Annotated in this window: 50 protein-coding genes and 4 pseudogenes (1 of these 54 cut by a window edge); 29 read left to right on the forward strand and 25 right to left on the reverse strand. The window is 70.3% G+C overall.

The window, feature by feature from the left end:
* On the reverse strand, window positions 1-328 hold the 5' end (the start) of the coding sequence (locus IEY89_RS27615) for an ATP-binding protein (RefSeq protein WP_229695438.1). Its footprint begins 356 nt before the window's first position; 328 of the gene's 684 nt are visible here — the first part of the coding sequence; it begins with the start codon at window positions 326-328; its stop codon lies off the left edge, out of view.
* Between the two features lie 223 nt (window positions 329-551).
* Between IEY89_RS27615 and IEY89_RS27620 the strand changes: the two genes are divergently transcribed.
* The 3 genes and pseudogenes from IEY89_RS27620 to IEY89_RS40940 form a co-directional block, all read left to right on the forward strand.
* Window positions 552-1,412, forward strand: coding sequence for a Sco1979 family transcriptional regulator (locus IEY89_RS27620; RefSeq protein WP_189150215.1), 861 nt, complete (start codon window positions 552-554; stop codon window positions 1,410-1,412).
* Between the two features lie 104 nt (window positions 1,413-1,516).
* Window positions 1,517-1,732, forward strand: coding sequence for a DUF397 domain-containing protein (locus IEY89_RS27625; RefSeq protein WP_055525969.1), 216 nt, complete (start codon window positions 1,517-1,519; stop codon window positions 1,730-1,732).
* A gap of 117 nt (window positions 1,733-1,849) precedes the next feature.
* Window positions 1,850-1,996: pseudogene (locus IEY89_RS40940) on the forward strand (SAM-dependent methyltransferase); the annotation flags it as partial.
* Here the strand turns inward: IEY89_RS40940 and IEY89_RS27630 are convergent.
* The 6 genes and pseudogenes from IEY89_RS27630 to pdxR form a co-directional block, all read right to left on the reverse strand.
* Window positions 1,936-2,481, reverse strand: coding sequence for a hypothetical protein (locus IEY89_RS27630; RefSeq protein ID WP_229695443.1), 546 nt, complete (start codon window positions 2,479-2,481; stop codon window positions 1,936-1,938). The pseudogene IEY89_RS40940 and the gene IEY89_RS27630 overlap by 61 nt on opposite strands.
* Window positions 2,478-3,236 (reverse strand): PEP-utilizing enzyme, encoded by a 759-nt coding sequence (locus IEY89_RS27635; RefSeq protein WP_229695439.1) that lies wholly within the window; start codon window positions 3,234-3,236, stop codon window positions 2,478-2,480. Before IEY89_RS27635 ends, IEY89_RS27630 begins: the two co-directional genes overlap by 4 nt.
* 93 nt (window positions 3,237-3,329) lie before the next feature.
* On the reverse strand, window positions 3,330-3,821 hold the full coding sequence (locus tag IEY89_RS40945; RefSeq protein ID WP_229695440.1) for a hypothetical protein: 492 nt from the start codon (window positions 3,819-3,821) through the stop codon (window positions 3,330-3,332).
* 150 nt (window positions 3,822-3,971) lie between these two features.
* Window positions 3,972-4,043: pseudogene (locus tag IEY89_RS41995) on the reverse strand (hypothetical protein); the annotation flags it as partial.
* Between the two features lie 149 nt (window positions 4,044-4,192).
* Window positions 4,193-4,771 (reverse strand): annotated as a pseudogene (locus IEY89_RS42000) (PEP/pyruvate-binding domain-containing protein); the annotation flags it as partial.
* Window positions 4,772-4,998: 227 nt separating this feature from the next.
* Window positions 4,999-6,483: a MocR-like pyridoxine biosynthesis transcription factor PdxR gene (gene pdxR / locus IEY89_RS27645; RefSeq protein ID WP_189150217.1), complete on the reverse strand. Its 1,485-nt coding sequence runs from the start codon at window positions 6,481-6,483 to the stop codon at window positions 4,999-5,001.
* A gap of 47 nt (window positions 6,484-6,530) precedes the next feature.
* Between pdxR and IEY89_RS27650 the strand changes: the two genes are divergently transcribed.
* On the forward strand, window positions 6,531-7,037 hold the full coding sequence (locus tag IEY89_RS27650) for a carboxymuconolactone decarboxylase family protein (protein WP_189150218.1): 507 nt from the start codon (window positions 6,531-6,533) through the stop codon (window positions 7,035-7,037).
* A gap of 44 nt (window positions 7,038-7,081) precedes the next feature.
* On the opposite strand, the gene IEY89_RS27655 is transcribed toward IEY89_RS27650, so the two are convergent.
* From IEY89_RS27655 to IEY89_RS27665, 3 genes are all read right to left on the reverse strand, one after another.
* On the reverse strand, window positions 7,082-8,569 hold the full coding sequence (locus IEY89_RS27655; RefSeq protein WP_189150219.1) for a glutamate synthase subunit beta: 1,488 nt from the start codon (window positions 8,567-8,569) through the stop codon (window positions 7,082-7,084).
* 117 nt (window positions 8,570-8,686) lie between these two features.
* Window positions 8,687-9,166, reverse strand: coding sequence for an anthrone oxygenase family protein (locus tag IEY89_RS27660; protein WP_189150220.1), 480 nt, complete (start codon window positions 9,164-9,166; stop codon window positions 8,687-8,689).
* A gap of 134 nt (window positions 9,167-9,300) precedes the next feature.
* On the reverse strand, window positions 9,301-10,059 hold the full coding sequence (locus IEY89_RS27665; RefSeq protein WP_189150221.1) for a DUF2293 domain-containing protein: 759 nt from the start codon (window positions 10,057-10,059) through the stop codon (window positions 9,301-9,303).
* A 137-nt stretch (window positions 10,060-10,196) separates the two neighbouring features.
* Here IEY89_RS27665 and IEY89_RS27670 point away from each other — a divergent pair, with 137 nt between their 5' ends.
* Together IEY89_RS27670 and IEY89_RS27675 are read left to right on the forward strand one after the other, a co-directional pair.
* A complete protein-coding gene (locus tag IEY89_RS27670) occupies window positions 10,197-10,838 on the forward strand; it encodes a nucleoside/nucleotide kinase family protein (protein WP_189150222.1) in 642 nt (213 codons plus the stop codon).
* A gap of 135 nt (window positions 10,839-10,973) precedes the next feature.
* Window positions 10,974-11,402: a CBS domain-containing protein gene (locus IEY89_RS27675; RefSeq protein ID WP_189150223.1), complete on the forward strand. Its 429-nt coding sequence runs from the start codon at window positions 10,974-10,976 to the stop codon at window positions 11,400-11,402.
* An 85-nt stretch (window positions 11,403-11,487) separates the two neighbouring features.
* On the opposite strand, the gene IEY89_RS27680 is transcribed toward IEY89_RS27675, so the two are convergent.
* Window positions 11,488-12,615: a magnesium and cobalt transport protein CorA gene (locus IEY89_RS27680; RefSeq protein ID WP_189150224.1), complete on the reverse strand. Its 1,128-nt coding sequence runs from the start codon at window positions 12,613-12,615 to the stop codon at window positions 11,488-11,490.
* Between the two features lie 209 nt (window positions 12,616-12,824).
* Between IEY89_RS27680 and IEY89_RS27685 the strand changes: the two genes are divergently transcribed.
* Window positions 12,825-13,619: a methyltransferase domain-containing protein gene (locus tag IEY89_RS27685; protein WP_189150225.1), complete on the forward strand. Its 795-nt coding sequence runs from the start codon at window positions 12,825-12,827 to the stop codon at window positions 13,617-13,619.
* Between the two features lie 38 nt (window positions 13,620-13,657).
* Here the strand turns inward: IEY89_RS27685 and IEY89_RS27690 are convergent, their stop codons facing one another.
* On the reverse strand, window positions 13,658-14,569 hold the full coding sequence (locus IEY89_RS27690) for a carbohydrate kinase family protein (RefSeq protein ID WP_189150226.1): 912 nt from the start codon (window positions 14,567-14,569) through the stop codon (window positions 13,658-13,660).
* Window positions 14,566-15,471: a pseudouridine-5'-phosphate glycosidase gene (locus IEY89_RS27695; protein ID WP_189150227.1), complete on the reverse strand. Its 906-nt coding sequence runs from the start codon at window positions 15,469-15,471 to the stop codon at window positions 14,566-14,568. The genes IEY89_RS27690 and IEY89_RS27695 overlap by 4 nt, the downstream gene beginning before the upstream one ends.
* Before the next feature lie 102 nt (window positions 15,472-15,573).
* On the opposite strand from IEY89_RS27695, the gene IEY89_RS27700 reads away from it, so the two are divergent.
* Window positions 15,574-16,002: a VOC family protein gene (locus IEY89_RS27700; protein ID WP_189150228.1), complete on the forward strand. Its 429-nt coding sequence runs from the start codon at window positions 15,574-15,576 to the stop codon at window positions 16,000-16,002.
* A 27-nt stretch (window positions 16,003-16,029) separates the two neighbouring features.
* Here IEY89_RS27700 and IEY89_RS27705 read toward each other — a convergent pair whose 3' ends face one another.
* Window positions 16,030-17,322, reverse strand: coding sequence for an MFS transporter (locus tag IEY89_RS27705; protein WP_189150229.1), 1,293 nt, complete (start codon window positions 17,320-17,322; stop codon window positions 16,030-16,032).
* Window positions 17,323-17,477: 155 nt separating this feature from the next.
* A complete protein-coding gene (locus IEY89_RS27710; RefSeq protein WP_189150230.1) occupies window positions 17,478-18,053 on the reverse strand; it encodes a methylated-DNA--[protein]-cysteine S-methyltransferase in 576 nt (191 codons plus the stop codon).
* Between the two features lie 321 nt (window positions 18,054-18,374).
* On the opposite strand from IEY89_RS27710, the gene IEY89_RS27715 reads away from it, so the two are divergent.
* From IEY89_RS27715 to IEY89_RS27745, 7 genes are all read left to right on the forward strand, one after another.
* Window positions 18,375-19,238 (forward strand): MHYT domain-containing protein, encoded by an 864-nt coding sequence (locus IEY89_RS27715; RefSeq protein WP_189150231.1) that lies wholly within the window; start codon window positions 18,375-18,377, stop codon window positions 19,236-19,238.
* 40 nt (window positions 19,239-19,278) lie between these two features.
* Complete coding sequence (uvrB, locus tag IEY89_RS27720) at window positions 19,279-21,414, forward strand: excinuclease ABC subunit UvrB (protein ID WP_189150232.1); 2,136 nt, start codon at window positions 19,279-19,281, stop codon at window positions 21,412-21,414.
* A 247-nt stretch (window positions 21,415-21,661) separates the two neighbouring features.
* Window positions 21,662-22,228, forward strand: coding sequence for a TerD family protein (locus IEY89_RS27725; protein WP_189150263.1), 567 nt, complete (start codon window positions 21,662-21,664; stop codon window positions 22,226-22,228).
* A 64-nt stretch (window positions 22,229-22,292) separates the two neighbouring features.
* On the forward strand, window positions 22,293-24,398 hold the full coding sequence (locus IEY89_RS27730; RefSeq protein ID WP_189150233.1) for a TerD family protein: 2,106 nt from the start codon (window positions 22,293-22,295) through the stop codon (window positions 24,396-24,398).
* Between the two features lie 286 nt (window positions 24,399-24,684).
* Window positions 24,685-25,686: a TerC family protein gene (locus IEY89_RS27735; RefSeq protein WP_189150234.1), complete on the forward strand. Its 1,002-nt coding sequence runs from the start codon at window positions 24,685-24,687 to the stop codon at window positions 25,684-25,686.
* Window positions 25,687-25,813: 127 nt separating this feature from the next.
* Entirely contained in the window at window positions 25,814-26,128 is a 315-nt protein-coding gene (locus tag IEY89_RS27740; protein ID WP_189150235.1) for a DUF1330 domain-containing protein, read from the forward strand.
* A 340-nt stretch (window positions 26,129-26,468) separates the two neighbouring features.
* Window positions 26,469-27,569 (forward strand): calcium:cation antiporter, encoded by a 1,101-nt coding sequence (locus IEY89_RS27745; protein WP_189150236.1) that lies wholly within the window; start codon window positions 26,469-26,471, stop codon window positions 27,567-27,569.
* 13 nt (window positions 27,570-27,582) lie between these two features.
* Here the strand turns inward: IEY89_RS27745 and IEY89_RS27750 are convergent, their stop codons facing one another.
* Complete coding sequence (locus IEY89_RS27750; RefSeq protein WP_229695441.1) at window positions 27,583-28,824, reverse strand: MFS transporter; 1,242 nt, start codon at window positions 28,822-28,824, stop codon at window positions 27,583-27,585.
* Between the two features lie 47 nt (window positions 28,825-28,871).
* Window positions 28,872-29,918, reverse strand: coding sequence for a S66 family peptidase (locus tag IEY89_RS27755; protein WP_189150237.1), 1,047 nt, complete (start codon window positions 29,916-29,918; stop codon window positions 28,872-28,874).
* A 102-nt stretch (window positions 29,919-30,020) separates the two neighbouring features.
* Here IEY89_RS27755 and aroQ point away from each other — a divergent pair, with 102 nt between their 5' ends.
* Entirely contained in the window at window positions 30,021-30,494 is a 474-nt protein-coding gene (gene aroQ / locus IEY89_RS27760; RefSeq protein ID WP_189150238.1) for a type II 3-dehydroquinate dehydratase, read from the forward strand.
* A 13-nt stretch (window positions 30,495-30,507) separates the two neighbouring features.
* Here aroQ and IEY89_RS27765 read toward each other — a convergent pair whose 3' ends face one another.
* From IEY89_RS27765 to IEY89_RS27785, 5 genes are all read right to left on the reverse strand, one after another.
* On the reverse strand, window positions 30,508-31,236 hold the full coding sequence (locus IEY89_RS27765) for an amino acid ABC transporter ATP-binding protein (protein ID WP_189150264.1): 729 nt from the start codon (window positions 31,234-31,236) through the stop codon (window positions 30,508-30,510).
* A 44-nt stretch (window positions 31,237-31,280) separates the two neighbouring features.
* The gene (locus IEY89_RS27770; RefSeq protein ID WP_189150239.1) at window positions 31,281-32,192 is read right to left on the reverse strand and encodes an amino acid ABC transporter permease; all 912 of its coding nucleotides are present in this window, start codon (window positions 32,190-32,192) and stop codon (window positions 31,281-31,283) included.
* Window positions 32,189-33,076 carry an ABC transporter substrate-binding protein gene (locus IEY89_RS27775; RefSeq protein WP_189150240.1) on the reverse strand — a complete coding sequence of 296 codons (888 nt, stop codon included), beginning with the start codon at window positions 33,074-33,076 and terminating at the stop codon, window positions 32,189-32,191. Before IEY89_RS27775 ends, IEY89_RS27770 begins: the two co-directional genes overlap by 4 nt.
* Window positions 33,077-33,393: 317 nt before the next feature.
* Window positions 33,394-34,050 (reverse strand): MBL fold metallo-hydrolase, encoded by a 657-nt coding sequence (locus IEY89_RS27780; RefSeq protein WP_189150241.1) that lies wholly within the window; start codon window positions 34,048-34,050, stop codon window positions 33,394-33,396.
* A gap of 30 nt (window positions 34,051-34,080) precedes the next feature.
* Window positions 34,081-34,767: a maleylpyruvate isomerase family mycothiol-dependent enzyme gene (locus tag IEY89_RS27785; protein ID WP_189150242.1), complete on the reverse strand. Its 687-nt coding sequence runs from the start codon at window positions 34,765-34,767 to the stop codon at window positions 34,081-34,083.
* A gap of 223 nt (window positions 34,768-34,990) precedes the next feature.
* Between IEY89_RS27785 and uvrA the strand changes: the two genes are divergently transcribed.
* Entirely contained in the window at window positions 34,991-37,981 is a 2,991-nt protein-coding gene (uvrA, locus tag IEY89_RS27790; protein WP_189150243.1) for an excinuclease ABC subunit UvrA, read from the forward strand.
* A gap of 145 nt (window positions 37,982-38,126) precedes the next feature.
* On the opposite strand, the gene IEY89_RS27795 is transcribed toward uvrA, so the two are convergent.
* The 3 genes from IEY89_RS27795 to IEY89_RS27805 form a co-directional block, all read right to left on the reverse strand.
* The gene (locus IEY89_RS27795; protein WP_189150244.1) at window positions 38,127-39,038 is read right to left on the reverse strand and encodes a carbohydrate kinase family protein; all 912 of its coding nucleotides are present in this window, start codon (window positions 39,036-39,038) and stop codon (window positions 38,127-38,129) included.
* A complete protein-coding gene (locus IEY89_RS27800; RefSeq protein WP_189150245.1) occupies window positions 39,035-40,099 on the reverse strand; it encodes a LacI family DNA-binding transcriptional regulator in 1,065 nt (354 codons plus the stop codon). The genes IEY89_RS27795 and IEY89_RS27800 overlap by 4 nt, the downstream gene beginning before the upstream one ends.
* A 115-nt stretch (window positions 40,100-40,214) precedes the next feature.
* Complete coding sequence (locus IEY89_RS27805; protein ID WP_189150246.1) at window positions 40,215-41,177, reverse strand: hypothetical protein; 963 nt, start codon at window positions 41,175-41,177, stop codon at window positions 40,215-40,217.
* A gap of 304 nt (window positions 41,178-41,481) precedes the next feature.
* Between IEY89_RS27805 and uvrC the strand changes: the two genes are divergently transcribed.
* From uvrC to IEY89_RS27865, 12 genes and pseudogenes are all read left to right on the forward strand, one after another.
* Window positions 41,482-43,611, forward strand: a complete 2,130-nt coding sequence (gene uvrC / locus IEY89_RS27810; protein ID WP_189150247.1) for an excinuclease ABC subunit UvrC — start codon at window positions 41,482-41,484, stop codon at window positions 43,609-43,611.
* Entirely contained in the window at window positions 43,608-44,660 is a 1,053-nt protein-coding gene (rapZ, locus tag IEY89_RS27815) for an RNase adapter RapZ (protein ID WP_189150248.1), read from the forward strand. Before uvrC ends, rapZ begins: the two co-directional genes overlap by 4 nt.
* Window positions 44,657-45,724 (forward strand): gluconeogenesis factor YvcK family protein, encoded by a 1,068-nt coding sequence (locus IEY89_RS27820; RefSeq protein ID WP_189150249.1) that lies wholly within the window; start codon window positions 44,657-44,659, stop codon window positions 45,722-45,724. Before rapZ ends, IEY89_RS27820 begins: the two co-directional genes overlap by 4 nt.
* Window positions 45,715-46,698 carry a DNA-binding protein WhiA gene (whiA, locus tag IEY89_RS27825; protein ID WP_189150250.1) on the forward strand — a complete coding sequence of 328 codons (984 nt, stop codon included), beginning with the start codon at window positions 45,715-45,717 and terminating at the stop codon, window positions 46,696-46,698. The genes IEY89_RS27820 and whiA overlap by 10 nt, the downstream gene beginning before the upstream one ends.
* Before the next feature lie 147 nt (window positions 46,699-46,845).
* On the forward strand, window positions 46,846-49,797 hold the full coding sequence (locus IEY89_RS27830) for a M14 family metallopeptidase (protein WP_189150251.1): 2,952 nt from the start codon (window positions 46,846-46,848) through the stop codon (window positions 49,795-49,797).
* Between the two features lie 223 nt (window positions 49,798-50,020).
* Complete coding sequence (gene gap, locus IEY89_RS27835) at window positions 50,021-51,025, forward strand: type I glyceraldehyde-3-phosphate dehydrogenase (protein WP_189150252.1); 1,005 nt, start codon at window positions 50,021-50,023, stop codon at window positions 51,023-51,025.
* Window positions 51,026-51,156: 131 nt separating this feature from the next.
* On the forward strand, window positions 51,157-52,368 hold the full coding sequence (locus tag IEY89_RS27840; protein ID WP_189150253.1) for a phosphoglycerate kinase: 1,212 nt from the start codon (window positions 51,157-51,159) through the stop codon (window positions 52,366-52,368).
* A gap of 8 nt (window positions 52,369-52,376) precedes the next feature.
* Complete coding sequence (tpiA, locus tag IEY89_RS27845) at window positions 52,377-53,153, forward strand: triose-phosphate isomerase (protein ID WP_189150254.1); 777 nt, start codon at window positions 52,377-52,379, stop codon at window positions 53,151-53,153.
* 123 nt (window positions 53,154-53,276) lie between these two features.
* Window positions 53,277-53,513: a preprotein translocase subunit SecG gene (gene secG / locus IEY89_RS27850; protein ID WP_079054207.1), complete on the forward strand. Its 237-nt coding sequence runs from the start codon at window positions 53,277-53,279 to the stop codon at window positions 53,511-53,513.
* 244 nt (window positions 53,514-53,757) lie between these two features.
* Window positions 53,758-54,093, forward strand: coding sequence for an RNA polymerase-binding protein RbpA (locus IEY89_RS27855; RefSeq protein WP_189150255.1), 336 nt, complete (start codon window positions 53,758-53,760; stop codon window positions 54,091-54,093).
* 133 nt (window positions 54,094-54,226) lie between these two features.
* Window positions 54,227-55,513 (forward strand): MFS transporter, encoded by a 1,287-nt coding sequence (locus tag IEY89_RS27860; protein ID WP_189150265.1) that lies wholly within the window; start codon window positions 54,227-54,229, stop codon window positions 55,511-55,513.
* Between the two features lie 57 nt (window positions 55,514-55,570).
* Window positions 55,571-55,771, forward strand: a pseudogene (locus tag IEY89_RS27865) (glucose-6-phosphate isomerase); the annotation flags it as partial.

Here is a 55,771-nt window from a genome sequence, read left to right on the forward strand (position 1 = left end):
CGTCACGCACGGCTATCCGGACCAGGTCGGCGCCGTCGTGCAGCTCGCAGACTATGTGGCTGCTCGCGGTGTGCACGATGGCGTTGGTGACCAGCTCGGTGACGACCAGGGCCGCCGTGTCACAGGTGTCCTCGCAGACCGACCAGCCCGTGAGCCGGGCACGCGTCAGGCGGCGGGCCTGCGCGGGCGAGCCCGGATGGGCGGCCAGCTCGAAGCGGAACCGGCGCTCGGCCGCCGTACCAGGTCGCAGCGGGGCTGCGGACCCGGGACCGGAGCGGTCCGCGGCGGCGTCTGTTCCTAAGGGCGGGGACGGAATCACGCTTGCCACTATCTCCCCGCCGTGAACACTTGGCAAGTGTCACTCTGAAAAATGCAGAGTGCGGTGTGACGGAGTGGAACGGCGTGGCACACTGCTCGCAACAGCACTCGGAGCGGCGCCAGTTGGGACTTTCGGCAGGTTTTCGAATAAACCTTCGAATAGATTCCCGGTGGCGCCGCCGGGCTGTCAGGACTTCTCATCGGCGTATGCCGATGCTCGATGGAGGTGGAGCGTGAGCGAACCGCGGTCCGCGCCGACGGTCGGACAGGTCGTCCTCGGCCGGCGCCTGCTGGACCTGCGGGAGCGTGCGGGCCTGCGGCGCGAGGAGGCCGCGCGCATCCTCCGGGTCGCCCCCGCCACCGTCCGCCGTATGGAGATGGCCGAGGTCGCGCTCAAGATCCCGTACCTCCAGCTCCTCCTGAAGTCGTACGGCGTCTCGGACGAGGAGGCCGAGGCGTTCGTCAAGCTGGCCGAGGACGCCAATCTGCCCGGGTGGTGGCAGCGGTTCCACGACGTGCTGCCCGGCTGGTTCTCCATGCACGTCAGCCTGGAGGGCGCGGCGAGCCTCATCCGCCAGTACGAGCCCCACTTCGTCCCCGGACTGCTGCAGACCGAGGGATACGCGGTCGGTGTCCTGAAATCGGGCGCCATCGGCCAGACCAGACCCGAGGACATCGAACGCCATGTCGCACTGCGCATGGAACGCCAGGGACTGCTCACCCGGGACGACGCGCCCCGGCTGTGGGTCGTGATGGACGAGACCGTTCTGCGCCGCCCGGTGGGTGGCCCGGAGGTGATGCGTGCGCAGATCGACAGACTGCTCGAAGCCGCGGACCTGCCCAATGTGACGATCCAGGTCGCCCCCTTCTCGGCGGGGCCGCACCCGGGCACGTACGGGCCGTTCGTACTGTTCCGTTTCGCCGTGCCGGAACTCCCGGACATGGTCTACAGCGAGTACCTGACCGGCGCCATCTATCTGGATTCGCGCACCGAGGTGGCCACCCACCTGGAGGTCATGGACCGCATGGCGGCTCAGTCCGCTACAGCACATCGCACGAAGGAGATCCTCCGGGATCTCCGCAAGGAGCTCTGAATCTCTGCATGGATCGCATGACGTCCAAGGCCCGGATACGCCACGAGCGAATCAATGAGCTGACCACTGAACGGGTCACCGAGCGGGCCGGTATCTACAACGGCATGCCCGCCGGTGAACTGGGCAGCGAGGGCTGGCACAAGCCGTGGAGCGGCGGCAACGGCGGCAACTGCCTGGAGGCGATGAAGCTCGCCGACGGCCGGATCGCCGTGCGCCAGTCCACCGACCCCGACGGTCCGGCGCTGATCTACACCACGGCCGAGATGCTCGCCTTCATCGAGGGCGCCAAGGCCGGGGAGGCGGACTTCCTGCTCTCCTGAGGTCCGGTTCCGGCCGTTCGATGGCGCCGGTTCCGTTGTGTTCAGTCAATTCCCTTATTTTGGTGCTCAGTTGATCGCTTGCCAAGCCGGAGATCGAAGAGGCTCACGGAGTTCGCCATGACCGGGCAGCACCCCATCGAGATGGACACAGGCAAGCCTCATCCCGCGCGAATGGACGACTGGTATTAGGGCGGCAAGGACAACTACCCGGTCGACGAGGCGATCGGCCGCCGGGTGCTCGCCCTCGACCCGCGGGTCTCGGTGAGGTCGGCGAGCCCGACGACGAGCGCGCCGAGCAGCGCGACCCCGACGGCCAGACGTCCGGCGAGCCGCCGCTCGGCGGGCCTGGCGGTGACCGACGCGACCCGCTGCAACCCCCAGGCGAGCCCGGACAGCAGTACACCGGTGACCATGAGAACGGGCACGAAGACGTATGTACGTTCGGCAGGCTCGTCCAGCCAGCGCAACCGCCCGGCGCCCTGCCGTACCGGCGCCTCCCGCAGCCGGGCCAGGACGTCCTGCTGTCTCCGGCCGCTCTCGCGCACCTGGTCCTGGGTCTCGCGCACCTGCTCCTCGATCCGCGAGAGCCGCCCGATCAGCGTGATCCCTAGCAGCATCACCTCGACGACGAGGAGCAGCACCCCGCACAGGACGGCCCGCTGCCACTGCCACCGGTAGAGACAGACGACGACGTAGGTGCCCGCCCCGGCGGCGGCCAGCCATCCGAATACGTATGCGATGCGCCTCATCGTTCGTCCTCCGTCCCCGCCTCGTCCCCGGTGCGTGCGTCCCCAGCGCGTACGTCGCCGGTGGCGCCGTCGACCGTGAGCCGCGTGCCCGGCGGGAACCGGTTCACGGCGTCCGTCGCGCCCACGACCGCGGGCAGCCCGAACTCCCTTGCCAGCACGGCGAGGTGGGACAGCGGGCTGCCGGTCTGCGCGACCAGAGCGGTGAGCCCGGGCAGCAGTGGGGCGAGGGCGGGATCGAGGGTGCGGACGACGAGTACCGCGTCCGGCGGCGTGGTGCCGGTGCCCTCCCAGACGATTCCGGCGGCCCGTCCGCCGGACACGCCCCGGCCGCCGTCGCCCACGGGACCGGTGCTTCGCTCGGCGACCACGGTTCCGTCAACGGCGACCCGGAAGGCGTCCGGCAGCGGGGCGGACACGGGCAGCGGCTGTCTCTCCCGCACGTCCGCGGGCAGCGGCCCCCCCTCCAGCGCGGTCATGAACTCCGGCCACCGCAGCAGCCCGACCCGGGCACCGTCATCCAGCCCTCCGCGCACGACCAGCCTGCGTGCCCCCTCCCGCACGAGCCGCACCTGCAACTCCTGCACCCACCGGACACGGAGCCGGAGCGCCTCCCGAGTCGGGAGCACGGGCGCGGTGGCGCCGGGCCTGTCGACGGGATGCCGGGACGGGCGTACGACGGTGACCGCCGCCGGACGCCCGTGTTCGTCCGGGCCGGGACGGTGACCCGCGCCCGTGTTCGTCCGTGCCGTCCGCACCGCCCTCCTGTGCCGGTGCCGCCGCCGATGCCGGCAGCCGGATCCGTCCGCGCAGGCTCGGTGCCGTCAGGGCCAGGACCACCGGCTCGGCGATCACGACGCGCCCGTCCGGCAGCCCCTGGGCGCGGGCGTCCGTGAGCGCGGTGAGGGCGGCGCCGGCTGCCGTACGGCTGTTCGCCGGGCTCTCGTGCAGCAGCGCACCGGCCAGCGCCTCCTGGGCGTGCAGGCGACCAGCGTCGTACGCGTCCAGCGCAGTGTGGACGTCAGTCCCGCCGACGGAATGTCGGCGGGCGGCGGGGTCTCGGCCAGGCGGCGGTCGACGTCCGCCACGAGGTCGACGGCGAGCCCGGGCAGCGCCGAGGTCAGCCGTCCCGTCCGCCAGGCCGCGGCGAGCCTGCGTCCGCCCTGCGCCGGGTTGAGCAGCGCGAGCCAGCGGGGCCGGGGCGGGGCGGCGCCGAGCAGCAGCAGGTCCGCGGCGGCCCGTCCGCCTACCGCCGTGACCACGGGCACGGTACGCAGCCGGCGCCGGGGCGCGGTGCCGCCGATGTCGAGCGCGGCGGCGAGCCCACGGGCCATCGGGGTCACCCACAGATCTTCCTCCAGGGGCTCCAGCTGATCCGGCAGGCTCTCGGCGACCGGGCCGGGGCCCAGCAGCCGTGCTCCGCGTGGCGGCCGGGCGGCCATCGCGGTGATCGGCCGGCTCTGGAACAGCCACAGTCGTCCGTGGTCGTCGAACCCGAACTCGATGTCCTGCGGCCCGTCGAAGACCTCGCGGGCGCGCCGCGCGAGGCGGGCCAGCCGGCGCAGTTCGAACGGCCGAGGAGCGGCTCGGCGTCCGCCGGTTCCCTGCGCAGCATGCGCCCCCGCAGGCTCAACGAGTAGTCGATTCCGGCCTGTTCCCCACTGACCAGGCTGTCGGGGCCACCGCGCACCGCGCTCACCAGCATCCGGTCGGCGCGCCCTTCGACGGGATCGGCGCCGAACATCACCCCTCCCACGCGCGCGGTCAGCATCGGCTGGACCAGTACCGCCATCGGCGCGGCGGGCTCACCGGGCCGGTGCGCGGAGTCGAGCACGGTCCGTACCGCCGTACGGAAGTCGGCCCAGCCGCGGACGTCGAGCACGGATGCGAACCGACCCGCCAGGGAGGACTCCTGGGTGTCCTCCTGCGGCGAGGAGGAGCGGACGACGAGCGGGCGCTCGCCGCCGTCCGAGAGCGTGTCCCAGGCCTGGCGCAGCGCGGACCAGCCGCCGGACAGGCTGTCGTGCGGGTCGTCGGCCTCGGGGCCGGGGTGCGTGATGACGAATCCGGGCAGTACCGGCAGTCCGGCGCCTGCCGCGCGGGCGAGGTTCGCCGCCTTGGAGCCGGCGAGCAGGGGGAGTGCGGCGCCGGGCCGGTCCAGCCAGACGGCCTCCCGGCCGTGTGCCCCGACCGTTTCGCGGCCCTGTGCCGCGACCGCGTTCAGGACCGCACCGCCGCGGGGGTCGTCCCCGTCGCACGCGCCTTCTCCGGGACGTTCGTCGAGCGTCGTCATAGGACACCGTCCAGGACCGACCGCCAACAGGGGGGACGCCTAGGGTCGGCCCTGCGCCTGACGGCAGAACAAAGGATCGGTGGCGAGCCCGTGAGACCCGTCTCCTGCGCTCAATGATCCCACCGCCGGGCGAATTCCACCCGGCTGGAAGCCGCTTTCAGGCAAGCCCGTGAACAACGTCACCCAGCGCAACCGTGCGTTGGCCGTTCGCGTTGTCGGCGCCTCCCTCATCCCGGTGGAAGTGCCTGGCAGAGCGCCTCCAATGCCGCACCGTAGGCGTGCTCGGAGGGCGCCGCGTACCCCACGACGAGCCCGTCGAGCGCGATCGAACCCTGGTCCTCATGCGGGGCCTTCTCCGGCTCGTGGAGCTCTGGGTGCCGGAATTCCGGATGCCGGAACTCCGTGAGCCCGTCGAGGGCGATTCCCCGCCAGGCCGCCGCCTTCACCGCCGACCGTTCCGTCCCGGGCGGCAGTCGCAGCACCGCGTGCAGACCGGCCGCGACCCCGGTGACCTCGACATGCGGCGCGTGCGCGGCGAGGGCGGCCACCAGCCGGTCACGGCGGCGCCGGTACCGCTGCCGCATCCGCCGCACATGACGGTCGTACGACCCCGACCCGAGGAAGTCGGCGAGCGCCAGCTGATCGAGCGCACTCGCCCACCCCTCCCGCTCGCCCTTCAACGCGAGTACGGGCTCCACGTACCGCTCCGGAAGGACCATCCAGCCCAGCCGCAGCGCGGGGGACAGGCTCTTGCTGACCGAGCCGAGGTGGATCACCCGCTCGGGGTCCAGCCCCTGTACGGCGCCCACGGGCCGACGGTCGTATCGGAACTCCCCGTCGTAGTCGTCCTCCAGGATCAGCCCGCCACGCGCGCGTGCCCAGTCGATCACGGCGGCACGTCGCTCGGGGTGCAGGGGACCGCCGGTCGGGAACTGGTGCGCGGGCGTGAGCAGGACGGCCCGCTCCCGGTCGAGCAGACCGACCCGGGCGCCGTCCTCGTCGAGGGGCAGCGGCACGGTCCGTACCCCGGCCGCGGTCAACAGGTCCCGGTGGAAGCCGAGTCCGTACGCCTCGACGGCCAGCGGTCCGCGCAGTACGGCGTCCGTGCTCCCGCCGCCGCTCGTGCCGCCGAAGAGGAGCCGCAGGGCGTGCGCGAAGCCCGAACAGATGACGATGCGCGCGGGCTCGGTACGTACACCACGCGCGCGTGCCAAGTACTCCGCGAGTGCCTCCCGCAGCTCGACCCGGCCGGCCGGATCACCGGGCCCGAACGCCTCGTTCGGCGCCTGCTGGAGCGCCCGCCGGTACGAGGCCAGCCAGGCGGAACGCGGGAACTCCGACGCGTCCGGCTTGCCCTGGCGCAGGTCGTGTCGTGGTCCACGCGCGCGTGGAGGTGCCTTTACCGGGACCCGGGAAGCCGTTCTGACGGGCTCGGCTCGCTCGGCGACCCGGGTGCCCGAACCCTGGCGGGCGGTCAGCCAGCCCTCGGCGACGAGTTCGGCGTACGCGTCGGCAACCGTGTTGCGGGCCACGCCGAGGTCGGCGGCGAGGGAACGGTACGGCGGCAACAGGGTGCCGGGCACGAGCCGGCCGCTGCGGACGGCGTCCCGCAGGGCACGGGTCAGGGCGGCCCGTCGGCCACCGGGCCCCGACAGCTCCAGATGCAGGTCGGCGCCGATGCCCTCCGCGGAATTGACCCATGTTTCTGCCATAGAAATGAACCATACCGCCGGTCTTTCCGGACCGTAGATTCATGGTCATGACGACGAACACGAACACCGAGAACCTCACGACCGCCCACCTCGACAAGGCCGCGGAAACCCCCCGCCTGAACCTCGCGAAAACGGCCCCCAAGGTCTTCCGCGCCCTCGTCGGCTTCGACGCGGCGGCCCGCGAGGGACTCGACCCGGCGCTGGTCGAACTGATCCAGATCCGCTCCTCGCACCTCAACCACTGCGCGTACTGCCTCCACATGCACACGAACGACGCGCGCAAGGCGGGCGAGAGCGAGGACCGGCTGCACCTGGTCGCGGTGTGGCGCGAGGCCCGCCACTTCTACACCCAGAGGGAACAGGCGGCGCTGGCTCTCACGGAGGCGGTCACCCTGGTCGCCGACGCCGGCGTCCCGGACGACGTCTACGCCGAGGCCGCGGCCCAGTTCGACGAGCGGGAACTGGCCCACGTCCTGTCCCTGATCCTCGCGATCAACACCTGGAACCGGGTGGCCCTGGCGACCCGCAAGACGGCGGGCACGGACGAGCGCTGACCCGCGCTCGGCACGGGCGCGGGGGCGGGCGCGGGAACGGGCAGTCAGACGGTCATCGGCCGATCGAACGGCCCTATGGGCGCCGGCAACTGCGTGGCACCCGTCAGCCGACGGTCCACGGCAGCCGCCACCGCCCGCCCCTCCGCGATCGCCCACACGATCAGCGACTGCCCGCGGGCCGCGTCCCCGGCGGCGTACACCCCCGGGACGTTCGTCGCGAAGTCCGCGTCACGGGCGATCGTGCCGCGCGGGTCGAGGGCGAGCCCGAGCTGGTTGATCAGGCCGTCCTCCTGGCCGGGCCCCGAGAAGCCGAGGGCGAGCAGCACGAGGTCGGCGGGGAGCGTCCGCCCGGATCCGGGCATCGGCCGGCGCTCCGCGTCCACCTCTACGAGGTGCAACGCCCGTACATGCCCGTCCGTGTCGCCCGAGAAGTGGAGCGTGGACGCCGCGAAGAGCCGTGCGTCGGCGTCGGCCGCGGGCGCCGACTCCAGGTCACGGGCCTCCTCGTGCGCGGCCGACAGCCGGTAGATCTTCGGGTACGTCGGCCAGGGATCGACGTCCTCGTCGCGCTCAGCACCCGGCTGGGCGTAGATGTCCAACTGGGTGACGGAGACGGCCCCTTCACGTACCGCGGTGCCCAGACAGTCGGCCCCCGTGTCGCCGCCGCCGACGATGACGACGTGCTTCCCGGCGGCGGACATCGGGGACGCCTCCAGATCCCCCTGACACACCCGGTTGGCCAGCGGCAGATACTCCATCGCCTGATGTACGCCGGTCAACTCCCGCCCGGGAAGCGGCAGTTCGCGCCAGGCTGTGGCTCCCACGGCCAGTACCACAGCGTCGTAACGCGACCGCAGCTCGGCGGCCCCGACATCCCGTCCGACGGCGGTCGACGTACGGAACTTGGTTCCCTCCGCCCGCATCTGCTCGATACGCCGCTCCAGATGGTGCTTCTCCATCTTGAAGCCGGGGATGCCGTACCGCATCAGCCCGCCGAGCCGGTCGTCCTTCTCGTACACGGCCACGGTGTGTCCGGCCCGCGTCAGCTGCTGGGCGGCGGCGAGCCCGGTGGGCCCCGACCCGATCACCGCGACCGTACGCCCCGACAGCCGGTCCGGCGGTCTCGGCGGTGCGAAGCCCTCGGACCAGGCCCGGTCGGCGATGGCCACCTCGACGTTCTTGATGGTCACCGCGGGCTGGTTGATGGCCAGCACACAGCCCGCCTCGCACGGCGCCGGGCACAACCTCCCGGTGAACTCGGGGAAGTTGTTCGTGGCGTGCAGCCGGTCGCTGGCCGCGCGCCAGTCGTCCCGGGAGACCAGGTCGTTCCACTCGGGGATCAGGTTCCCCAGCGGACAGGCCTCGTGGCAGAACGGGACACCGCAGTCCATACAGCGACCGGCCTGCTTGCCGACGATGGGGAGCAGCGCCCCCGGGACATACACCTCGTCCCAGTCACGGACCCGCTCCTCGACGGGCCTGCGCGGCCAGTTCTGGCGTGCTGTGGTGAGAAAACCCTTGGGATCGCCCATGACCGTGTCCTCGCCGTCTTCCCTGCGTACGCATGACGGGGCCGTGCGTCATCGGGCGGCACTCTCCTTCGGCCACGATACGACTCATCGACCAGGCACGCCGAACGGGACGGCGGCTCAGGCGACGGCCAGGACGTACAGCACGGAGGCGGCGCCCGAGGCGACCGTGCGTATGTGGTTCCACAGGGTCCACTCGCGCACGTACACGGGCCAGTACGCGGCGGCCTCCGCCGTCCCCGGCTCCAGCTTCGCCAGCGCGTTGTTGCGCGGTACGTTCGCGCCCATGGTGAGTCCGAACGAGCCGAACAGGTACAGCGCACTGCCCACCAGCAGTTCCACCGCACCCTCGTCCGGCCACACCACGAACGTGACCACGACGGTCACCAGACACAGGGCGGCCGACCCGACGAACACGAGCATGAAGGGCGGATTCACCGCGGTGACGTTGATCGCCCGCATCGCGGCGACCCCCTGCGCGGGCGGCAGCGCGGCGAGCCCCCTCATCACGAACGTCGAGAACCCGCAGAAGACCCCGGCCACCAGCCCGGTACCGAGCACACCCAGCACCACGAGTACGAAGTACGCCCCATCGATCATGCCGACTCCCCGCTCGCTGCTCATCCGTCCCCACCAGTGAACCTCCTGCCACTGACAACGCCCATGGCCGAGCGACGCGGCGCCATACGCGAGCGTCCACGGGGTGCCACCAGGCGACGGGGGCACCGCCCCGCTCACACCGACGCGGCCCCGGCGTCGTCCCTCGCTTCCGCTCCCGCTCCCGCCGCTGTCCCCGCCCCCGATCTCGTCGCCGGCTCCGTCCCCCATTCCCGCAGCCTCGTCTCGACGGCCCCGGCGATCCGCCGCCGGGCCTCGTGCCGCGCGACCCCGCTCATCAGCAACTGGTCGTACGACGTGTCCACATGCCGTACCGCCGCCACGACCGCCGAGATCACCGCCTTCTCGGACAACGCCCGCCCCGCCGCACTCCGCCCCACACGCCCACTGCCACGCACTGAGGCGTGCGCGGCGATCTCCTCGGCCCGATCGGCCGGGCACCCGGGAAGCAGCCGGTGGATCTCGCGCGCGAACGCCTCCGTGAACCGCAGATCCTCCGTGTCCCGCCGCCGCGCGTCCCGCATCCGGCGCCGCCGCCGCGCCTCGGCGTCCGCCAGGCACCGTTCCTCGGCCCGGGCGAGGCCCGCCTCCTCGACCAGAACGCCCTGCCGCTCGTACCGCCCCTGCCGTCGGTTGAACCGCACAACCACCGCCGACAGCCCGCTCTCCTCCCGCGACCTGCGCGTCAACGCGGTGTCGCCCCTGGGCAGAAACACCAGATGCCCGAGATCGGCACAGTCAAGACACCGAGGCGCCCCTTCCTCCAGCACGAGCAGCGTCAACGGCCCCCGCCGGCACTCGGCACAGTGCCGCCGCCTGAGCGGCTGCACGACGAGCGGTCCGGCGTGGAGCGGGGGAGTCGCGCGACCTGTCACAGGTGCTTGATTCCCATCGGTGAGCAGGAATCCCCGGACAGGCACCACCTCCTCGAAACCGCCCGCACGGGAGCGACACCTACCTCTCCCCACTCCTCCCCCGGCCCGGTCCTCGCCCCCGACGGCCACCCGGCATCATGGGCCGTGTGCGACTGGAACCGATCACCTGGGACCGGCTCGGCGACCTCCTCGCCGAACGTGTGCTCGACCTGAAGGCGGACGACGGCAGCCTCTGGCCACGCATCGCCTTCGACGGAGCCCCGGCGGCCCGCCCGGGAGACCTCGCCGAACGTGTGGCCGAGGCGCTGCGCGTCCGAGGCCGGCCCGCGTTCGCCATCGGCACATCCGGCTTCCTGCGCCCCGCCTCCCTCCGGCTGGAGTACGGCCATGAGGACGTGGACGCCTACTACGGCGGCTGGTTCGACACCGGCGCCCTCTGGCGCGAGGTCTTCGGCCCCCTCGAACCAGGCGGCGACGGCCGCGTCCTGCCCGACCTCCGCGACCCGCTCACCGACCGTTCCACCCGCAGTCCTTACGTCCAACTCCCGCCCGGCGGCCTCCTGCTGCTGCACGGCCCCTTCCTGCTGCGCCACTGGTTCCCGTTCGACCTGTCCGTCCACGTCCTCCTCTCCCCGGCCGCCCTGCGTCGGCGTACCCCCGAGGCCGAGCACTGGACCCTCCCCGCCTTCGGGCGCTACGAGAGCGAGACGGACCCCGCCACCACGGCCGACGTCCTGGTACGCGCCGACGACCCGCGTCACCCGGCGTGGAACGGCTGACCCGGCCCCGGGCGCGGCGCCCGGAATACGCGGACTTCCGGGTGCGCATCCTCGGGAGCCCGGCGAGAATGTAGGGCGCCGGGACTAGCGGTGCCCTCCGTGCCGCGCCGGCCGTCCGGCACCGGGAGGTACTTCATGACCACCGCCGGAGACATCATGCATCGCGGCGCCCAGTGGATTCCCGCCCACGAGACACTCGATCGGGCCGCCCAGATGATGCGCGAGCTCAACGTGGGCGCCCTGCCCATCAGCGACGAGAACGAACGCCTCTGCGGCATCCTCACGGACCGCGACATCGTCATCGGCTGTGTGGCCATGGGCCACGACCCGACGAGGGTCACCGCGGGCGAGATGGCCCAGGGCACCCCCCGCTGGATCGACGCGAGCGCCGATGTCAGCGAAGTTCTGGAGGAGATGAAGGGTCATCAGATCCGTCGGCTTCCGGTGATCGAGAACAAGCGTCTGGTCGGCATGATCAGCGAGGCCGATCTGGCACAGCACCTCACGGACGACCAGATCGGGTCCTGGGCCGAGAGCGTCTACGCCAGGACCACGATGCGCTGACCCACCGCCCCGTCGCCCCCCAGCCCCGTCACCCACCCTCGTCCGGCCACCGCGCCGGGCGAGGAGTGTGGCGGGGCCGGCCGCGTCAGAGCCAGCCGTTGCGCCGGAAGCTCCGGTACAGCGTCAGACAGACGACGGATATCAGGCCGATGACCAGCGGATAGCCGTACTGCCAACGCAACTCGGGCATGTGATCGAAGTTCATGCCGTAGACACCGCAGACCATGGTCGGTACGGCGATCATGGCTGCCCACGCCGTGATCCTGCGCATGTCCTCGTTCTGCGCCACCGTCACCTGCGCGAGGTGCGCCTGCAGGATCGAGTTGAGCAGCTCGTCGAACGCCGCGATCTGCTCCGTGGCCCGGATCTGATGGTCGGAGACGTCCCGGAAGTAGGCCTGTATCTCCGGGTCGATCACCCGTATCGGCCGCGTCGCCAGTTCCTGCAGTGGTCGGTGCAGCGGCGCCACGGCCCGCTTCAGCTCCAGGAGTTCACGCTTGAGCTGGTAGATCCGGCCCGGGTCGGCCCGCGCGCCGTTCGTCGCGAACACATCCGTCTCGACCTGGTCGATGTCCGCCTGTACCGCGTCCGTGACCCGCAAGTAGTCGTCGACCACGTGGTCCGCGATCGCGTGCAGCACGGCTGCCGGGCCCTTGGCGAGCTGCTGGGGGTCGGCTTCCAGACCCTCGCGCAGCGGGCCCAGTGAGCCGTGCCGTCCATGTCGTACCGTGATCACGAACTCCGGGCCGACGAAGACCATGATCTCGCCGGTGTTCACCACCTCGCTGGTCGCCGTCAGTTCGGTGTGCTCGACGTAGCAGACCGTCTTGAACACTGCGAACAGGGTTTCGCCGTACCACTCCAGTTTCGGGCGCTGGTGGGCGTCGACCGCGTCCTCGGCCGCGAGCGGGTGCAGGTCGAAGAGCTGGGCGATGCCCGCGAACTCCTGGTCCGTCGGCTCGTGGAGACCGAGCCAGACGAAGCCCTCGTCGCTCTTGCGGACCCGCCGTACGGCATCGACCAGATCCCGGCCGGCCGGGATGCGGACACCGTCCTCGTAGGCCACGCAGTTCACGACCGCGGAGCCCAGCGGCGACCGGGCGTGGTGACTCAGGTCGACCCGCGGGCGCCGCCGTGCCAGTCGTGCCACCTTGCGGAGGCCGCCGCCCCTGCCGAGGCCGGTGACCTTCCGCAGATTCCCTGCCATGGACATCTGGACCCCCTCGCGTGGATCTCCTCGTGCCGAACCGGCCGCACCGTGCGCCTGGCTCGCCAGTTTGCCAGCCCTTCGCGAACGCCGGAGGAGCCTGTGGGAACGGAAGGTTCCGCTTCGGTTTCGCCGGTCGGCGTGATCGTCGGACATCTCGTCGTGCGGGAGCGTCGACCCGGCCGAACAAAGCGGATGACTGGGATGATCTCGGCATGACGCGAACCGACGGGTATCTCCTCGACAACCGGCAGGCCGAGGCGGGACAACGCTTCGACGCCTGCGCCGCCCTTTTCGATCCCACGACCTTCCGGCACCTCGAAGGATTCGGCGTGGGACCCGGCTGGCGCTGCTGGGAGGTCGGTGTCGGCGGCACCTCGGTGGTCTCCTGGCTGGCCAAGAAGGTCGGCCCGACCGGGAAGGTCCTCGCGACCGACCTCGACACCTCGTGGGTGGCCTCGGCAGCCCGCCAGCCGGTCGAGGTACGCGTCCACGACGTCGGCGCCGACGAGCCGCCGGGGGAGGGGTTCGACCTGGTGCACGCCCGGCTCGTCCTTGTCCATGTGCCGGACCGGGAACGGGCGTTGCGCTCAATGGTCAAGTCGCTGCGTCCCGGCGGACGGCTCCTGGTCGAGGACGCCGACCCCGCTCTGCAACCCCTGCTCTGCCCCGACGAGCACGGCCCCGAGCAGCAGCTCGCCAACCGACTGCGCCACAGCTTCCGCCAGCTGCTCGCGGACAGCGGCGCCGACCTGGCGTACGGCCGCAGACTCCCGCGGCTGCTGCGCGAGGCGGGCCTGCGCAACGTACAGGCCGACGCGTACTTCCCCGTCACCTCGCCCGCCTGCGCCGCGCTGGAGTCCGCGACGATCCGTCAGATCCGGGAGCGGCTCGTCGCCGGGGGCCACGCCACGGACCACGACATCGACCGGCACCTGGCCAACGTCGCCGCCGGGGGGATGGACCTGGCCACGGCACCGATGATCTCCGCCTGGGGACGCAAGGGGTAGCCGACGGTGACGGCAGGCGGGCACCGCTCACCGTCCCCTCAGCCGAGAACCGGCGGCCTCCCGCCCACCCGCTCCACCGCACGCGCGCCCGCCCGGCACCCCTCCGCCGCCGCGTCCTCGGGTGCGGCGCCCGTCAGCAGGGCGGCGAGGAACGCGCCGGTGAAGGCGTCACCGGCACCCGTCGTGTCCCGGGGTGTCGCGGGCACGGCCGGGACCCGGGCGCACACGGTTCCCGACCGGGCCACCAGGGCGCCTTCCGCCCCCTGCTTCGCCACCACCAGCGGGACGCGGCGGCTCAGTTCGGCCGCCGCGTCCGCCGGGTCGGGCAACCCGGTGAGCAGACCGGCCTCGTCACGGCTCGGCAGCAGGACATCCACTCCGGACACAAGATCCAGGAAGCGGTCGACACCCAGTTCGACGAGGAACCCCGCCGACGCAGGATCCAGGCTCACCGGTACACCACGCGCGCGTGCCGACTCCAGCGCCACCGCCACGAGCGCCCGGCTCGGCGCCGAGAACAGCAGATAGCCCGAGAGATGCAGCCGTGCGACACCGTCGAGCAGCGCGTCCGACCAGTCGCCCGGGTCCAGCCGCAGCGAGGCACCGCTCTGGGTCACCAGCGTGCGCTCGGCTGCCGCGTCCGCGTCCACCAGGCAGATCACCGTCCCGGTCGGCGCCTCGGGATCGACGACGAGGCGTGGCCGTACCCCGCAGGCGGTCAGCTCGCGCTCGTGCCACTCCGCCGCGTCCGCGCCCACCCGTCCGAGCAGCCGCACCTCCGCGCGGCCCCAATGAGCTGCCCAGCAGGCCACGTTGGCGCCCGCACCGCCCGGCAGGGTCCGGATCGCGGCGGTCGTGTCGGTCCCCGCCGCGAGCGGCCCCCGGTGCCGGGCGACGATGTCCGTGATGACGTCCCCGACGACGAGCAGCGCCCCGCCCGGTTCCGTCACGCCCCGGCCCAGGCCGCCGCGATCCGCCCCGCGAGCCGTACGTTGCCCCGGACCGCCGCCAGGTTGGCGCTCAGCGAGGCGCCGTCGGTGTGCCGCACCAGGTAGTCGAGCAGGAAGGGCGTCACGGCCTGACCGCTCACGCCCTGCTCCTCGCACGCGTGCAGCGCGTCGGCGAGCACGCGCGCGTGGAGCCCGGGATCCAGTTGCTGCTGCTCGGGCACCGGATTGGCGACGATGAACGCCGACTCGGGGGAATCGAGCGCGTCCTGCGCCAGCATCACGTCCGCGACCTGCTCCGGCGTGTGGAGCGTCCAGTCCACCGGATGCCCGGAGTCCGAAAGGTAGAAGCCGGGAAAGTTGCCGGTGCCGAAACCGGCGACGGCGACACCGAGGGTCTCCAGCCGCTGCAGGGTGGCCGGCACATCCAGAATCGACTTCACGCCCGCGCAGACGACCGTGATCCTGGTGCGGGCCAGCAGCCCCAGATCGGCGGACTCGTCCTGGGTCACCGTCCACTCCCGGTGCACCCCGCCGAGCCCACCCGTGGCGAACACCCGTACGCCGGCACGGGCGGCCAGCAGCGCGGTCGCCGAGACCGTGGTCGCGCCGCTCGCCCCGGTGGCCACCGCGAGCGGCAGATCGCGGTGACCCAGCTTGCGGATCCCGTCCTCGTTCGCGACCCGTTCCACCTGCTCCTTGTCCAGGCCGACGTGGGGGCGCCCGTCCAGCACGGCGATCGTGGCGGGGACCGCGCCCTCCTGCCGTACGACGTCCTCGAGTTCCAGCGCCACCTGCAGATTCCGGGGGCGCGGCAGCCCGTGCGCGATGATCGTGGACTCCAGGGCCACCACGGGTCGACGCGCGTCGACCGCTTCCCGCACTTCTTCGGACACCACCAGCATCACGCGCCTGCTTCCTGTCGTTCGGTCTTCCCTCATCTCTGGCGGGCGGCGCGCCCGGTCAAACCCTTGCGGACTGTGGTGGACGACACCAGCCTGGGATTCATGACGGACAACTCGACGCGTCTCGACCATGTCGTTCTCTGGGTGCGCGACCCGCTCGCCGCGGCCGACTTCTACGAGAAGACGGTCGGCATGGAACCCCTGAGGACCACCGAATTCGCCGAGGGGGCGGTGTCGTTCCCTTCCGTACGCCTCAACGACGAGACCATCTTCGACCTCGCGCCCCTCTCCCTGGCTGAGCGCATGAACATGCTCCCCGGCGCCGCGGACAGCGCGGGGCACCCCGTCAACCACGTGTGCCTGTCCCTGTCCGCGGACTCCTTCGACGCCCTGCGAACCCGTCTGCGGGAACGGGACGTGACCGTCTCGGACTTCTCGTACGACTCCTACGGCGCCCAGGGGATGGCGAGGCGCAGTTTCTACTTCCGCGACCCTGACGGCAACGTCTTCGAGGCGCGGCACTACGGATGAGGCGTGTCGTCCCTCCGGCTCCGCGGCTCAGCCGCCCGCCTTCGTGTCCCGGACCCGGCGCAGATCGTTGCGTGTGAACAACGCCAGGGCGCCCACGGGTATCAGCAGACACGCGGCGGCGAGGTTCAGCCACCCGTAGCCCGCCTGGGCCATCACGAGCCCGGCGGCTGCCCCGCCGAGACCCGCCGAGGTGTTCATGGCGAGGTCGGACAGCCCCTGCGCGGCAGCGCGCGCGGCCTCGGGCACGGAGTCCGTGAGCAGGGCGGATCCGGCCATCAGCCCGGCCGACCAGCCCAGCCCCAGGACGAAGAGTCCCACCGCGGTACGGCCGTGGCTGCCGTCGGCCGTGCCCGCGAGGAACGCGGCGCAGGCCAGCAGGCCCACGGCGAGACCGATGCCGGACAGCCGCCCGATTCCGTCGGACAGTCGCCCCATGAGCGGCGAGAACGCGTACATGCCCGCGATGTGGCCACTGATGACCAGCCCGATCAGATCGATGCTCGCGCCATGGTGCCCGAGCGCGACCGGGGTCATCGACATGACCGAGACCATGGCCGTGTGGCACACGGTCACCGTCACGAGCGCGAGCCGGGCACGCGGCGAGGCCGCGACGGCGCCGAAGCCCGCCCGCAGGGACCGGCCCTCGGCCGACCGCTCCTCCACCGGGGCGAGCGCGCGGGCCGTGAGGAGCGGATCGGGGCGCAACAGAACGGCCACCGTCACCGCCGCGACCAGGAAGATGCCGGCCGCCCAGAAGAAGGGGCCCGCCACCGTGGGTATCCCGAGTCCGGACACACTGCGCCCCGCGGGCGCGGCGATGTTCGGCCCGAGGACCGCCCCTATGGTGGTCGCCCACACGACGTTCGAGATGGCCCGGGCCCGCCGGTCCGCCTCGGCGAGATCGGCGGCCGCGAACCGCGCCCCCAGATTCGCCGACGAGGCCGCACCGAACCCGGCCATGCCGCACAGCAGCAGCGGAAAACTGTCGATGACGGCCGCGATCACGACGACGCCCGCACCCAGGGCACCGACGAGATAGCCCAGGACCAGCCCGGGGCGCCGCCCGCGCGCGGTCATCAGTGCCGCCAGCGGCAGCGACGCCACCGCCGTGCCTGTGACCATCGCGGTGGGTGCGAGCCCGGACAGCGACTCCGTACCGCTGATCCGCTGAGCCAGTACGGAAGCGAGCGCGACACCGGTGGCCACCCCGAGCCCGCCGAGAATCTGACTCGCGACCAGCACACCGGAGACCCGGCGCCGCAGAGCGGCCAGCTGCTCACCAGCCACGGGCACGCCGACGCTCCGCTCGACGGCGGTCATCGCGGCCCACCCACGTGGGCGAAAAACCTGGTCACTGCCGCGGTCCCCCCTGCTTCCGCACAGCGTTCCCCTACGGACCTCTTCCCGTACGGGACCGTCCCCTCGTACCGAGGCCTCCCTACTGATGAAACCCTCGGGTCCCGTGGCCGAAACCCTCAGAACAGCGGTTCGGGCAGCACCCCTTCGAGCGCGAGCAGCCTCCGCTTGGTCTCCAGACCGCCCCCGAACCCGCCGAGACCACCATCGCTCTCCACGACCCGATGGCACGGCACCACCACCGGCAGCGGATTGGCGCCCATGGCCGCGCCGACCGCCTGAGCCGCGCCTGGCTGGCCGACCCGGCCGGCCAGGTCGCCGTACCCGACGACCGCGCCGTACGGCACGCCCGACGCGAGCTCGCGCAACACCTGCCGGTTGAAGCCGGAGACCAGGGACCAGTCGAGGGGCAGTTCGATGTCGCGCCGCTCACCCGCGAAGTACGCCGTGAACTGGCGTATCGCCTCGGCCAGGAGCGGGGACCCGGGCGCCTCGACGGTCTCCGCGCCCAGCCGGGAGGCGAGGCGCTCGACTGTCTTCTCGCGCACCGACTCCGTGGCATGGAACACCACGTTCACCAGGCCCCCGTGCGTCGCGGCCAGCAGAAGTGGGCCGATGTCGGTACCGACAACCGCCCACACGACCCGCTGCCGGTTCTCCGGGTCCTGCCGCTCGTCCCGCCCATGGCTGTCCATGCGCCCCACCGTACGACCCACCACTGACAACGCCCGGCGCGCGGCCCGAGCGGGCGTGGACGGTGCACGAGTGACAGGGGAGGGACAACAGAGGAACAACGGAAAAAGAGGTGCGACACAGACACATACCGAACGCTGGTGCCCGAGTCCGCACACTCCTGCCGCACAAGCGGGTCAAGGCAGTGTTTCTTTACGGAAAATCGTTTGACCCTTCCGGAGCCAGTCATACTCTCTGCCACAGCCCTGACCGCCGACCGGTCCTGGGGCAGGGGAGCATTTCGGGGAATTCCGGGAAGCAACAGGGCGGAAGGGCAACCGCGCATGCAGGGCACGGTCGACGGATTCAGCTACGGACTCGTCACTCCGCTGGTGGCCTACCTCATGGCCTGCCTGGGCGGCGCGCTGGGCCTGCGCTGCACCACCAGATCGATGCTGGTCGCCCAGTCGTGGCGACCAGGCTGGCTGGCGCTCGGCTCGGCCGCCATCGGCTCCGGCATATGGACCATGCACTTCGTCGCGATGATGGGGTTCACCGTCAAGGAAACCCCGATCAACTACGACATGTGGCTGACCTTCGCCAGTCTGGGCGTCGCCATCCTCATGGTCGGCGTAGGGATCTTCATCGTCGGCTATCGGGGCGCGAGCGGCACGGCACTCTTCACCGGGGGCACCATCACGGGCCTCGGTATCGCCTCCATGCACTACCTGGGCATGGCCGGAATGCGCCTCAACGGGAAGCTGGAGTACAACACCTTCACCGTCTCCGTCTCGGTCGTGATAGCCGTCGTGGCCGCCACCGCCGCCCTGTGGGCGGCCGGGCAGATCCGCGGCTTCCTGTGGAGCGTGGGCGCCAGTCTCGTGATGGGACTCGCCGTCAGCGGCATGCACTACACGGGTATGGCCGCTCTGAGTGTCCACCTCCACACCACGTCCGGGAGTCCTGAGGGAGACTCGCCCGCGGCCCTGCTCGCACCCCTGATGATCGGCCCGCTGGCCTTCCTTCTGCTGGCCGGCGTCGTCGTGATGTTCGACCCGCTGATGATCATGGGCAAGCCGGGGGGGCGCCCCGCCGACAACAAGCCCGGCATACCGGCCCACCCGGCCGTCCCGCACCCCGGCCGACGCCCCCCGCCGTCCCGCGACCGGCATGGGCACCGCAGCTCCCGCGCTCCGCAGAACCGGTGACTCCGGGCCCGTTGTCAGTGGGTGGTCGTACGGTGGATGCATGCGGCCTGTTTCCAAGATCGAACGCACGGTGGCGCCCTTCGAGGTCGTCAGCCCCTATCAGCCGAGCGGCGACCAGCCGGCTGCCATCGCCGAGCTGGCTCGGCGCATCGAGGCAGGTGAGAAGGACGTCGTGCTCCTCGGCGCGACGGGCACCGGCAAGTCCGCCACCACGGCGTGGATGATCGAGAAGCTTCAGCGCCCCACACTCGTCATGGCACCGAACAAGACCCTGGCCGCCCAGCTGGCGAACGAGTTCCGGGAACTCCTCCCGAACAACGCCGTCGAGTACTTCGTCTCGTACTACGACTACTACCAGCCCGAGGCGTACGTCCCTCAGTCGGACACCTACATCGAGAAGGACTCCTCGATCAACGAGGAGGTCGAACGCCTGCGCCACTCCGCGACGAACTCGCTGCTCACCCGGCGGGACGTCATCGTGGTCGCCTCCGTGTCCTGTATCTACGGCCTCGGTACCCCGCAGGAGTACGTGGACCGGATGGTCCCCCTCAAGGTCGGCGAGGAGATCGACCGGGACCAGCTGCTGCGCCGCTTCGTCGACATCCAGTACACGCGCAACGACCTGGCCTTCACCCGCGGCACGTTCCGCGTGCGCGGCGACACCATCGAGATCTTCCCGGTGTACGAGGAACTGGCCGTCCGGATCGAGATGTTCGGCGACGAGATCGAGGCACTCTCCACCCTCCACCCGCTCACCGGCGAGATCATCAGCGAAGACCAGCACATGTACGTCTTCCCGGCCACCCACTACGTGGCAGGACCGGAGCGCATGGCGCGGGCCGTCAACGACATCGAGAAGGAACTCGGCGAGCGTCTCGCCGAACTGGAGAAGCAGAACAAGCTCCTGGAGGCCCAGCGCCTGAGGATGCGGACGACGTACGACCTGGAGATGCTCCGCCAGATCGGCTCCTGTTCCGGAGTCGAGAACTACTCGATGCACTTCGACGGCCGTCTCCCCGGCTCCCCGCCGAACACCCTGATCGACTACTTCCCGGACGACTTCCTGCTCGTCATCGACGAGTCGCACAACACGGTCCCGCAGATCGGTGCCATGTACGAGGGTGACGCGTCCCGCAAGCGCACGCTCGTCGACCACGGCTTCCGGCTGCCCTCCGCGCTGGACAACCGCCCGCTGAAGTGGGAGGAGTTCCAGAAGCGCATCGGACAGACCGTCTACCTGTCGGCCACCCCCGGCAAGTACGAGCTGTCCCGTGGCGACGGCTACGTCGAGCAGATCATCCGCCCCACCGGCCTCATCGACCCCGAGGTCGTCGTCAAGCCCACCGAGGGCCAGATCGACGACCTGGTGCACGAGATCCGCACGCGGGCCGAGAAGGACGAGCGTGTCCTGGTCACCACGCTCACCAAGAAGATGGCCGAGGACCTCACCGACTACTTCCTGGAACTCGGCATCCAGGTCCGCTATCTGCACAGTGACGTCGACACCCTGCGCCGGATCGAGCTGCTGCGCGAACTGCGCGCCGGCGAGTTCGACGTCCTGGTCGGCATCAACCTCCTCCGGGAGGGCCTCGACCTCCCCGAGGTGTCCCTGGTGTCGATCCTCGACGCCGACAAGCAGGGCTTCCTGCGCTCCGGCACCTCCCTGATCCAGACCATCGGCCGCGCGGCGCGCAATGTGTCCGGCCAGGTCCACATGTACGCGGACAGGATCACCCCGGCGATGGAGAAGGCCATCGACGAGACCAACCGCCGCCGGGAGAAGCAGGTCGCGTACAACAAGGAGAGGGGCATCGACCCGCAGCCGCTCCGCAAGAAGATCAACGACATCGTCGCGCAGATCGCCCGCGAGGACGTCGACACGGAACAGCTCCTCGGCTCGGGTTACCGCAAGTCGAAGGACGGCAAGGCGGCCAAGGCCCCGGTGCCCGCGCTCGGCAAGGCGGGCAAGGGAGCCCGAGCCGGGAAGGGCAAGGCCGGGGAGACGGTGCCGACGGACCGCCCCGCGGCCGAACTCGCCGACCAGATCGAGGAGATGACGGCACGGATGCGTGCCGCCGCGGCCGACCTGCAGTTCGAGGTCGCTGCCCGGTTGCGCGACGAGGTGTCGGAGATGAAGAAGGAACTGCGGCAGATGAAGGAGGCGGGCATCGCCTGACTGCCGCACGGGCAGGCGGGGTGCCGTCCGTCGCACCGGACGGGCAGCCCGACAGGTGTCCGTGAGCTGCGTCGTACTCGCAGTGTTGCAACACCGACACAAAGTGCGCCCGAGGCTTCGGCACTGTCAGTGCCCCTGCGTAGGGTTCAGGTCATCCGCGGACCCCGCGGAAACAGGGGACGGCTCGAGAGGGGAACAGCGCGTGGTGGACGTATCCAAGGGTGGAACGCCCAGTGGCAGCGTCAATCTGACCAAGGGTCAGGCCATCAACCTGCAGAAGAACGACGGGGGCACGCTGACCGCGGTGCGCATGGGCCTCGGCTGGCAGGCGGCTCCCCGGCGTGGCCTGTTCGGCTCGCGTACGCGGGAGATCGACCTCGACGCCTCTGCCGTGTTGTTCGCCGACAAGCAGCCCGTCGACGTCGTGTTCTTCCGGCATCTGGTGAGCGACGACGGCTCCGTACGGCACACCGGGGACAACCTGGTCGGCGGTGTCGGCCAGGGTGGTGACGACGAGGCGATCCTCGTCGACCTGCCGCGTGTGCCGGTCCACATCGACCAGATCGTCTTCACCGTGAACTCCTTCACGGGCCAGACCTTCCAGGAGGTGCAGAACGCGTTCTGCCGTCTGGTCGACGAGACCAACGGTGATGAACTCGCCCGCTACACACTGGACGGTGGCGGTCAGTACACGGCCCAGATCATGGCGAAGGTGCACCGTGCGGGCACGGGCTGGCAGATGACCGCCCTGGGCACGCCCACCAACGGCCGCACCTTCCAGGACCTGATGCCGGCGATCCTGCCGCACCTGTAGCCGGGCCCGGGCTGCCCAGGGAACAGCCCAGGGAACAAGAGAACGACACGGGGGGACGAAGGCGATGACGGCCGAGCTGGTCCGGGGGCAGAACCATCCGCTCTCCCAAGTCCGCCTCGAAGTGCGGATCTCGGCCGGTGCGCCGATCGTGGCCGGAGCCACGATCGGCGACGAGCAGGGCCAGGTCCTCGGCGTCGAGTGGGTGGCTCACCCCGGGGCTCCCACGCTCCCCGGCCTGGAGGTCTCCAAGCAGGCGGCGGCCGACCACCGGCTCGCCGTCGACCTGGGTGCCATGCCGGAGGCGGTGCACCGGGTCAGCGTGCTGCTCGCCCTGCCGTCCGGGGTGGGCGGTCCGGTCCGCTTCGGCGCCGTCGCAGCACCCTTCGTCGCCGTCACCGGCCTCGACGGCACCGAGGTCGCCAGTTACACGATCACGGGCCTGGAGGCCGAGTCGGCCGTGATCGCTGTGGAGCTCTACCGCAGACAGGACGCCTGGAAGGTGCGCGCCATCGGCCAGGGATACTCCGGCGGCCTCGCCGAACTCCTCACCGACCAGGGACTCTCAGAGGCCCGCCACCTCGCGGACACCATCGACGAGGCGGTGTCCCGGGCACACTCCCGCTCGGTGGCACCCCCGCCACCCCGTGCGCTGGACGGCGACCGCACCCGCCGGACCGCATCGCCCGCACCCGCGCAATCCGCGGCTCCGTACGCGGCCCAAGGACCGCAGGACACCCAGAGTTCCGGCGCACCGGAGCAAGCCGGCCCGTTGGTTCAGGGCGGCCAGGGCGCTGCCTCCGCGCAGCCTTCGCCGCCGTACGGAGCACAGGACCCGCAGAACACCCCGACGCAGGCAGGTCAACCGGACGGTTCGGCTCCGGCGGGCCACTGTGGGGGAGCGGCGCAGGCAGACCCTTCCGCCACCCCGCAGCCGTCCGCCCCCGCCGCCGGAGCACCGATCGACTACAGCCACCCCCGCCGCCGTACGGCCGCTCCGTCACCGGCCCCGCAGGCCGCGCCCCCGGCCGGGCCGGGACAGGCGGCGCGGCCGGTCGCCGGTGACGCCGGCGGGTGGTCCATGGACGAGCGGCTCTACAACCAGGTCTGGGGCATGTTCGAGGACCTGGCGCGCTCTGTCGCCGCGTACCGCAGTGCCGTGGACTTCGCCGACTCGCGCCTTGAAAAGGAGATCGACAAGGCGCTGGCCGATCCCCGCAGCCGGGTCGGCCGGGGCGACGCCGCCCGGGAAGCGGCCCGCGCCAAGCACGCCGAACTCGTGGACCAGGCGCGCGCCGCCCTCGACCGCGATCTCTCCCAGCTCACCGCCGAGGCCGAGGTCGTCGAGCCCGCGCTGCCCCTGCCGTACGCGCGCTGGGACAACCCTGTCTGGCACGGCTACCGGGTACCGATGGAGATGCCCATGGCGCTGCGGCTGGGCGACCTGCGGCTGCCCGAGAGCGCCGAGCTGAGCATCCCGATGCTCGTCCGGCTGCCGTTGGAGCGCGGCCTGTGGATCGACAGCGGCGGTGAGTCCCTCGACGGCTCGCTCCTCGACTCCGACGAACTGCGCCGACTTGCCATGGACGCGGCGGTCACGCACGCCGCCCGGCTGCTCGCTGTCCATCCGGCGGGCGAATTCACGGTGCACGTCGTCGACCCGGCGGGTTCGGCCGCCTCGGCTCTCGCGCCGCTGGTCCGGACGGGTGTTCTCGCGGGTCCGCCCGCCGCCGGAGCCGCCGGTGTCGCGGACATCCTGGGCCGGTTGACCCAGCGCGTCGACCTCGTGCAGATGGCGGTGCGTGGAGGCGCGGCCGACTCGCTGCCGCCCGACCTCGACACCGCTCAGCAGCTGTTGCTCGTCAATGACTTCCCGCACGGCTTCGACGACCGGGCGGTGACCCAGCTGCGCTATCTCGCGGACGAGGGGCCGGCCGTCGGCGTCCATCTGATGATGGTCGCGGACCGCGAGGACGCAGCCGCCTACGGGCCGTTGCTGGACCCGCTCTGGCGTTCGCTCATGCGACTCACTCCGGTGCCCGACGACCACCTTGCCGACCCGTGGGTCGGCCATGCGTGGACGTACGAGCCGTCGGTCGTCCCGCGCGGCAGCCAGGTGCTCCAGCAGGTGCTCAGCCAGGTCGCGGCGGCCCGCCGCTCGGGGAACCGCTGACGCGCCCAGGCACTTCACCAAGGATCCGTAAAGCCATCTGACCTGCGGACTTTGATTCTCTTTTACTGATTTCTTTACCTTCCCTTGGTGATTGGGGTACTGTTTTCCCTAACGGAGGGGAGTACTCCCTACCTGCTGCGGCGTACCCGTCAATACGGATCGATCCAGATCCCGGGGCGTCGGCCCGCAGGCATCCGGGCGCGTGAAGGAGCCCGACTGTCGCGGGTGGAAGAGACCTCCGGTAGCGACGACGCTGCAATTTGCCGTTACTACTGCCGGAGGCGCAGTGAATGTTTCCGTGACCCTGTGGGTCCTGACCATCGTGGGTCTCGCCGCTCTGATCGCGGTGGACTTCTTCATCGGGCGCAAGCCCCACGACGTATCGATCAAGGAAGCCGGAATCTGGACGGTTGTCTGGATAGCCCTGGCCGGGTTCTTCGGCCTGGGGCTGCTCGTCTTCGGCGGCGGTGAGCCCGCCGGTGAGTTCTTCGCGGGCTTCATCACCGAGAAGTCGTTGAGCGTCGACAACCTCTTCGTCTTCGTCCTGATCATGGCGAAGTTCGCGGTGCCTTCGCAGTACCAGCAGCGGGTGCTCCTCGTCGGTGTCCTCATAGCGCTCGTCCTGCGGGCGATATTCATCGCCGCCGGCGCCGCGATCCTCGCGAGCTTCGCGTGGGTGTTCTACATCTTCGGTGCCTTCCTCATCTGGACCGCCTGGAAGCTGATCCAGGAGGCCCGCGCGGACGACGAGGACGAGGAGTTCGAGGAGAACAAGCTGCTCAAGGCTGCCGAGAAGCGGTTCGGTGTGGCCGACCGGTACCACGGCACCAAGCTGTGGATCGAGGAGAACGGCAAGCGGATCATGACGCCGATGCTGGTCGTGATGCTCGCGATCGGTACCACGGACGTCCTGTTCGCCCTCGACTCGATCCCGGCGATCTTCGGCCTGACCCAGGACCCGTACATCGTCTTCACCGCCAACGCCTTCGCCCTGATGGGACTGCGCCAGCTGTACTTCCTCATCGGCGGCCTGCTGAGGAAGCTGGTCCACCTCTCGTACGGTCTGTCGGTCATCCTCGGCTTCATCGGCGTCAAGCTGGTGCTGCACGCCCTGCACGAGTCGGGCGTCCACGTACCGGAGATCTCCATACCGGTCTCCCTCGGAGTGATCTGCGGGGTCCTGGTGATCACCACTGTCACCAGCCTGATCGCCTCCAGGAAGCAGGAAGCGGCCGAGGCGGCGCAGAAGGAGAGCGAAGGCGCTCCGAAGGACAGCATCGGCGCCTGACCACGTCGAACGTAGGAGCATCCACCACAGGGAGCGGGGCACGGCGAATTGCCGAGCACCGTTCCCGGTGCTTCGTTGGGTGGTGAGCGTCCCTTACCCGGGGGCGCCACGGCCGGGTGGAGGCATCGTGGACACAGCGACGAAGTTCGTTCAGATCATCGACATCGAGACCGACCGGATGGAGGAGATGCGGGCGTTGGTCCAAGAGACCGACAAGCGCCTCGCAGGCCGTGCCGGCGGCCCCACGCACCGCCTCGTTCTCCAGGACAGGAACCAGCCCAACAGGTTCCTGGTGATGATCGAGTTCGACTCGTACGACGAGGCCATGCGCAACAGCGACGACCCCCAGACGACCAGGATGGCGGAGCAACTGGCCTCGATGTGTACGAGGCCGCCGTCCTTCACCGACTGCGACGTACGGGAGACGACCGAGCGGAAGTAGCGGCGGCAGGCCACCGAGCGGACCCCGCGGCGCGTGAGCGCCGGGCCTCGACCGGCGGAGGCGCCGCGAGGCTCCGCAGTGGCCAGTCGGGGGAACCGAGCGGCCGTGGGGCTTCGGGCCCCGTCCCCCGTCGTCCGGGGGGGGGAGGGGGGAAGGCCGGTGCGAGGGCACGGGGCTCGGGGCACGGGGGAACATGCGCCCGGTATTTCGGGGCACCAGGTCGAAGCCTACGCAGATCGTGTGGAGCAGTGTGGAGGACCGTCAGTGGGACCGGCGTGAGCAGACGTGCGCGGATCGGTGTGCGCATGCGCGGCCCGTGTCCGTCTGTGAGGATCGCTGAATGATCGTCCGGCTGCGGTCGCTCGCGACGCGGTGGACGGCCGTCGTGCCGGTGGCTGCGGTCGTCCTGCTGTTGTTCACGTGGGGACGAGATCTTCCCGGCGGGGTCGTCGCGCTGGTGACACTGGTCCTCGCGGGAGCGGTGCTGGCCGCCGTGCACCACGCCGAGGTGATCGCCCATCGGGTCGGTGAACCCTACGGCTCGCTCGTGCTGGCCGTTGCCGTCACGATCATCGAGGTCGCCCTGATCGTCACGCTGATGGCGGACGGCGGGGACAAGAGTTCCACCCTGGCCAGAGACACCGTCTTCGCGGCCGTGATGATCACGTGCAACGGCATCGTCGGACTGAGTCTCCTCACCGCCTCGATCCGGCATGGAACCGCCGTCTTCAACCCGGAGGGCACCGGCGCCGCCCTCGCGACGGTCGCGACGCTGGCCACTCTCAGCCTGGTGCTGCCGACGTTCACCACGAGCAAGCCGGGCCCGGAGTTCTCCACCGCCCAGCTCACCTTCGCCGCACTCGCCTCACTGGTCCTGTACGGCCTGTTCGTGGCGACCCAGACCGTGCGGCACCGGGACTACTTCCTGCCGATCACCCGACAGGGCGAGGTCATCACCGCGGACGCCCACGCGGAGCCTCCGACCGTCCGTGACGTCCGGATCAGCCTGGGTCTGCTGGGCCTGGCGCTGATCGGTGTGGTGGGCCTCGCGAAGGGGGTGTCGCCCACCATCGAGTCCGGGGTGCAGGCGGCCGGCCTGCCGCCTGCCGTCGTCGGTGTGATCATCGCCCTGCTCGTGCTGCTTCCCGAGACGATCGCCGCACTGCGCTCCGCGCGCCGCGACCGGGTGCAGACCAGCCTGAACCTCGCCCTCGGATCCGCGATGGCCAGCATCGGCCTGACCATCCCCGCCGTGGCTCTGGCGTCCATCTGGCTCTCCGGGCCGCTGGTGCTCGGCCTCGGATCCACCCACATGGTGTTGCTCGCCCTGACCGTGGTGGTGGGTTCGCTGACGGTGGTGCCCGGGCGGGCCACGCCGCTCCAAGGAGGCGTGCATCTGGTGCTGTTCGCCGCCTACCTGGAGTTGGCGATCAACCCCTGACCACCGCCACAGGTCACTCCGTGGCCGGTACGGCGGCGAGGCGGGGCACCGGCCGGGTCTCCGGCAGCAAAGCGAAGCACCCCAGGCTGAACAGCGCGATCCCCGTCAGATAGGCGCCCACGCCCCACGGGACCCGGCCCCCGTGCTCGGCGAGCGCCGTCGCCACGACCGGCGTCAGCGCGCCGCCGAGAACCCCGCCGAGGTTGTAGCCGACCGCGGCGCCCGTGCACCGCACGCGGGGCTCGTACAACTCCGGCAGATACGCGGCGATCACCGCGAACATCGTGACGAACGCGATCATCGCCACCAGGAAGCCGAGAAACATCAGCAGCGGTTCGCCCGTCGACAGCAGTGCGACCATCGGGCACATCCACAGGGCGGCGGCGGCACAGCCGGTCAGGCACAGCGGTCGGCGACCGTAGCGGTCGCCCAGGAGAGCCACCACGGGTGTCAGGGCGCCCTTGACCACCACCGCCGCCATGACACAGGCCAGCATGACGGTACGGCTGACCCCGAGCCGTTCCGTCCCGTAGGCGAGGGACCAGGTCGTCACGGCGTAGAACACGGCGTACCCGACCGCGAGCGCGCCCGCCGTCAGCAGGACCAGCCGCCAGTGGTCGCGCACCACCTCGGCGAGCGGCACGCGCGCGTGGTCCTCGATCTCCAGGAAACTCGGGCTCTCGGTGAGCGACGAACGCAGCCACAGCCCCGCCACGGCGAGCACCCCGGCCGCCCAGAACGGCACCCGCCACCCCCACGAGGCGAACTGCGCCTCCGTGAGCGACGCCGACAGCACCAGCATCACGCCGTTGGCGAGCAGGAAGCCCACCGCGGGGCCGATCTGCGGGAAACTCGCCCACAGGGCACGCCGTTCGGCCGGCGCGTGCTCCGCGGTCAGCAGAACCGCCCCGCCCCACTCCCCACCGAGCCCGAGCCCCTGGAGAAAACGCAGCACCAGGAGGAGCACGGGAGCAGCGGCGCCGATTGACTCGTACGTCGGTACGCAACCGACCGCGACCGTCGAGGCACCGGTCAGCAGCAGCGAGGCGACCAGCACCGGCCGCCGCCCGCGCCGGTCCCCGATGTGCCCGAACAGCACCGCACCCAGCGGCCGGGCGACGAACCCGACACCGAACGTGCCGAAGGCGGCCAGCGTCCCGGCCACCGGCGAGAACGTCGGAAAGAACAGCGGCCCCAGCACCAGTGCGGCGGCGGTGCCGCCCTTACCGTGCGTACATCGTGCATGCCGCGTCAACTACCCACGGTGATCGCGCGTTACGGGGGCGTACGAGGGCCGCGGGATCAGTACGTCACGGTGATGCGCCGGGCGGGGCCGTCCACCCGTATCGACCCTCCACAAGGGAGGACGAGTTGCGGATCCGTGTGTCCGAAGTCCACGTCGAAGACGGCCATCAGCCCGGGAGCGTAGGCGTCCAGCGCGCGCTGGACGGCCTCCCGCTGCTCGGCGGCGTAACGGGCGCCCTCGTCAGGGCTGTTGGGGCGCTCGAAGGACCAGGTCTTCGCGCGCCCCATCAGCATTGCGGAGAAACGCCGGAGCAGCCCGCGCTCTCCCATGTTGCGCAACGTGCGGAACACCTCCGCGCCGCTCGGTAGCTCCTCCGAGGTCTCCAGGAGCAGCACTCCGCCGTCGTACTCTGTCAGATCGTGGGAGATCTCGCGGTCGGCCATCAACAGCCAGCCCAGGATCTCCAGACAGCCGCCCCAACCACGGCCCTCCACCACCCGGTCGGCGTTCTGCCAGGTCCAGCCGTTGCCGGGACGGGTCTCCGGCTCGCTGCCGAAGGTGGCGGGGTCGGCCCAGTCGCGGTCGATGTCGGTCCAGCGCTCGGCGGGCCGCAGTTCGTACTCGCCCGAGGTGAACAGGGCGGCCCGCAGGGACTCGGCGGTCAGCGGGTCCATGGCCACGGGACGCCCGAGCGCCGTCATCACGGTCGCGCCGTGATAGCCGACGATCCCGGTGTTGTAGAGGTACGCCAGCAGGTTCGTGTTGTCGCTCATCCCGACGAACGGCTTCGGGTTCGCGCGGATCAACTCCCGGTCCAGGAATGGCAGCACGGTGATCTGGTCGTCGCCGCCGATCGTGGCGATGACCGCCTTGATCTCCGGGTCGGCGAACGCGGCGTGGATGTCGTCGGCGCGCTCCTGGGGCGTCGAGCCCATTTTCCGGGTCGCCGGATACTCGACCGGTTCGAGCCCGAACTCCTTGCGCAGCCGCTCCAGCCCCAGTTCGTGGGGGCGCGGGAAGAGCCCGGGCAGTCCGGCGCCCGGCGAGATGACGGCTATGCGGTCGCCGGGCGAGGGCTTGAGGGGATAGGCAGGGGTCGTCATTCCGGGAGGGTACGGGCGACCGCGTTGCCGGCGCACCGTGATAAACCGGGGCTGAGCAGCGGTCCTCGACGGGCCGCCACCCCTGAACGGACCGGAGGAACCGTGCCCCGCACCCTCGCCAACGCCCCGATCATGATCCTGAACGGCCCCAACCTGAACCTCCTGGGCCAGCGCCAGCCGGAGATCTACGGATCCGACACGCTCGCCGATGTCGAGGCCCTGTGCGTCAAGGCGGCGGCCGGGCACGGCGGCACGGTGGACTTCCGTCAGACCAACCACGAGGGCGAGCTGGTCGACTGGATCCACGAGGCGCGCCTCCAGCACGCCGGCATCGTCATCAACCCCGGCGCCTACTCGCACACGTCCGTCGCGATCCTGGACGCCCTCAACACCTGTGACGGCATGCCGGTGCTGGAGGTCCACATCTCCAACATCCACCGGCGCGAGACGTTCCGCCACCACTCCTACGTCTCACTGCGCGCCGACGGCGTCATCGCGGGGTGCGGTGTGCAGGGGTACGTGTTCGGGGTGGAGCGGGTCGCCGCGCTGGTGGGAGCGGCGACAGCGGAAGCGTGACGTACGGCCGCCCCTACAGCCGCCCCGCCTCCACGATCCGCCGCAGGAACTGGCGGGTACGCTCCTGCTGCGGGTCGCCGAACACCTGCTCGGCCGTGCCGCGTTCCAGGACCACGCCACCTTCGAGGAAGCAGACCTGGTCCGCGACATCGCGGGCGAAGCCCATCTCATGGGTGGCCAGGACCATCGTCATGCCCTCGCCCTTCAGATCCCGGACGACGGCGAGGACCTCGCCCACGAGTTCCGGGTCGAGGGCCGCGGTGATCTCGTCGAGGAGCAGCAGCCGGGGGCGTACGGCCAGGGCGCGGACGATCGCGGCCCGCTGCTGCTGGCCGCCGCTCAGCCGGTCCGGGTACTCGCCCGCCTTCGCACCCAGCCCGAGCCGCTCCAGCAGCTCACGGGCGTACCGCTCCGCCTCCGCGCGGTCCACGCCGTGCACCCGGCGCGGGGCGAGGGTGATGTTCTCCAGGACGGTCATGTGCGGGAAGAGGTTGTACGCCTGGAAGACCACGCCGATCCGGCGGCGCACGGCGTCCTGATCGGTCCGCGGGTGGGTGATCTCCTCGCCGTCCAGCCAGATCGCGCCGTCGTCGATCTCCTCCAGCAGGTTCGCGCACCGCAGCAGCGTGGACTTGCCGGAGCCGGACGCACCGATGAGAGCGGTCACCGTGTGCGGGGCGACTTCCAGATCGACGTCCCGCAGGACGACGGTGTCACCGAACGTCTTGCGCACGGACTCCATACGGAGCACGGCAGAGGAGGTGGGCGAGTTGTCGGGGATGTCGCTCACAGTGTTCCTCCCTGCGCCCGCTGCCGGTCCATCCGCGCCGTCACCCAGTCCGTGAAGCGGGTCATCGGGATGGTCAGCGCGACGAAGACCAGTCCCGCGACGATGTACGGCGTGTAGTTGAGGCTCCGGCCCACGATGATGTCGGCCGCGCGTACGGCGTCGACCGCGCCGCCGATTGAGACGAGGCCGGTGTCCTTCTGCAGCGACACCAGGTCGTTCAGCAGCGGCGGCACCTGACGCCGTACGGCCTGGGGCAGTACGACGTGCCGCAGCGCCTGCCGGTTGGTCAGCCCGAGCGAGCGCGCCGCCGCCCGCTGGGACGGGTGCACGGACTCGATGCCGGCCCGGAACACCTCGGCGACGTACGCCGAATACGTCAGCGTCAGCGCCGTACCGCCGAGCAGCACCGGGTCCACGGTGATGCCCTGGAGCCGCAGCGCCGGGACGCCCAGCACGACGATCATCAGGTTGATGATCAGCGGGAGGCCGCGGAAGAAGTCCGTGTACGCGGCGGCCAGCGCGCGCAGCGGGAAGAACACCGGACCGCGCAGCGTGCGCGCGACGGCGATCAGCATGCCCAGGACGAGCACCGCGGCGCCGCAGATCAGCAGCAGCCGTACGTTGAGCCACAGCCCTTCGAGGACCTTGGGGAACGCCTCGCGCGCGTACTGCCCGTTGAAGAAGGTCTCCCTGGTGCGCGGCCAGCCCGGCGCGCTCACCACGACCAGATAGAGGACGACCCCGGTGACGAGGGTGGACAGCGCGGCGATCGACGTGGCGCGGCGCGCACGGGTGCGCTTGTACCGCTCACGGTCGATGCGCCGCTGCGAGGGGACGTAACCCTCGCCGCCACGGTCAGGCATGTCGCCCGGGTCCTCCTGCCCGGACTCCTCCTTCACTGCGGTCACTTGAGCACCGGAGCGTCGACGGCGTCCGACAGCCACTGCTTCTCGATCGAGGCGAGCGTGCCGTCCTTGCGCAGGGTGTCCACCGCGGTCGCCACGCACGAGGTGAGCGCGCTGCCCTTGTCGAGCACGAGCCCGAACTGCTCCGGCATGCCGTCCTGGTTCTCGAACTGCCCGACGATCCTCGCGTCGGTCACCTCGGCGGCGGTGATGTAGAAGGCGGTCGGCAGGTCGACGACGATGGCGTCCACCTGGCCGTTCTGCAGCGCGGACTTGGCCTGGTCGTTCTTCGCGTACGCGGCGGGCTCCCGGGTCGGCTTCACCACGTCGTCGATGTAGTCGAGGCTGGTGGTGCCGACCTGGGCGCCCAGCTTGAGGCCCTTGAGGTCCGCGATGCTCGTCGCCTTCGCGGCCTTGGAGGTCTTCAGCGCGATGACGGCCTGACGCACGTCGTAGTAGCCGGACGAGAAGTCCACCGCCTTCTTGCGCTCGGCGCTGATCGACACCTGGTTGATGTCGAAGTCGAAGGTCTTCGCGCCGGGCGCGAACGCCTTGTTGAAGGGCACGCTCTGCCACACGACGTTCGCCTTGTCGTAGCCGAGCCGCTGCGCCACGGCGTACGCGACCGCCGACTCGAAGCCCTCACCGTTCGCGGGCTTGTCGTCCTTGAACCAGGGCTCGTACGCGGGTTCGTCGGTGGCGATCGTCAGCTTGCCCGAGGTCTGCGTGTCCAACTTGCCCTTGGCACAGGTGGCCGCTCCGGCCGTCCCGGTGGGGTTGGCGGCGCTCTTCTCCTCAGGCTGCGGGGCGCAGCCGACAGCGGTGGCGAGCAGGGCGACAGCGGCGGCGGAGATCACGCGGCGCAACATGTGAGGGGCAAGATGCATGGCGGGAGAGTGGCAGCGGAGCGTGCCATTTGTCCAGGTCACAGGCGGAATTGTCCGCATGGTGGGAACGTGTGTTGCATTCTCGTGAACGCCGGGGCCGCCGACCGAGGGCGGGGATCGACAGGTCGGCGGCCCGTGCCGCTCAGGAGCCGTCATCCTGTGCGGGGCTGCCTTCAGTGGACTACGCCGGCGCGCACGCCGGGAGCGCGTGCGCGCTACCGGCGTGTGTGTTCGTTTCACACGGGGCGTGCGGTCATCAACCGCACGCCCCCGCAGGGGAGTTCACCACCTCGTGGGCGAGGTCTCCGCCGGCCGGCTCACCAGCCCCGTGCGTGCCACTCCGGCAGGTGGGGCCGCTCCGCACCCAGGGTGGTGTCGTCGCCGTGGCCCGGATAGACCCAGCTCTCGTCCGGGAGCGGGCCGAAGATCTTCGTCTCCACGTCGTGGATGAGGCTGGCGAAGGCATCCGGGTCCTTGCGCGTGTTTCCCACGCCACCAGGAAAGAGGCAGTCCCCGGTGAACACGTGCGGATGCCCGTGCGGGTCGTCGTAGACGAGCGCGATCGAGCCGGGTGTGTGTCCGACCAGATGGCGCGCGGTGAGCTCCACGCGCCCGACGCGGATCGTGTCCCCGTCGTCGACCGGCACATCGGTCGGTACGGGGATGCCCTCGGCGTCGTCCCGGCCCGCGTACGTACGGGCGCCGGTGGCTTCCACGACCTCCGCGAGCGCCTGCCAGTGGTCCCCGTGCCGGTGCGTGGTGACGACCGACGCGATGCCGTCGTCACCGATGAGCGTGATCAGGGTGTGGGCGTCGTTCGCCGCGTCGATCAGCAACTGCTCGTCCGTGGCCCGGCAGCGCAGCAGATAGGCGTTGTTGTTCATCGGGCCCACCGCGACCTTGGTGATCATCAGGCCCGGCAACTCGTGCACATCGGCAGGGCCGCCGACCTTCACCGCTCCGCTGTACGTCATGACGTTCAGCCTATAGCGACGGCGGTATCCCTAGAGCGGGGGCAGCGTGGGCAGGGTCCCTCCCGGGACGTGGAGTGCCGCTCCGTCGCGCCGGCCGCAGAGCCACCCCAGCAGCTCGGGTGGCGGTCCGGTGACCGTGAGCTCGGGCCCGCCCGCCTCGCTTCCCGTGCTCCACGCGCGCGTGCCGTCCGTGATCACCGTGGGCGGCACGTCGGGACGGCCGGTGAACCGGTCGGCCAGGAACGCGATCTCCCGCTCCGTGAACTCCGCCGGGAGGTCTTCGAGCTCGTACCCGATCCCCAGGTCCACGTGGTGCAGCTCGACCTCGATCCAACGCCGGAACGGCACCCGGGAGGCCATGTCGGTGACCCCGTTGCGCAGCTCCACCGTGCGCGACCAGTCCGCGTGCGCGGCCCCGGCCTCCTGGAAGCGGGCCGCGCTCTCGCGCACGTCCGAGAGCTGTACGTCGAGGGGGCGCGGGGCGTCCCGGCCGATGTCGGCGTCCCGGGTCTCCCCGGACGCGTACATCGGCCGGCCGGCGAGCACGTTCACCAGAGCGTCCGCGTTGCGGGCGATGTGGGCCAGGACATGACCGCGGGTCCAGCCCGGCAGCCGTGACGGTTCGGCCACCGAATCGTTGTTCAATTTCGCGGCTGCGGTGAGCAGCCGTTCCGTCGCGTCGCGTACAGATGCCAGGTCGCGCACTTGATCGGCCATGGAGCCGACGATAGCCCCGCCACACGTTCGGGTGAAGCCGGTGGACCAGCCCCGCAAATCGAATGTGCGTGCTATATGGTCGAGTGCGGCGTCGGGCATGCTGGATGGCCGGGGATTGTTACCACCCCAGGAATCCGACCGGCGTTGTCAGTGGCTCCCCCTAGTCTGAGAAAGCACGGGGGCCCCGCCCCTGTCACTTCTCTCAAGAAAGGTGCGGACCGGCGTGGCCGACCGTCTCATCGTCCGTGGCGCGCGCGAGCACAATCTCAAGAATGTCTCGCTCGATCTCCCGCGCGACTCGCTCATCGTCTTCACGGGCCTGTCCGGGTCGGGCAAGTCCTCCCTGGCCTTCGACACGATCTTCGCCGAGGGCCAGCGCCGCTACGTCGAGTCGCTCTCGTCGTACGCCCGCCAGTTCCTCGGCCAGATGGACAAGCCGGACGTCGACTTCATCGAGGGCCTCTCACCGGCCGTCTCGATCGACCAGAAGTCGACCTCGCGCAATCCTCGCTCGACGGTGGGCACCATCACCGAGGTCTACGACTATCTGCGTCTCCTGTTCGCGCGCATCGGCAAGCCGCACTGCCCCGAGTGCCGTCGTCCCATCTCGCGTCAGTCGCCGCAGGCCATCGTCGACAGGGTCCTGGAGCTGCCGGAGGGCAGCCGCTTCCAGGTGCTGTCGCCGCTCGTGCGGGAGCGCAAGGGCGAGTTCGTCGACCTGTTCGCGGACCTCCAGACCAAGGGCTACTCCCGCGCGCGGGTGGACGGCGAGACGGTCCAGCTGTCCGACCCGCCCGTGCTGAAGAAGCAGGAGAAGCACACCATCGAGGTGGTCATCGACCGCCTCACGGTCAAGGAGGGCGCCAAGCGCCGCCTCACCGACTCCGTGGAGACCGCCCTCGGTCTCGCCGGCGGCATGGTCGTGCTCGACTTCGTCGACCTCCCCGAGGACGACCCCGAGCGCGAGCGCATGTTCTCGGAGCACCTGTACTGCCCGTACGACGACCTGTCCTTCGAGGAACTGGAGCCCCGCTCCTTCTCCTTCAACTCGCCCTTCGGCGCCTGCCCCGACTGCTCGGGCATCGGCACGCGCATGGAGGTCGACCCCGAGCTGATCGTCCCGGACGAGGACAAGTCCCTCGACGAGGGCGCGATCCACCCCTGGTCGCACGGTCACACCAAGGACTACTTCAGCCGCCTCATCACCGCCCTCGCGGACGCGCTGGGATTCCGTACGGACATCCCCTTCGCGGGCCTCCCGCAGCGTGCCAGGAAGGCGCTCCTGCACGGTCACAAGACCCAGATCGAGGTGCGCTACCGCAACCGGTACGGCCGGGAGCGTGTGTACACCACACCGTTCGAGGGCGCCGTCCCGTTCGTGAAGCGGCGGCACAGCGAGTCGGAGAGCGACGCCAGCCGGGAGCGCTTCGAGGGCTACATGCGGGAGGTGCCCTGCCCCACCTGCCAGGGCACCCGCCTCAAGCCGATCGTCCTCGCGGTCACGGTCATGGAGCGGTCCATCGCCGAGGTCGCCGCGATGTCGATCAGCGACTGCGCGGACTTCCTGGGCAAGTTGAAGCTCGACGCCCGCGACAAGAAGATCGCGGAGCGGGTGCTCAAGGAGGTCAACGAACGGCTGAAGTTCCTGGTCGACGTCGGTCTCGACTACCTCTCGCTGAACCGCGCGGCCGGCACTCTCTCCGGCGGCGAGGCCCAGCGCATCCGCCTCGCGACCCAGATCGGCTCCGGACTCGTCGGTGTCCTCTACGTCCTCGACGAACCCTCCATCGGTCTGCACCAGCGCGACAACCACCGGCTGATCGAAACCCTGGTCCGGCTGCGGGACATGGGCAACACGCTCATCGTCGTCGAGCACGACGAGGACACCATCAAGGTCGCCGACTGGATCGTCGACATCGGCCCCGGCGCGGGCGAGCACGGCGGCAAGGTCGTGCACAGCGGCTCCCTGAAGGAACTGCTCGCCAACGAGGAGTCGATGACCGGGCAGTACCTGTCCGGCAGGAAGGCCATCCCGCTGCCCGACATCCGGCGCCCGCAGGACCCCTCCCGTCGGCTCACCGTGCACGGGGCCCGCGAGAACAACCTGCAGGACATCGACGTGTCGTTCCCGCTCGGTGTGCTCACGGCCGTCACCGGGGTGTCAGGCTCCGGCAAGTCGACGCTGGTCAACGACATCCTGTACACGCACCTCGCCCGCGAGCTGAACGGCGCCCGCAGCGTGCCCGGCCGCCACACGCGCGTGGACGGCGACGACCTGGTCGACAAGGTCGTGCACGTCGACCAGTCGCCCATCGGCCGTACCCCGCGATCGAACCCGGCGACGTACACCGGCGTCTTCGACCACGTCCGCAGACTGTTCGCGGAGACCGTCGAGGCGAAGGTGCGGGGCTATCTGCCCGGCCGCTTCTCCTTCAACGTCAAGGGCGGACGCTGCGAGAACTGCGCGGGCGACGGCACCATCAAGATCGAGATGAACTTCCTCCCGGACGTGTACGTCCCGTGCGAGGTCTGTCACGGCGCCCGCTACAACCGGGAGACCCTGGAGGTCCACTACAAGGGCAAGTCCATCGCCGACATCCTGAACATGCCGATCGAGGAAGCCTGTCACTTCTTCGAGGCCGTCCCCGCGATCGCCCGCCACCTCAACACGCTGCACGACGTCGGCCTCGGCTACGTCAGGCTCGGCCAGTCCGCCACGACCCTGTCCGGCGGCGAGGCCCAGCGCGTGAAACTCGCCAGTGAACTCCAGAAACGCTCCACCGGGCGCACGGTGTACGTCCTGGACGAGCCGACCACCGGTCTGCACTTCGAGGACATCAGCAAGCTCCTCAAGGTCCTCTCCGGCCTGGTCGACAAGGGCAACACGGTCATCGTCATCGAGCACAACCTCGACGTCATCAAGACCGCCGACTGGGTCGTCGACATGGGCCCCGAGGGAGGTGCCGGCGGTGGTCTCGTCGTCGCCGAGGGCACACCGGAGGAGGTCGCCGCGGTCGCCACCAGCCACACCGGCAAGTTCCTGCGCGAGGTCCTCGGTGCCGAGCGGGTCAGTGACGCCGCCTCGGTGAAGGCCCCGCGCAAGACGGCCGTCAAGAAGGCGGTGGCGGCCAGGCCGACGTCGACGAAGACGGCCGGGGCCACGAAGAAGGCCGCTCCGGCGAAGAAGACGACAACTCGGGCCCGCAAGGCCTGAACTGCCGGCCGGCCCGGAAACCACGGCGAACACAGCGGACGCAGCGGACCCGGGGGCCCGCGGGAACTCCCCGCGGGCCCCCGCACGTTGGACGACCAGGAGCGGCCAACTGCCCCGCCCCACCCCCCGGTGGGCCGAACTGCTCCTACAGCGCGCCCAGTTCGGCCGCGTACGGAGGTTCCGCCCCCGCTCGTGAGCAGGTGATGGCCGCCGCGCGGGCCGCGAGGCGGAGCAGGTCGGTCCAGCCGCCGGCACCCAGGTCGGCCAGGGCCGCCGGGGACAGCGAGTCCCGGGCCGACAGGCCGTGCAGCAGTGCCGCGTTCACGGTGTCGCCGGCGCCGATCGTGTCCACGACGTCCACCTTCTCGCCGGGCACGGAGTGTTCCGCACCGTCACGGGTGAAGACGGTCAGCCCGTCGCCGCCCCGGGTGACCACGACGGCGGAGGGGCCGGCGGCCAGCCACTCGCGCGGAGTTCCGCCGAGCCACTTCGCGTCCTCCTCCGAGAGCTTGAGCAGCGACACGGAAGGCAGCCAACTGGTGAAACGAGCCCGGTAGGCGTCCGCATCGGGAATCAGCCCCGCCCTGATGTTCGGATCGAGCGCGGTGAACACGCCCTGTGCGGCGGCGCTCCGCAGCAGTTCCTCGTACGCGCTCGCGCCCGGCTCCAGGACCAGCGAGCAGGTGCCGAAGGACACCGCCCGGACTGTGTCGGGGAGTCGAGCGGGTGTGGTGAACAGCCGGTCGGCGGTGCCCTCGACATAGAAGGAGTAGGCGGCGGAGCCGTCCACACCGATCGAGGCGACCGCGAGGGTCGTCGGCTCGCTGCCGCGCTGCACGGACGACACGTCGACGCCTGCCTCGCGCAGCCCGTCGAGCAGCGCCTCGCCGAAGGGGTCGGACGAGACGCGGGAACAGAACGCGGTGGGGGAGCCGAGGCGGCCGAGGGCCACCGCCGTGTTGTAGGGCCCGCCACCCAGCGCCGGTCGCAGATCCGCGAGGGCGCCCGCCGCGCGCGGTACCAGGTCGATGAGTGCCTCACCGGCGACGACGATCATGAGACAGGTCCTTTCTCGGCCTGGCGGGAGTGCTCGGGGTGCTCCCGGTCGGCGCATCCGCACGACTCGCGATGGACGAACGTGCACGGGAGCCGCACGGTTCGGGTCGGGCGGTCCGGGTCGGCCAGGCGGTCCAGGAGCAGACGTACGGCCTGGGCACCGATGTCCTTGCCGGGCTGCGCGATGGCGGTGAGCCCCGGCGTGAAGAGGTCGGCCCAGGCGAAGTCGTCGAAGCAGCACAGTGCCAGGTCGTCCGGCACGGTGAGGCCCCGCTCGCGCAGGGCGCGCAGGGTGCCGATGGTCATCGCGTTGTTGGCGGTGACGAGGGCGGTCGGAGGCGCCCCGAGGGAGAGAAGGGCGCTGGTGGCCCGCTCGGCCCCCGCCGACTCGGAGTCGCCATGGGCCACCAGGCGTTCGTCGTGGGGCAGCCCGGCGGACGCGAGGCCGATGCGGTAGCCGGCGATCCGTTCCGCCGTCGTGCTGAGGCCGGGGCGGCCCGCCACCAGACCGATGCGCTTGTGGCCCAGTGCGGTGAGATGAGCCATCAGCCGGGCCATGGGCTCGGCGTTCTCGGCACACACCTGGTCGAAGCGCGGGGTGCTGACCGAGGGGGTGTCGAGCAGCCGGTCCAGGAACACCGTCGGTACGTCATGCCGTGTCAGGTAGGCGACCAGGGCGCCCGGATCCGCCGAGGGGGCGACGATCATGCCGTCCACGCGTCGCTCGTGCAGCAGCTGGACGACCTTGCGCTCGTGCTCGGGGTCGTCGTGCGGGTCGGCGATGAGGAGGCTGTAGCCGTGCTCCAGAGCACCGGCCTCGACGCCCTGCAGGATCTCCGTGAAGTACGGGTTGCTGATCGCCGACACCGCGAGTCCGATGGACCGCGTCCGCGCGGTCACCAGGGAACGGGCCAGCGTGTTCGGGGTGTAGCCCAGGACCTCGATGGCGTCGAGGACCGCCTGGCGGGTCGCGGGGCGCACGACACGGGTGTCGTTCAGCACATGGGAGACGGTCGCCACGGACACGCCGGCATGCCGCGCCACGTCGGCCATCGTCGCCATGGAGTCCCGCCTTCCGTGCCGATCGGGCTTCGATGGCGGCAACGTACCTCATTCGAAGGGGGACGTAAACGCTTGCGTAAGCGTTTACGTAATCGCTTACGTCTCTGCGGTTCCGTCACTCCCAGTCCCACGCGATGCCGAGGATCCCCGGTCGCAGCCTCGGTTCGACGAGGTGGACCGAGCGGTGGCGGGCGCTCACCGGCAGGTCCTGGCGGCCACTGCGGGGGGCCGCGGCCGAGTGCTGGGCGAACCGGTGGCAGCGCACCGGCAGGGACCCTTCGTCGAAGCGGACCTGGAGCGCGTACTGGCCGCCCGCGACGCCGAATCCGCGCACGTACTCACGGGACACGCCCGCAGTGCCGTCCTCCACGGCGTAGCGGAAGAGGAACGTATCTCCTGCGCGCAGCCGGGTGTCGAAGAGGAGTTCGGCGACGAGCACCCCGGTGTCGTGGTGCCGGCGTATCCGTCCCGTGCGGCAGTTCTCCAGGGCGTGGACCGACATGCGGTCCGGCGTGGATCCGGGATCGCCGTGGTGCACGGCGACGAAACGGTCGGTGCCGTCCAGGTGGGCGCGCACGATGTGATGGGCCTCGCGGGCGAGAAGTTCACGGTGTGTGCCGATCTGTACCTGTTCGTGCAGGCCGAGGGTGTGCAGGCCGCCGTCGAGCGGCGCCTCCAGCTCCGTCAGCAGCTGTTCCAGGATGCCGGAGGCCTCCACCAGGGAGCGGTACGAACGCCCGGCCGGACGTTGCGTGCCGGCGTGTTCGTCGTCCCGGGAAAGCAGCCGGATCAGCGATTCGTCCGGTAGCTGGAGGATCTCCTCCAGGGCCCTCACTGCCCGCAGTGACTCGGGGCGCTGCGGACGGCGGGCGCCCTGCTGCCAGTAACTCAGGCTGGTGACGCCCACCTTGACCCCGTACCGCCGCAGATGGTGCTGGACGCGTTGCAGTGGCAGACCGCGCGCGGAGATCGCGGCCCGCAGGGCCACGTGGAAGGGGCCGTTTCGCAGAGCCGTCTCCAGTTCCGCGGCGGCGTCCTCCACGACGACGTCGTCCACGTGCGGTGTGCCTTGGCGCATACAGGGGCCCTTCTGTGAATGATCGCGGCGGCTGGTCGGACCGCGCGTGGGTCGAACCGGGGCGGTCGGCGGGCGTACGCGGAGTCCTCGTCCCCGTGTCCGGGTGTCCGCACGTACGTACGCGGCCGTTCACCGCCCCGAGTTCCCCCGCATTGAAGCGTGTTGACCAAGGCGCGACAACACCTGAGGCGCAACACGCGCACCTGCCGAGGCTCTCGCTCTCCTGCCCGCCCCTCCGCGGGGACCTGGGGTGTCCGTCCACAGGATCACCGCGCTGTCACACCCCGCCAGTAGGGTGTGAGACATGGCCGACCCCTCCAGCTACCGCCCCAGTCCGGGACAGATCCCGGACTCTCCAGGGGTGTACAGATTCCGCGACGAGCACCGCCGGGTGATCTACGTCGGGAAGGCGAAAAGCCTGCGCCAACGCCTGGCCAACTACTTCCAGGATCTGGCCGGCCTCCACCCGCGCACCCGCACGATGGTCACCACGGCCGCCTCCGTGGAGTGGACGGTGGTGTCCACGGAGGTCGAGGCGCTCCAGCTGGAGTACTCCTGGATCAAGGAGTACGACCCCCGTTTCAACGTCAAGTACCGCGACGACAAGAGCTACCCGTATCTCGCGGTGACGATGAACGAGGAGTACCCGCGTGTGCAGGTGATGCGCGGTCAGAAGCGCAAGGGCGTCCGCTACTTCGGGCCGTACGGGCACGCGTGGGCGATTCGCGACACCGTGGACCTGCTCCTGCGCGTCTTCCCGGTGCGCACATGCTCGGCCGGCGTCTTCAAGAACGCCGCCCGCACCGGCCGCCCCTGCCTCCTCGGCTACATCGACAAGTGCTCGGCACCCTGCGTCGGGCGGGTCTCGGCCGAGGAACACCGCGAACTGGCCGACGAGTTCAGCGACTTCATGGCGGGCCGCACAGGGACGTACATCCGCCGGCTGGAGCAGCGGATGACGGAAGCGGCCGAGGAGATGGAGTACGAGCGGGCCGCCCGTCTGCGCGACGACATCGAGGCCCTGCGGAAAGCCATGGAGAAGAGCGCGGTCGTGCTCGCCGACGCGACCGACGCGGACCTGATCGCGGTCGCCGAGGACGAGCTGGAAGCGGCCGTGCAGATCTTCCACGTACGCGGTGGGAGGGTGCGCGGCCAGCGGGGCTGGGTGACCGACAAGGTCGAGGAGATCACCACCGGCGCCCTGGTCGAGCACGCCCTTCAGCAGCTCTACGGGGAGGAGAAGGGCGACTCCGTGCCCAAGGAGGTCCTCGTCCCCGCGCTGCCCGACCCCGTGGAGCCCGTCCAGGAGTGGCTGGCGGAGCGGCGTGGGTCCGGCGTGTCGCTGCGCATCCCGCAGCGTGGCGACAAGAAGGCACTCATGGAGACCGTGGAGCGCAACGCGCAGCATTCGCTCGTGCTGCACAAGACAAAGCGTGCCTCCGACCTGACGACCCGCTCACGCGCCCTGGAGGAGATCGCCGAGGCCCTCGATCTGGACAGCGCCCCGCTGCGGATCGAGTGCTACGACATCTCCCACCTCCAGGGCGACGACGTGGTGGCCTCGATGGTCGTCTTCGAGGACGGCCTGCAGCGCAAGAGCGAGTACCGCCGCTTCCAGATCAAGGGCTTCGAGGGGCAGGACGACGTCCGGTCCATGCACGAGGTCATCGGCCGTCGCTTCAAGCGCTACATCGCCGAGAAGGAGAAGACCGGGGAGTGGGCGGACGGCCAGGACCCCGGCCGGGAATCCCGCCGGGGAACCGGTCAGGAGCTCGGCCGGGAACCCGGCGAGGAACTGAAGGACGACGAGGGGCGGCCCAAGCGGTTCGCCTATCCGCCGCAGCTCGTCGTCGTCGACGGCGGGCAGCCGCAGGTCGCCGCCGCCCAGCGGGCGCTGGACGAGCTGGGCATCGACGACATCGCCGTCTGTGGCCTCGCCAAGCGACTGGAGGAGGTCTGGGTACCCGGCGAGGACGACCCGGTGATCCTGCCCCGCACCAGCGAGGGCCTGTATCTCCTCCAGCGCGTACGTGACGAGGCCCACCGCTTCGCGATCACCTACCAGCGCGTCAAACGGGCCAAACGCTTCCGGGCGAGCCCGCTGGACGACGTGCCCGGACTCGGTGAAACCCGGAAACAGGCGCTGATCAAGCATTTCGGCTCGGTGAAAAAGCTGCGGTCCGCCACAATCGACCAGATCCGCGAGGTCCCCGGCATAGGCCTCAAGACGGCCGAGACGATCGCCGTGGCCCTCGCGCGGGCGGCCCCGGCCGCACCCGCCGTGAACACGGCGACCGGAGAGATCATGGATGACACGGAGTACGCAGAAACCACGACAGACACGCAGGACGGGGCACCCGGAACGCAGACGGGTGCCCCGGGGGAGCCCGTAACCGCGGGCGCCCCGGACGAGCGACGGGGGCAGGAGACATGACCGAGCACGAGACGCCGAAGGCCGAGCACACAGCGGAAAGCCAGGCAGGTCACAAGGAAGCGGGCGATGATCGCTCGCGGCACGCCGGGGGCCCGGCACCGGGCGACACGGCGGGCCAGGAACCACCGGGCCAGGAAGACGGAGAGCAAGTGGGTACGGGCATCGAGACAGCGGGGGTCGCCGAAGTCGCCATCCCCGAGCTGGTGATCATCTCCGGCATGTCCGGAGCCGGCCGTTCGACGGCCGCCAAGTGTCTGGAGGACCTCGGCTGGTTCGTCGTCGACAACCTGCCACCCGCGCTGATCCCCACCATGGTGGAACTCGGCGCCCGGTCCCAGGGCAACGTCGCCAGGATCGCGGTCGTCGTCGACGTCCGCGGCAGGCGCTTCTTCGACAACCTCCGTGACTCGCTCGCCGACCTGGCGGTGAAGGGCGTCACCCGACGGATCGTCTTCCTGGAGTCCTCGGACGACGCCCTGGTGCGCCGCTTCGAGTCGGTGCGCCGGCCGCACCCCCTCCAGGGGGACGGCCGCATCGTCGACGGCATCGACGCCGAGCGCGAACTGCTGCGCGAACTGCGCGGCGACGCCGACCTGGTGATCGACACCTCCAGCCTCAACGTGCACGAACTGCGCGCCAAGATGGACGCCCAGTTCGCCGGCGACGAGGAGCCCGAGCTGCGGGCCACGGTGATGTCCTTCGGCTTCAAGTACGGCCTCCCGGTCGACGCCGACCTGGTCGTGGACATGCGGTTCCTGCCCAACCCGCACTGGGTCCCGGAGCTGCGCCCGTACACCGGCCTCAACGAGGAGGTGTCGGCGTACGTCTTCAACCAGCCCGGCGCCAAGGAGTTCCTCGACCGGTACGCCGAGCTGCTCCAGCTCATCGCCGCCGGATACCGCCGCGAGGGCAAGCGCTATGTGACGATCGCGGTCGGCTGCACCGGCGGCAAGCACCGTTCGGTCGCCACCTCCGAGAAGCTCGCCGCCCGCCTCGCCTCGCAGGGCGTGGAGACCGTGATCGTGCACCGGGACATGGGACGGGAATGACGGGACGTACACCGCGGCTGAGCAGGCTGCGCCGGGTGACCCCCGAGGGCCGCGTGGGCCGGCCCGTCGAGGCCCGCGGCGCCAGGCCGCGCCGCCGGGGCGCCCAGCCCAAGGTCGTCGCCCTGGGTGGTGGCATGGGCCTGTCCGCCTCGCTCGCCGCACTGCGCCGGATCACCGGCGACCTGACCGCCGTCGTCACCGTGGCCGACGACGGCGGCTCCAGCGGGCGCCTGCGCGACGAGCTGGGCGTCCTGCCGCCCGGCGACCTGCGCAAGGCCCTGGCCGCCCTGTGCGGCGACGACGAATGGGGCCAGACCTGGGCCCGGGTCATCCAGCACCGCTTCCAGTCCAAGGGCGACCTGCACGAACACGCGGTCGGCAACCTGCTGATCGTCGCCCTGTGGGAGCAGCTCGGCGACCACGTCCAGGCACTCGACCTGGTCGGCCGGCTCCTGGGCGCGCACGGCCGCGTCCTGCCGATGTCGGCCGTACCCCTGGAACTGCAGGCCCTGGTCAAGGGCCATGACCCGGAGCGGCCCGACGACGTCGACACCGTACGGGGACAGGCGACCGTCGCGTTGACGCCCGGCGAGGTGCAGAGCGTGCACCTCGTGCCGCACGACCCGCCCGCCGTCCCGGAAGCCGTCGCAGCGGTCCTGGACGCCGACTGGGTGGTCCTCGGGCCGGGCTCCTGGTTCTCCTCCGTGATCCCGCATCTGCTGGTGCCCGAACTGCTGGAGGCGCTCACCGAGACGAAGGCCCGCCGGGTACTCTCGCTGAACCTCGCGCCGCAACCCGGAGAAACCGAAGGCTTCTCCCCGCAGCGTCATTTGGAGGTTTTGGGACGACACGCCCCTAAACTCGCCCTGGACGTGGTGCTGGCCGACGAGGCCGCCGTGCCCGACCGCGACTTGCTGACCGATGCCGCCAAGCGGTTCGGTGCCGCGGTCGAGCTGGCGCCGGTGGCCCGGACCGACGGATCTCCTCGGCACGATACGGAGCTGTTGGCCGCCGCGTACGACCGTATTTTTCGGATGCATGGAAGGATCGGCCCATGGCGATGACGGCAGCGGTGAAGGACGAGATTTCCCGGCTCCCCGTCACCCGTACCTGCTGCAGGAAGGCGGAGGTCTCTGCCATTCTGCGGTTCGCCGGCGGCCTCCACCTGGTGAGCGGGCGCATCGTGATCGAGGCGGAGCTGGACACCGCGATGGCGGCCCGTCGGCTCAAGCGGGACATTCTGGAGATCTTCGGCCACAGTTCCGAGCTGATCGTGATGGCGCCCGGCGGACTGCGCCGCGGCTCCCGTTACGTGGTCCGGGTGGTCGCGGGCGGTGATCAGCTGGCCCGCCAGACAGGGCTTGTGGACGGCCGTGGCCGCCCGATCAGAGGCCTGCCCCCGCAGGTGGTCTCCGGGGCGACCTGTGACGCGGAGGCGGCCTGGAGAGGCGCCTTCCTGGCCCACGGCTCGCTCACCGAGCCGGGACGCTCCTCGTCCCTGGAGGTGACCTGCCCGGGCCCCGAGGCCGCGCTGGCCCTCGTGGGTGCCGCCCGCCGCCTCTCGATCGCGGCCAAGGCCCGCGAGGTGCGGGGTGTCGACCGGGTCGTCGTCCGGGACGGGGACGCGATCGGCGCCCTCCTCACCCGGCTCGGCGCACACGAGTCCGTGCTGGCCTGGGAGGAGCGGCGGATGCGCCGCGAGGTCCGCGCCACCGCGAACCGCCTCGCCAACTTCGACGACGCGAACCTGCGCCGTTCCGCGCGCGCCGCGGTCGCCGCCGGCGCCCGGGTCCAGCGCGCGCTGGAGATCCTCGCCGACGAGGTCCCCGAGCACCTCGCGGCTGCCGGCCGGCTGCGCATGGACCACAAGCAGGCATCCCTGGAGGAGCTGGGCGCCCTGGCCGACCCGCCGCTGACCAAGGACGCCGTCGCGGGCCGGATCCGCCGGCTGCTGGCCATGGCCGACAAGCGGGCCCAGGACCTCGGCATCCCGGGCACGGAGTCCAACCTCTCCGAGGAGATGGCCGACGTGGGCTGACGGAGCCTCAACACGCCGGTGCCGGTACCCGCTTCGGGTGCCGGCACCGGCGTTCGTCAGTTGTCGGTGCCCCCTTGACTGGATCATGAACTGTCATGAGCCTGGCATCTGGTCCGCCACTGCGGCGGATCATCGCTAGGGGGGTACATGAGACGCAGAGCGAGAACGATCCTCGCCGCCGGCACTCTCATCCTGGGCGGCGCGGGACTCGTGCCCGTCGCCGTGGCAGCGGAGGACACCGGTACGCCCGGTGCCGACGAGGTCAAGGTCTTCCGCGCCGAGGTCACGAAGGCGCAGATACCCCTGCTGCTCGCGACCGGCCAGGACGGTCACGAACTCGGGGAACAGGCACCGGAGAAGGGCACGGCCACGGTCGAGGTCTACCTCACCGACAAGCAGGCCGACCAGCTGGAGGACAAGGGCGTCGACCTCAAGGAGCACACGCTCACGGCGAAGGCACGCGCGCGTGTGGCCGCCGCCGGCGACGGCGTCTTCCGGCCGTACAGCGGAGCGGGCAACCTCCAGGAGGAGATCCTCCGGACCGCGCAGCAGAACCCGGCCCTGACCAAGGTCGTCTCCATCGGCAAGACCCTTCAGGGACAGGACATCCTCGCGCTGAAACTGACCAAGGGCGCGAAGAAGACCAAGGACGGTGCCAAGCCGTCCGTCCTGTACCTGTCCAACCAGCACGCGCGGGAATGGATCACGCCGGAGATGACCCGGCGTCTGATGCACCACTACTTGGACAACTACTCCAAGGACCGGCGCATCAAGAAGATCGTCGACTCGACCGAACTGTGGTTCGTCCTGTCCGCGAACCCCGACGGCTACGACTTCACCCACCGGGCCGACGGCGACCGCCAGTGGCGCAAGAACATGCGGGACGTCAACGGCGACGGCGCCACCACCATCGGCGACGGCGTCGACCTCAACCGCAACTTCGCCTACAAGTGGGGCTACGACGACGAGGGCTCGTCCCCGTTCCCCACCAGCCAGACCTACCGCGGCGCCGGTCCCAACTCGGAGCCCGAGACCAAGGCCCTGGACTCCTTCGAGAGGCGCATCGGCTTCGAGTACGGCATCAACTACCACTCAGCCGCCGAACTCCTCCTCTACGGGGTCGGCTGGCAGGTGGCGTCGCCCAGCCCCGACGACGTCCTCTACAAGTCGCTCGCCGGCACACCGGAGAACTCCGCGATCCCCGGTTCCCGCCCCCAGCTCTCCTCCGAGCTGTACAGCACCAACGGCGAGGCGAACGGCCACGCGTCCAACGTCAACGGCGCGGCGATGTTCACCCCGGAGATGTCGACCTGTCAGACCGTGTCGAACTTCTATCCGGACGACGCCTGGAACGCGGCCGACTGCGCCTCGGTCTTCACCTTCCCGGACGACGAGAAGCTGATCCAGGAGGAGTTCACCAAGAACATCCCGTTCGCCCTGTCCATCGCCGAGTCCGCGGCCAGGCCCGACCAGCCGAAGTCCTCGGTCGGCGTCGACGCCCCGGACTTCACCCCGGCACCCTTCACCACCTCGTACTCGCGCGGCGCCGACCAGGAGATCTCGGTCGTGGTACGCAAGTCCGTACGCGACAAGGAACTCAGATACCGCGTCAACGGTGGCCGCACGGAGGACATGGCGCTCAAGGCGTGGAAGGGCGGCGAGACCTTCGGCGGTGACGACAACCTGTACTTCGACGAGTACCGCGCCAAGGTCGCCGACGGCGACCCGGGCGACAAGGTCGAGGTCTGGTTCACCGGCGAGACGAAGGCCGGAAAGCCCACCAGGAGCACGCGCTTCACGTACACGGTCGCCGAACGGCCGCGCGCCGACACGCTCGTCGTCGCCGAGGAGGGCGCGACCGCCGCACAGACGCAGACATACGTCGACGCCCTGAAGGCCAACGGCAGGAAGCCTCTCGTCTGGGACGTCGCCACCCTGGGCGCACCCGACGCACTCGGCGTGCTCGGCCATTTCAGGACGGTCGTCCACTACACGGGCGCCGTACGGCCGGGCAACGCCACCCAGCTCCAGCTGCGCGCCTACCTCAACGAGGGCGGCAAGCTGATCGAGGCCGGCGAGAGTGCCGGAGGCTCCGTCGACCTCGGCGGGGGCACCCTGTCGAACGACTTCAGCCAGTACTACCTGGGCGCCTACACCCGTACGACCACACCGTCGGCCAAGGCGTTCAACGGCTCCGGGAAGCTCACCGGCTTCACGGGCGCCCTCGGTGACGCGCCGGGCAACCCGCTGAACGCGGCAGGGTCCTTCAGCGCAACCTCGGACACCCTGCCCGTGGCGACGTACCCCCAGTTCGCCAGCGCGGGCGCGGGCGGATATCCCGGAACCGTCAACCCGTACGGCCCGTACGCGGGCTCCTCCATGGCGGCCGTCACGCACACCGACTACGCCTGGAACCGTCTCACCCGCACCATCGACCTCACCGGGGTGAGCGCGGCAGCCGCGCCCACCTTCCGTACCCAGCTCCTGTGGGACACGGAGGAGGGCTACGACCACGCCGTACTCGAAGCCCGCACGGCCGGGGCCGACGACTGGACCACGCTCCCGGAGAAGGGCGGCGCCACCAGCACCACCGTGCCCGCCGAGTGCGAGGCCGGGTACTTCATCCAGGGCCACCCCGCGCTCACCCGCTATCTGACCCGCGGCTCGGGCTCCTGCACACCCACCGGGACCAGCGGCTCCTGGAACAGCTTCACCGGAGCCTCCGAGGGCTGGCAGGAAGTCGCGTTCGACCTCTCGGCCTACGCGGGCAGGACGGTGGAGATCTCGCTCAGCTACATCACCGACCCCGGATCCGGAGGCCGCGGCGTCCTCGCCGACAACGCCACCGTCGTGACCGGCGGCACGGCGGGCGCGGTCGAGGGCTTCGAGACGTCCCTGGGCGCCTGGAGCACCCCGGGACCGCCCGCGGGCAGCCCCGCGGTCATCAGCGACTGGGCACGCTCGGGCGAGCTGTTCAAGACGTACGGAGCGGTCACCACCGACGACACCGTGCTGCTGGGCTTCGGCCTGGAGCACGTCGCCACGGCGGCCGACCGGAAGGCACTCCTCGGCAAGGCACTGGCCGCGCTGAAGAACTGATCAGCTCCGTTCATCGGGTGATCGCACCGATTTCGATCGGGTAATCGCGGTGCAGCACCTGGGCGGTCCGTACCCCTACTGGCGGGTACGGACCGCCCTGCCGTGTATGGGGCATCTCGATGTCACCACCTGGGCCTCAGAGAGGTAGGGTCGTAGGCGGTCGGGGACATCCCATACAACTCGCCGGCACGAAAGCCGGCGTACCTAACGAGGAGATCGGTTCGTGACGATCCGCGTAGGCATCAACGGCTTTGGCCGCATCGGTCGTAACTACTTCCGCGCGCTGCTGGAGCAGGGTGCTGACATCGAGATCGTGGCTGTCAACGACCTGGGTGACACCGCGACCACTGCTCATCTTCTGAAGTACGACACGATCCTGGGTCGTCTCAAGGCCGAGGTGACGCACACCGCCGACACGATCACGGTCGACGGTCACACGATCAAGGTGCTCTCCGAGCGCGACCCGGCCGACATCCCCTGGGGTGAGCTGGGCGTCGACATCGTCATCGAGTCGACCGGCATCTTCACCAAGAAGGCCGACGCCGCGAAGCACATCGCCGGTGGCGCCAAGAAGGTCCTCATCTCGGCTCCGGCCTCGGACGAGGACATCACGATCGTCCTCGGCGTCAACGAGGACAAGTACGACGCGGCGAACCACCACATCATCTCCAACGCCTCCTGCACCACCAACTGTGTGGCGCCGATGGCCAAGGTCCTCCTGGAGAACTTCGGCGTCGTCTCGGGCCTGATGACCACGGTCCACGCCTACACCAGCGACCAGCGTCTCCAGGACTTCCCGCACAAGGACCTGCGCCGCGCCCGCGCCGCCGCCGAGAACATCATCCCGGCGAGCACCGGTGCGGCCAAGGCCCTCGGCGTGGTCATCCCGGAGCTGGCGGGCAAGCTCAACGGCATGGCGATGCGTGTGCCGGTCCCGACGGGATCCGTCACCGACCTGGTCGTCGAGACGGAGCGCGTGGTGACCAAGGACGAGGTCAACGCCGCGTTCCAGAAGGCCGCCCAGGGCCAGCTGAAGGGCTACCTGGACTACACCGAGGACGCGATCGTCTCCTCGGACATCGTCGGCTGGCCGGCCTCCTGCACCTTCGACTCCTCCCTGACCATGGTGCAGGGCAACAGCGTGAAGATCATCGGCTGGTACGACAACGAGTGGGGCTACTCCAACCGCCTCGTCGACCTCACGGTCTTCGTCGGCAACCAGCTCTGAGTACCGGAGCAGGCACTTCGATGTGAGCACAGGGCTCGGGCGACGCAGCGCAGCGTTGCCCGAGCCCTGTGGCACGTGCTGATCGATCCAGCCCCTCCCGGACAAAAGAGCCCTCCCTAGGAGTCCCCTTCATGAAGACGATCGACGAACTCCTCGCCGAAGGAGTCGACGGCAAGCGGGTCTTCGTCCGCGCCGACCTGAACGTGCCGCTGGCCGACGGCAGCATCACCGACGACGGCCGCATCCGGGCCGTCCTGCCCACCGTCAAGGCTCTCGCGGACGCCGGCGCCAAGGTCCTCGTCGCCTCCCACCTGGGCCGCCCCAAGGGCGCCCCGGACCCCGCCTTCTCCCTGCTGCCCGCCGCCGAGCGCCTCGGTGAACTCCTGGACGCCCCCGTGGCCTTCGCCCAGGACACCGTCGGCCCCGCCGCCCACGACGTCGTGAACGGCCTCGAGGCCGGCCAGGTCGCGGTGCTCGAGAACCTGCGGTTCAACGCCGGCGAGACGTCGAAGGACGACACCGAGCGCGGCGAGTTCGCCGATCAGCTGGCCGCCCTCGCCGACGTCTACGTGGGCGACGGCTTCGGCGCCGTGCACCGTGGACACGCCTCGGTCCTCGACCTGCCGGCCCGCCTCCCGCACTACGCCGGCTACCTCATCGCCACCGAGGTCGGCGTCCTCAAGAAGCTCACCGAGGACGTCAAGCGGCCGTACGTCGTCGTGCTGGGCGGAGCCAAGGTCTCCGACAAGCTCGCCGTCATCGACCAGCTGCTCGGCAAGGCCGACCGCATCCTCATCGGCGGCGGCATGGTGTTCACCTTCCTCAAGGCCAAGGGGTACGAGATCGGTGCCTCCCTCGTCCAGGAGGACCAGCTGCCGGCCGTCAACGAGTACATCGAGCGCGCGGAGAAGAACGGCGTCGAGCTGATCCTCCCGGTCGACGTGCTGGTCGGCTCCGCCTTCCCGGACCTGAAGACCAAGGCTCCGGCGAACCCGACCACCGTCGCCGCGGACGCGATGCCCGCGGACCGGATGGGCCTGGACATCGGTCCGGAGTCCAGCACGCTGTACGCCTCGAAGCTCGCCGACGCCGCCACCGTCTTCTGGAACGGCCCCATGGGCGTCTTCGAACACCCCGACTACGCCGAGGGCACCAAGGCGGTCGCCCAGGCCCTCCTCGACTCCCCGGCCTTCACGGTCGTCGGCGGCGGAGACTCCGCCGCGGCCGTGCGCATCCTGGGCTTCGACGAGAACGCATTCGGCCACATCTCGACCGGCGGCGGTGCCTCCCTCGAATACCTCGAGGGCAAGACGCTCCCCGGTCTCGCCGCACTGGAAGGCTGACTCCGCACATGACCACTCGCACGCCGCTGATGGCGGGCAACTGGAAGATGAACCTCAACCACCTTGAGGCCATCGCCCACGTCCAGAAGCTTGCCTTCGCCCTCGCGGACAAGGACTACGACGCCTGTGAGGTCGCGGTCCTGCCGCCCTTCACCGACCTGCGTTCCGTACAGACCCTGGTCGACGGCGACAAGCTCAAGATCAAGTACGGCGCCCAGGACATCTCCGCGCACGACACGGGCGCCTACACGGGCGAGATCTCCGGCCCGATGCTGGCCAAGCTCAAGTGCACCTACGTGGCGATCGGTCACTCGGAGCGCCGCCAGTACCACAACGAGACCGACGAGCTCGTCAACGCCAAGGTGAAGGCCGCCTACAAGCACGGCCTCACGCCGATCCTGTGCGTCGGCGAGGAGCTGGAGGTCCGCGAGGCGGGCAACCACGTCGCCCACACGCTCGCGCAGGTCGAGGGCGGCCTCAAGGACCTCCCGGCCGAGCAGGCCGAGACCGTCGTCATCGCGTACGAGCCCGTCTGGGCCATCGGCACGGGCAAGGTCTGCGGCTCCGACGACGCCCAGGAGGTCTGCGGGGCGATCCGTGTGAAGCTTGCCGAGCTCTATTCCCAGGATGTCGCCGACGCCGTACGCATCCAGTACGGCGGCTCGGTGAAATCCGGGAACGTCGCCGAGATCATGGCGAAGCCCGACATCGACGGCGCACTGGTCGGCGGTGCCTCGCTGGACGCCGAGGAGTTCGTCAAGATCGTTCGGTTCCGCGACCAGTGAGTATGCGCTAGCGGAGATCCGTCGTACCCTGGCGGGGCCGAAACTAGTATTTGGTGCGCCGAGCGCTCCGAATGAGAGTTCCGGCCCCGTCGTCCATCAGAATCCGAGGAAGTTGGTCCAGCCGTGGTTTTGGGGTTCTCGATCGCCCTGATCGTCTTCAGCCTGCTGCTGATGCTGCTCGTGCTGATGCACAAGGGGAAGGGCGGCGGCCTCTCCGACATGTTCGGTGGCGGCATGCAGTCGTCCGTCGGCGGCTCCTCGGTCGCCGAGCGCAACCTCGACCGCATCACCGTGGTGCTCGGTCTGCTGTGGTTCGCGTGCATTGTGGTGCTCGGCATCCTGATGAAGGTGAACAACTGATCAGCGGCTGACACCGGTCGTCAAATTCCGGTACGACAGCACATTACGCACGCACATTCCGCACGTAAGGCCCCATGTTCGGTACGCCCCGCCAAGGGCGGCCTATCATGGGGCTTGCGTCTTGGTGCAGGGCCTGTAACTCCAAGCACTGGACGCGCGTTGGGCCTTACGTAGACTGAGGCGCTCGCAACGAAGCGAAAACGTCGACTCGCTTCGCGGCACCATTACGCAGGGAGTTACGACCGTGGCAAGTGGCAACGCGATCCGAGGAAGCCGGGTCGGGGCGGGGCCGATGGGCGAGGCCGAGCGTGGCGAGTCCGCGCCACGGCTGCGCATCTCCTTCTGGTGCTCCAACGGACACGAGACGGTGCCCAGCTTCGCCAGCGACGCGCAGGTTCCCGAAACCTGGGACTGCCCGCGCTGCGGCTTTCCGGCCGGACAGGACCGGGACAACCCACCGGCCCCGCCGCGAACCGAGCCGTACAAGACGCACCTGGCATACGTACGGGAGCGGCGCAGCGATGCGGACGGCGAGGCGATCCTTGCCGAGGCGCTCGCCAAACTGCGGGGCGAGGTCTAGAAGTTGACGGCCGGTCAGGCACCGAGAGGTGCCTGACCGGAGTCGTTTGACGGGGCGTCACGCACCGGCTCCCCGACCGATTGTCAGTGGTGCCCTCTACGGTTTGTGAATCGGCGAACCGCGAGGGGGAATGGTGACGACGGTCGAGTTGGCGGGAGCGCGTGTGCCCGCCTGGCGCGGGGGTTTCGGGCGGTTGTGGAGCGCCGCCGTACTCTCCAGCTTCGGCGACGCGCTGCGTACGGCCGCGCTGCCCCTGCTCGCCACGACACTCACCGACAAGCCCCTGCTCATCGCCTCCGTGACGGCCTGCGGTTATCTGCCCTGGCTCGTCTTCGGCCTGCTCGGCGGGGCCGTCGCGGACCGGGTCGACCAGCGGCGCGCCATGTGGACGGTGGATGCGGTACGAGGGCTGCTGGTCGCCTGCTTCGCCGTGGCCGTCGGCCTCGGGCACGCCTCGATCGGCCTGCTCATCGCACTCGCCTTCGCGCTGACCACGCTCCAGACCCTCTTCGACAACGCCGCGACGGCCCTGCTGCCGGCCTTGGTCGACAAGGAGGCGCTCGGCGGCGCGAACGCCCGCCTGATGACCGGTCAGCGCATAGCGGGCGGTCTGCTGGCCGGACCGGTGGTGCCCGTACTGATCGCGCTGGGCGCGGCCGTCCCCTTCGCGGCCGATGCCGTCACCTTCCTGGTCGGGGCGGCTCTGCTCGCCTCGCTGAGGCCCGACGTGTCCGCGCGGGCGCCAAGACCGGCGGGCAGCACCCTGCGCGCGGAGATCACGGCCGGCCTGCGCACCCTGTGGCACGACGGGCCGCTGCGTGGCCTGTGCGCGGCCACGGCCCTGTGCAACGTGGGCATGGGCGCCCTGATCGCCACCCTTGTCCTGTTGGTCACCGACTGGCTGGTCGCGGGCAACGGGGGGTACGCGGCGGCGATGACCGCGTTTGCCGTCGGCAGCCTCGCCGGCGGCGCGCTGAACGGCCGACTCGTCGGCCGGCTCGGGCGGATACGGGCCGTGCTGCTCGCCGGTACGGTGCAGATCGGCGCGCTCGTCGTCATGGGCTCGGTGCGCAGCCTGGCCGCGCTGGTGGCCGCCATGGCGGTGTTCGGGCTCATGGGGATGGTGTGGAACGTCAACACGACGACCCTGATGCAGCGCCGCAGCCCCGCCGAAATGCTGGGCCGGGTCAGCTCGGCCTTCCGTACGCTGGCGGTCGCCGGAGCACCCCTGGGCGCGCTGCTGGGCGGAGCTGTCGCGACGGCGTGGGGACTCAACACGCCGGCCCTGCTGGCCGCCGCATTCTTCGTTCTGTCGGTCACCGCACTGATACCGGCGCTTCGGCCGGACGTATCTGTTGGCGAGGACGTATCTGTTGTTGGACCGGACGACGGTCCGACGACGGCTCGACCGACGTGCTGATCAATTAGGTTGGGACCGGCAGCGGGGGCCCAGGCAGGAAAGAGGCGGAAGTCCGAGATGAACGCAGACAGCCGTAGCAGGCTCAACCAGACGCCCGAGTGGACGTCCCTGGCCAAGCACCGTGAGGACCTGGCGGACACCCATCTGCGGGATCTGTTCGCGACCGACCCCGGGCGCGGTGCCGGGTACACGCTCCAGGTCGGTGATCTGCACATCGACTACTCCAAGCACCTGATCACGGACGAGACCCTCACCCTC

The organism is Streptomyces lacrimifluminis, from assembly GCF_014646095.1.
Lineage (GTDB): Bacteria > Actinomycetota > Actinomycetes > Streptomycetales > Streptomycetaceae > Streptomyces > Streptomyces lacrimifluminis.

Coding starts and splice junctions, on each gene's coding strand:
- IEY89_RS27805 (WP_189150246.1), bottom strand. CDS start 41,177: ATGCGCCAAGGCACACCGCACGTGGACGACGTCGTCGTGGAGGACGCC.
- IEY89_RS27705 (WP_189150229.1), bottom strand. CDS start 17,322: ATGACCGCCGTCGAGCGGAGCGTCGGCGTGCCCGTGGCTGGTGAGCAG.
- IEY89_RS27755 (WP_189150237.1), bottom strand. CDS start 29,918: ATGACGACCCCTGCCTATCCCCTCAAGCCCTCGCCCGGCGACCGCATA.
- IEY89_RS27775 (WP_189150240.1), bottom strand. CDS start 33,076: ATGCATCTTGCCCCTCACATGTTGCGCCGCGTGATCTCCGCCGCCGCT.
- IEY89_RS27830 (WP_189150251.1), top strand. CDS start 46,846: ATGAGACGCAGAGCGAGAACGATCCTCGCCGCCGGCACTCTCATCCTG.
- IEY89_RS27730 (WP_189150233.1), top strand. CDS start 22,293: ATGACGGCCGAGCTGGTCCGGGGGCAGAACCATCCGCTCTCCCAAGTC.
- IEY89_RS27710 (WP_189150230.1), bottom strand. CDS start 18,053: ATGGACAGCCATGGGCGGGACGAGCGGCAGGACCCGGAGAACCGGCAG.
- IEY89_RS27680 (WP_189150224.1), bottom strand. CDS start 12,615: ATGTCCATGGCAGGGAATCTGCGGAAGGTCACCGGCCTCGGCAGGGGC.
- IEY89_RS27685 (WP_189150225.1), top strand. CDS start 12,825: ATGACGCGAACCGACGGGTATCTCCTCGACAACCGGCAGGCCGAGGCG.
- IEY89_RS27800 (WP_189150245.1), bottom strand. CDS start 40,099: ATGGCGACGATGGCCGACGTGGCGCGGCATGCCGGCGTGTCCGTGGCG.
- IEY89_RS27625 (WP_055525969.1), top strand. CDS start 1,517: ATGCCCGCCGGTGAACTGGGCAGCGAGGGCTGGCACAAGCCGTGGAGC.
- IEY89_RS27660 (WP_189150220.1), bottom strand. CDS start 9,166: ATGATCGATGGGGCGTACTTCGTACTCGTGGTGCTGGGTGTGCTCGGT.
- IEY89_RS27785 (WP_189150242.1), bottom strand. CDS start 34,767: ATGGCCGATCAAGTGCGCGACCTGGCATCTGTACGCGACGCGACGGAA.
- IEY89_RS27715 (WP_189150231.1), top strand. CDS start 18,375: ATGCAGGGCACGGTCGACGGATTCAGCTACGGACTCGTCACTCCGCTG.
- IEY89_RS27650 (WP_189150218.1), top strand. CDS start 6,531: ATGACGACGAACACGAACACCGAGAACCTCACGACCGCCCACCTCGAC.
- IEY89_RS27695 (WP_189150227.1), bottom strand. CDS start 15,471: ATGCTGGTGGTGTCCGAAGAAGTGCGGGAAGCGGTCGACGCGCGTCGA.
- IEY89_RS27700 (WP_189150228.1), top strand. CDS start 15,574: ATGACGGACAACTCGACGCGTCTCGACCATGTCGTTCTCTGGGTGCGC.
- IEY89_RS27670 (WP_189150222.1), top strand. CDS start 10,197: ATGGGCCGTGTGCGACTGGAACCGATCACCTGGGACCGGCTCGGCGAC.
- IEY89_RS27745 (WP_189150236.1), top strand. CDS start 26,469: ATGATCGTCCGGCTGCGGTCGCTCGCGACGCGGTGGACGGCCGTCGTG.
- IEY89_RS27840 (WP_189150253.1), top strand. CDS start 51,157: ATGAAGACGATCGACGAACTCCTCGCCGAAGGAGTCGACGGCAAGCGG.
- uvrC (WP_189150247.1), top strand. CDS start 41,482: ATGGCCGACCCCTCCAGCTACCGCCCCAGTCCGGGACAGATCCCGGAC.
- IEY89_RS27780 (WP_189150241.1), bottom strand. CDS start 34,050: ATGACGTACAGCGGAGCGGTGAAGGTCGGCGGCCCTGCCGATGTGCAC.
- IEY89_RS27795 (WP_189150244.1), bottom strand. CDS start 39,038: ATGATCGTCGTCGCCGGTGAGGCACTCATCGACCTGGTACCGCGCGCG.
- rapZ (WP_189150248.1), top strand. CDS start 43,608: ATGACCGAGCACGAGACGCCGAAGGCCGAGCACACAGCGGAAAGCCAG.
- IEY89_RS27765 (WP_189150264.1), bottom strand. CDS start 31,236: ATGGAGTCCGTGCGCAAGACGTTCGGTGACACCGTCGTCCTGCGGGAC.
- IEY89_RS27820 (WP_189150249.1), top strand. CDS start 44,657: ATGACGGGACGTACACCGCGGCTGAGCAGGCTGCGCCGGGTGACCCCC.
- IEY89_RS27630 (WP_229695443.1), bottom strand. CDS start 2,481: ATGAGGCGCATCGCATACGTATTCGGATGGCTGGCCGCCGCCGGGGCG.
- IEY89_RS27675 (WP_189150223.1), top strand. CDS start 10,974: ATGACCACCGCCGGAGACATCATGCATCGCGGCGCCCAGTGGATTCCC.
- pdxR (WP_189150217.1), bottom strand. CDS start 6,483: ATGGCAGAAACATGGGTCAATTCCGCGGAGGGCATCGGCGCCGACCTG.
- whiA (WP_189150250.1), top strand. CDS start 45,715: ATGGCGATGACGGCAGCGGTGAAGGACGAGATTTCCCGGCTCCCCGTC.
- tpiA (WP_189150254.1), top strand. CDS start 52,377: ATGACCACTCGCACGCCGCTGATGGCGGGCAACTGGAAGATGAACCTC.
- IEY89_RS27655 (WP_189150219.1), bottom strand. CDS start 8,569: ATGGGCGATCCCAAGGGTTTTCTCACCACAGCACGCCAGAACTGGCCG.
- uvrB (WP_189150232.1), top strand. CDS start 19,279: ATGCGGCCTGTTTCCAAGATCGAACGCACGGTGGCGCCCTTCGAGGTC.